The 56883-nt window shown below is 70.0% G+C and carries 52 protein-coding genes (2 of these 52 running past the window's edge); 21 read left to right on the top strand and 31 right to left on the bottom strand.

The features are described 5' to 3' along the window. Positions 1-32, bottom strand: the start of a protein-coding gene (locus NOW55_RS03075; RefSeq protein ID WP_256398593.1) for a helix-turn-helix domain-containing protein. The gene continues 610 nt to the left of window position 1, outside the view; only the first 32 of its 642 coding nucleotides appear in the window; it begins with the start codon at positions 30-32; the stop codon falls past the left edge of the window. A gap of 83 nt (positions 33-115) precedes the next feature. Between NOW55_RS03075 and hutU the strand changes: the two genes are divergently transcribed. The 3 genes from hutU to hutI are packed head-to-tail and all read left to right on the top strand — an operon-like array spanning position 116 to position 4016. Further along, positions 116-1879 carry a urocanate hydratase gene (gene hutU / locus NOW55_RS03080; RefSeq protein ID WP_256398594.1) on the top strand — a complete coding sequence of 588 codons (1764 nt, stop codon included), beginning with the start codon at positions 116-118 and terminating at the stop codon, positions 1877-1879. Next, positions 1876-2802, top strand: coding sequence for a formimidoylglutamase (gene hutG, locus NOW55_RS03085; RefSeq protein ID WP_256398595.1), 927 nt, complete (start codon positions 1876-1878; stop codon positions 2800-2802). Before hutU ends, hutG begins: the two co-directional genes overlap by 4 nt. Continuing rightward, positions 2799-4016, top strand: coding sequence for an imidazolonepropionase (gene hutI, locus NOW55_RS03090; protein WP_256398596.1), 1218 nt, complete (start codon positions 2799-2801; stop codon positions 4014-4016). The genes hutG and hutI overlap by 4 nt, the downstream gene beginning before the upstream one ends. A gap of 229 nt (positions 4017-4245) precedes the next feature. Here the strand turns inward: hutI and NOW55_RS03095 are convergent, their stop codons facing one another. Then, entirely contained in the window at positions 4246-5430 is a 1185-nt protein-coding gene (locus NOW55_RS03095) for an MFS transporter (protein WP_368407730.1), read from the bottom strand. A gap of 133 nt (positions 5431-5563) precedes the next feature. On the opposite strand from NOW55_RS03095, the gene NOW55_RS03100 reads away from it, so the two are divergent. After that, entirely contained in the window at positions 5564-5842 is a 279-nt protein-coding gene (locus NOW55_RS03100) for a DUF8152 family protein (protein WP_256398598.1), read from the top strand. A 3-nt stretch (positions 5843-5845) separates the two neighbouring features. On the opposite strand, the gene NOW55_RS03105 is transcribed toward NOW55_RS03100, so the two are convergent. Further along, positions 5846-6880, bottom strand: a complete 1035-nt coding sequence (locus tag NOW55_RS03105; RefSeq protein WP_256398599.1) for a YhjD/YihY/BrkB family envelope integrity protein — start codon at positions 6878-6880, stop codon at positions 5846-5848. Between the two features lie 117 nt (positions 6881-6997). On the opposite strand from NOW55_RS03105, the gene NOW55_RS03110 reads away from it, so the two are divergent. Next, positions 6998-7957 carry a carbohydrate kinase family protein gene (locus NOW55_RS03110; RefSeq protein ID WP_256398600.1) on the top strand — a complete coding sequence of 320 codons (960 nt, stop codon included), beginning with the start codon at positions 6998-7000 and terminating at the stop codon, positions 7955-7957. Here NOW55_RS03110 and NOW55_RS03115 read toward each other — a convergent pair. The 10 genes from NOW55_RS03115 to NOW55_RS03160 all read right to left on the bottom strand — a co-directional run bounded on the left by NOW55_RS03115 (position 7949) and on the right by NOW55_RS03160 (position 18471). Next, positions 7949-9034 carry a M24 family metallopeptidase gene (locus NOW55_RS03115; RefSeq protein ID WP_256398601.1) on the bottom strand — a complete coding sequence of 362 codons (1086 nt, stop codon included), beginning with the start codon at positions 9032-9034 and terminating at the stop codon, positions 7949-7951. The genes NOW55_RS03110 and NOW55_RS03115 overlap by 9 nt on opposite strands. Next, the gene (locus NOW55_RS03120; RefSeq protein WP_256398602.1) at positions 9034-10155 is read right to left on the bottom strand and encodes a Gfo/Idh/MocA family protein; all 1122 of its coding nucleotides are present in this window, start codon (positions 10153-10155) and stop codon (positions 9034-9036) included. The genes NOW55_RS03115 and NOW55_RS03120 overlap by 1 nt, the downstream gene beginning before the upstream one ends. Positions 10156-10157: 2 nt before the next feature. Then, on the bottom strand, positions 10158-11126 hold the full coding sequence (locus NOW55_RS03125; protein ID WP_256398603.1) for a sugar phosphate isomerase/epimerase family protein: 969 nt from the start codon (positions 11124-11126) through the stop codon (positions 10158-10160). 42 nt (positions 11127-11168) lie between these two features. Continuing rightward, positions 11169-12254, bottom strand: coding sequence for a Gfo/Idh/MocA family protein (locus tag NOW55_RS03130; protein ID WP_256398604.1), 1086 nt, complete (start codon positions 12252-12254; stop codon positions 11169-11171). A gap of 76 nt (positions 12255-12330) precedes the next feature. Next, positions 12331-12531: a DUF8005 family protein gene (locus NOW55_RS03135; protein ID WP_256398605.1), complete on the bottom strand. Its 201-nt coding sequence runs from the start codon at positions 12529-12531 to the stop codon at positions 12331-12333. Between the two features lie 2 nt (positions 12532-12533). Further along, positions 12534-13709, bottom strand: coding sequence for an ABC transporter ATP-binding protein (locus NOW55_RS03140; protein ID WP_256398606.1), 1176 nt, complete (start codon positions 13707-13709; stop codon positions 12534-12536). 2 nt (positions 13710-13711) lie between these two features. Further along, on the bottom strand, positions 13712-14659 hold the full coding sequence (locus tag NOW55_RS03145; protein ID WP_256398607.1) for a carbohydrate ABC transporter permease: 948 nt from the start codon (positions 14657-14659) through the stop codon (positions 13712-13714). After that, the gene (locus NOW55_RS03150) at positions 14656-15681 is read right to left on the bottom strand and encodes a carbohydrate ABC transporter permease (protein ID WP_256398608.1); all 1026 of its coding nucleotides are present in this window, start codon (positions 15679-15681) and stop codon (positions 14656-14658) included. The genes NOW55_RS03145 and NOW55_RS03150 overlap by 4 nt, the downstream gene beginning before the upstream one ends. Before the next feature lie 12 nt (positions 15682-15693). Beyond that, a complete protein-coding gene (locus NOW55_RS03155; RefSeq protein ID WP_256398609.1) occupies positions 15694-17211 on the bottom strand; it encodes a substrate-binding domain-containing protein in 1518 nt (505 codons plus the stop codon). A 180-nt stretch (positions 17212-17391) separates the two neighbouring features. Further along, complete coding sequence (locus NOW55_RS03160) at positions 17392-18471, bottom strand: TrmB family transcriptional regulator (RefSeq protein WP_256398610.1); 1080 nt, start codon at positions 18469-18471, stop codon at positions 17392-17394. Positions 18472-18636: 165 nt separating this feature from the next. Here NOW55_RS03160 and NOW55_RS03165 point away from each other — a divergent pair, with 165 nt between their 5' ends. Further along, complete coding sequence (locus tag NOW55_RS03165; RefSeq protein WP_256398611.1) at positions 18637-19458, top strand: DUF8054 domain-containing protein; 822 nt, start codon at positions 18637-18639, stop codon at positions 19456-19458. Positions 19459-19461: 3 nt separating this feature from the next. Here the strand turns inward: NOW55_RS03165 and NOW55_RS03170 are convergent, their stop codons facing one another. Next, positions 19462-19911: a universal stress protein gene (locus NOW55_RS03170; RefSeq protein ID WP_256398612.1), complete on the bottom strand. Its 450-nt coding sequence runs from the start codon at positions 19909-19911 to the stop codon at positions 19462-19464. 213 nt (positions 19912-20124) lie between these two features. Between NOW55_RS03170 and hutH the strand changes: the two genes are divergently transcribed. From hutH to NOW55_RS03185, 3 genes are all read left to right on the top strand, one after another. Then, a complete protein-coding gene (gene hutH / locus NOW55_RS03175; protein ID WP_368407685.1) occupies positions 20125-21693 on the top strand; it encodes a histidine ammonia-lyase in 1569 nt (522 codons plus the stop codon). A 282-nt stretch (positions 21694-21975) separates the two neighbouring features. After that, the gene (locus NOW55_RS03180) at positions 21976-24120 is read left to right on the top strand and encodes an NERD domain-containing protein (protein ID WP_256398613.1); all 2145 of its coding nucleotides are present in this window, start codon (positions 21976-21978) and stop codon (positions 24118-24120) included. 410 nt (positions 24121-24530) lie between these two features. Next, positions 24531-25307, top strand: coding sequence for an SDR family NAD(P)-dependent oxidoreductase (locus NOW55_RS03185; protein ID WP_256398614.1), 777 nt, complete (start codon positions 24531-24533; stop codon positions 25305-25307). Positions 25308-25336: 29 nt separating this feature from the next. Here the strand turns inward: NOW55_RS03185 and NOW55_RS03190 are convergent, their stop codons facing one another. Then, positions 25337-26389 (bottom strand): M48 family metalloprotease, encoded by a 1053-nt coding sequence (locus NOW55_RS03190; RefSeq protein WP_256398616.1) that lies wholly within the window; start codon positions 26387-26389, stop codon positions 25337-25339. A gap of 136 nt (positions 26390-26525) precedes the next feature. Between NOW55_RS03190 and NOW55_RS20720 the strand changes: the two genes are divergently transcribed. The 4 genes from NOW55_RS20720 to NOW55_RS03210 are packed head-to-tail and all read left to right on the top strand — an operon-like array spanning position 26526 to position 31247. After that, a complete protein-coding gene (locus tag NOW55_RS20720; RefSeq protein ID WP_256398617.1) occupies positions 26526-27650 on the top strand; it encodes a DUF4129 domain-containing protein in 1125 nt (374 codons plus the stop codon). Beyond that, complete coding sequence (locus NOW55_RS03200; protein ID WP_256398618.1) at positions 27647-28300, top strand: DUF7269 family protein; 654 nt, start codon at positions 27647-27649, stop codon at positions 28298-28300. The genes NOW55_RS20720 and NOW55_RS03200 overlap by 4 nt, the downstream gene beginning before the upstream one ends. Further along, the gene (locus NOW55_RS03205; RefSeq protein ID WP_256398619.1) at positions 28297-29643 is read left to right on the top strand and encodes a DUF58 domain-containing protein; all 1347 of its coding nucleotides are present in this window, start codon (positions 28297-28299) and stop codon (positions 29641-29643) included. Before NOW55_RS03200 ends, NOW55_RS03205 begins: the two co-directional genes overlap by 4 nt. Further along, on the top strand, positions 29640-31247 hold the full coding sequence (locus NOW55_RS03210; protein WP_256398620.1) for a DUF7519 family protein: 1608 nt from the start codon (positions 29640-29642) through the stop codon (positions 31245-31247). Before NOW55_RS03205 ends, NOW55_RS03210 begins: the two co-directional genes overlap by 4 nt. Here NOW55_RS03210 and NOW55_RS03215 read toward each other — a convergent pair whose 3' ends face one another. From NOW55_RS03215 to NOW55_RS03235, 5 genes are all read right to left on the bottom strand, one after another. After that, positions 31248-32831 carry a succinic semialdehyde dehydrogenase gene (locus tag NOW55_RS03215; RefSeq protein WP_256398621.1) on the bottom strand — a complete coding sequence of 528 codons (1584 nt, stop codon included), beginning with the start codon at positions 32829-32831 and terminating at the stop codon, positions 31248-31250. A gap of 53 nt (positions 32832-32884) precedes the next feature. Further along, positions 32885-33355 (bottom strand): pyridoxamine 5'-phosphate oxidase family protein, encoded by a 471-nt coding sequence (locus NOW55_RS03220; protein WP_256398622.1) that lies wholly within the window; start codon positions 33353-33355, stop codon positions 32885-32887. Further along, positions 33355-33789 carry a universal stress protein gene (locus NOW55_RS03225; protein WP_256398623.1) on the bottom strand — a complete coding sequence of 145 codons (435 nt, stop codon included), beginning with the start codon at positions 33787-33789 and terminating at the stop codon, positions 33355-33357. Before NOW55_RS03225 ends, NOW55_RS03220 begins: the two co-directional genes overlap by 1 nt. A gap of 67 nt (positions 33790-33856) precedes the next feature. Then, complete coding sequence (locus NOW55_RS03230) at positions 33857-34228, bottom strand: putative quinol monooxygenase (RefSeq protein ID WP_256398624.1); 372 nt, start codon at positions 34226-34228, stop codon at positions 33857-33859. Between the two features lie 9 nt (positions 34229-34237). Further along, complete coding sequence (locus tag NOW55_RS03235) at positions 34238-35089, bottom strand: MBL fold metallo-hydrolase (protein ID WP_256398625.1); 852 nt, start codon at positions 35087-35089, stop codon at positions 34238-34240. A 101-nt stretch (positions 35090-35190) separates the two neighbouring features. On the opposite strand from NOW55_RS03235, the gene NOW55_RS03240 reads away from it, so the two are divergent. Then, entirely contained in the window at positions 35191-36054 is an 864-nt protein-coding gene (locus tag NOW55_RS03240; protein ID WP_256398626.1) for a hypothetical protein, read from the top strand. An 80-nt stretch (positions 36055-36134) separates the two neighbouring features. Here the strand turns inward: NOW55_RS03240 and NOW55_RS03245 are convergent, their stop codons facing one another. The 5 genes from NOW55_RS03245 to NOW55_RS03265 all read right to left on the bottom strand — a co-directional run bounded on the left by NOW55_RS03245 (position 36135) and on the right by NOW55_RS03265 (position 39414). Then, on the bottom strand, positions 36135-36389 hold the full coding sequence (locus NOW55_RS03245; protein WP_256398629.1) for an MTH865 family protein: 255 nt from the start codon (positions 36387-36389) through the stop codon (positions 36135-36137). Positions 36390-36729: 340 nt separating this feature from the next. Beyond that, positions 36730-37050 carry a hypothetical protein gene (locus NOW55_RS03250; RefSeq protein WP_256398630.1) on the bottom strand — a complete coding sequence of 107 codons (321 nt, stop codon included), beginning with the start codon at positions 37048-37050 and terminating at the stop codon, positions 36730-36732. Between the two features lie 312 nt (positions 37051-37362). Then, positions 37363-37548: a hypothetical protein gene (locus NOW55_RS03255; protein ID WP_256398631.1), complete on the bottom strand. Its 186-nt coding sequence runs from the start codon at positions 37546-37548 to the stop codon at positions 37363-37365. A gap of 151 nt (positions 37549-37699) precedes the next feature. Continuing rightward, positions 37700-38515, bottom strand: a complete 816-nt coding sequence (locus NOW55_RS03260; RefSeq protein WP_256398632.1) for a DUF7839 domain-containing protein — start codon at positions 38513-38515, stop codon at positions 37700-37702. 65 nt (positions 38516-38580) lie between these two features. After that, positions 38581-39414 (bottom strand): alpha/beta fold hydrolase, encoded by an 834-nt coding sequence (locus tag NOW55_RS03265; protein WP_256398633.1) that lies wholly within the window; start codon positions 39412-39414, stop codon positions 38581-38583. A 93-nt stretch (positions 39415-39507) separates the two neighbouring features. On the opposite strand from NOW55_RS03265, the gene NOW55_RS03270 reads away from it, so the two are divergent. The 7 genes from NOW55_RS03270 (at position 39508) to NOW55_RS03300 (ending at position 48463) form a co-directional block, all read left to right on the top strand. Next, positions 39508-40305, top strand: coding sequence for an MOSC domain-containing protein (locus NOW55_RS03270; RefSeq protein ID WP_256398634.1), 798 nt, complete (start codon positions 39508-39510; stop codon positions 40303-40305). 8 nt (positions 40306-40313) lie between these two features. Further along, complete coding sequence (locus NOW55_RS03275) at positions 40314-40976, top strand: cob(I)yrinic acid a,c-diamide adenosyltransferase (protein ID WP_256398635.1); 663 nt, start codon at positions 40314-40316, stop codon at positions 40974-40976. Between the two features lie 93 nt (positions 40977-41069). Continuing rightward, positions 41070-42188: a hypothetical protein gene (locus NOW55_RS03280; RefSeq protein WP_256398636.1), complete on the top strand. Its 1119-nt coding sequence runs from the start codon at positions 41070-41072 to the stop codon at positions 42186-42188. A 21-nt stretch (positions 42189-42209) separates the two neighbouring features. Continuing rightward, entirely contained in the window at positions 42210-43250 is a 1041-nt protein-coding gene (locus NOW55_RS03285) for a hypothetical protein (RefSeq protein ID WP_256398637.1), read from the top strand. 11 nt (positions 43251-43261) lie between these two features. Then, the gene (locus NOW55_RS03290) at positions 43262-43933 is read left to right on the top strand and encodes a hypothetical protein (RefSeq protein ID WP_256398638.1); all 672 of its coding nucleotides are present in this window, start codon (positions 43262-43264) and stop codon (positions 43931-43933) included. Between the two features lie 82 nt (positions 43934-44015). After that, positions 44016-45602 (top strand): ATP-binding protein, encoded by a 1587-nt coding sequence (locus tag NOW55_RS03295; protein WP_256398639.1) that lies wholly within the window; start codon positions 44016-44018, stop codon positions 45600-45602. Then, positions 45599-48463: an outer membrane protein assembly factor BamB family protein gene (locus NOW55_RS03300; protein ID WP_256398640.1), complete on the top strand. Its 2865-nt coding sequence runs from the start codon at positions 45599-45601 to the stop codon at positions 48461-48463. The genes NOW55_RS03295 and NOW55_RS03300 overlap by 4 nt, the downstream gene beginning before the upstream one ends. Positions 48464-48469: 6 nt before the next feature. Here NOW55_RS03300 and NOW55_RS03305 read toward each other — a convergent pair whose 3' ends face one another. The 6 genes from NOW55_RS03305 to NOW55_RS03330 all read right to left on the bottom strand — a co-directional run. Next, positions 48470-49180, bottom strand: a complete 711-nt coding sequence (locus tag NOW55_RS03305) for a DICT sensory domain-containing protein (protein WP_256398641.1) — start codon at positions 49178-49180, stop codon at positions 48470-48472. Between the two features lie 2 nt (positions 49181-49182). After that, positions 49183-49575 carry a DUF7344 domain-containing protein gene (locus tag NOW55_RS03310; RefSeq protein WP_256398642.1) on the bottom strand — a complete coding sequence of 131 codons (393 nt, stop codon included), beginning with the start codon at positions 49573-49575 and terminating at the stop codon, positions 49183-49185. 101 nt (positions 49576-49676) lie between these two features. Further along, positions 49677-52454, bottom strand: coding sequence for a COG1361 family protein (locus NOW55_RS03315; protein WP_256398643.1), 2778 nt, complete (start codon positions 52452-52454; stop codon positions 49677-49679). Continuing rightward, positions 52447-53517: a hypothetical protein gene (locus NOW55_RS03320; protein ID WP_256398644.1), complete on the bottom strand. Its 1071-nt coding sequence runs from the start codon at positions 53515-53517 to the stop codon at positions 52447-52449. The genes NOW55_RS03315 and NOW55_RS03320 overlap by 8 nt, the downstream gene beginning before the upstream one ends. 3 nt (positions 53518-53520) lie before the next feature. Continuing rightward, positions 53521-56598 (bottom strand): carboxypeptidase-like regulatory domain-containing protein, encoded by a 3078-nt coding sequence (locus tag NOW55_RS03325; RefSeq protein WP_256398645.1) that lies wholly within the window; start codon positions 56596-56598, stop codon positions 53521-53523. Positions 56599-56600: 2 nt separating this feature from the next. Next, positions 56601-56883 carry the 3' end of an FtsZ/tubulin family protein gene (locus NOW55_RS03330; RefSeq protein ID WP_256398646.1) on the bottom strand. The gene runs 917 nt beyond the window's last position, so the window shows 283 of its 1200 coding nt (coding positions 918-1200); the start codon falls outside the window, past its right edge — the gene reads right to left on this strand; its stop codon occupies positions 56601-56603.

Raw genomic sequence — 56883 nt, forward strand, 5'->3', positions numbered from 1 at the left:
TCGTCGGCGACGCGGGCGGTGACCTCGTGCATGAGTCGATGTTCGCGGACGATATTTAAAAACACCTCCCATAGCTTGCTATTCTCCCTTCGGTCTGGGCGTCATCTAGCCAGGTATGCAACAGCACGACGACGGCGACGAGGGCGGCCACGACGTCGGCGAGCCGTCCGAGCAGTGGCGGGAGTACCAGGGCGCACCGACCGGCACCGACATTGAGTGCGAGGGGTGGCGACAGGAGGCGGCGCTGCGGATGCTGAACAATAACCTCGACCCCGAGGTCGCGGAGAAGCCCGAGGAGCTGGTCGTCTACGGCGGCACCGGCCGCGCCGCCCGGAGCTGGGACGCCTACGACGCCATCCTGGCCGAACTGCGAGAGCTTGGCGACGACGAGACGCTGCTCGTGCAGTCGGGCAAGCCGGTGGGCGTGTTCCAGACCCGCGAGGAGTCACCGCGCGTGCTCATCGCGAACTCGAACCTCGTCGGGCGGTGGGACAGCTGGGAGCACTTCCACGAGCTGGAGGCGAAGGGCCTCATCATGTACGGGCAGATGACCGCGGGCTCCTGGGCGTACATCGGCACCCAGGGCATCATCCAGGGCACCTACGAGACCCTCGCCGAGCTCGCGCGCCAGCACTACCCCGACAACGACGGCCTGCGCGGGAAGACCGTCGTCACGGCCGGCCTCGGCGGGATGGGCGGCGCACAGCCCCTCGCGGTGACGATGAACCACGGCGTCTGCATCGCCGCCGAGGTCGACGAGGAGCGCATCGACCGCCGAATCGAGACGGGCTACTGCATGGCCAAGACCGACGACCTCGACGAGGCCATCGAGCGCGCCGAGGAGGCAGCAGAAGCTGGCGAGCCGTTCTCCATCGGCGTCCACATGAACGCCGCCGACATGTTCGACGGGCTCAGGGAGCACGGCTGGGTCCCCGACGTCGTCACCGACCAGACCAGCGCCCACGACGAGCTGGAGGGCTACTACCCGTCGGGATACACCGTCGAGGAGGCCGACGAACTGCGCGAGCGCGACCCCGAGACGTACGTGGAGGAGAGCATGGACACGATGGAGCGCCACGTCGACGGCATCCTCCGGCTGCAGGACGAGGGTGCCATCGCGTTCGAGTACGGCAACAACATCCGCGGGCAGGTCGAGGATCACCGGAACCGCGAGGACGCGTTCGACTTCCCCGGCTTCGTCCCGGCGTACATCCGGCCGCTGTTCTGCCGCGGGAAGGGCCCGTTCCGGTGGGCCGCGCTCTCGGGCGACCCCGCGGACATCCACCGCACCGACGAGGCCGTCCTCGAACTGTTCCCCGAGAAGGACCACCTCCGGCGCTGGATCGAGCTCGCACGGGAGCAGGTCCACTTCCAGGGGCTCCCGAGCCGGGTCTGCTGGCTGGGCTACCAGGCCGGCGACGACCCCGATGGCCTCACCGAGCGTGCACGCTTCGCGCTCCGTATCAACGAACTCGTCGCCGACGGCGAGATACAGGCTCCGGTCGTCGTCACCCGGGACCACCTCGACGCTGGCTCCGTCGCCAGCCCGAACCGCGAGACGGAGGCGATGCGCGACGGCTCCGACGCGGTCGCCGACTGGCCAATCCTGAACGCCCTGTTGAACACGGCCGCCGGGGCGGACATCGTCTCCGTCCACGACGGCGGCGGCGTCGGCATCGGCAACTCGCTGCACACGAACAACCACGTCGTCCTCGACGGCAGCGAACAGGCCGCCGAGACCGCGAAGCGGGTGTTCACCACCGACCCCGGCATGGGCGTCGTCCGGCACGCCGACGCGGGCTACGAGGAGGCGCTGGCGGAGGCCCGGGAGTCCGACGTGCGAGTCCCGATGCGGGACCGTGGTGAGTCCAACCGATGACGGCGTTCACAGCCCCACCCGAGTGGTCCGGCACCTCGTCGGACCCGAACGACGAGCAGTTCGGCCACGTCGTCGAGCGGGCGACGCTCTCGTCCGCGAACGAGTTCGACGCGCTCCTCCTCGGTGAACCGTACGACGGTGCGGTCATCGGCCGGCAGGGGGCGGCCGACGGCCCCGACGCCATCCGCGAGTCACTGGCGGGCGTCAAGAGCCACCACTTCGACGCCGGCCCCGTCTCCGGCATCGGTGACCTCGGCGACGTGGCGCTCCCCGCAGCGGGTGGTGTCGAGGCGGTCCAGGACGCGGTCGCGGAGACCACGGCGGCGGTCCACGAGACCGACGCCCTGCCCGTCTTCCTCGGCGGCGACAACTCCCTGACCGTGGCGAACGTCCGACCGCTGCTCGACTCGGGGAGCGTCGGCGTCGTGAACTTCGACGCACACCTCGACTGCCGCGAGCTCCCCGACGACGGCCCGACGAGCGGGACGCCGTACCGCCAGCTGTTCGAGGCCGGCCTCGACGCCTATGCACCGATCGGCGTGCGTCACTTCGAAACGTCCACCGCGTACCACGACTACCTCCGCGAGCGCGGCGGCGAGGTCGTGACGGCGGAGGAGCTCGGCGAGGATGTCGTGGCCGCCGTCGACCGTGCGCTCGACGGGCTCGGCGACGTGGACCACGTCTACGTCTCGGTCGACGTCGACGTGCTCGACGCGACGGCTGCGCCGGGCGCGAGCGCGCCAACCCCCGGCGGACCGACGACCAGAGAGCTGTACCGCGCACTCCGGCTCGTCGCCAGCGACGACCGCGTGGCTGGGTTCGAGGTCGTCGAGACCGCACCGCCGCTGGACGACGACGACGGCCGGACGGTCGACGCGGCGGCCCGCGCCATCGCCCACTTCCTCGCGGGGTGGTCGGCGTGACGGACCTCGTCGTCTACGACATCGCGGAGCTGGCGGTCGGTCCCGGCACGGACGAGCCGATGGAGACCATCGGGAACGCGGCCGTCGCGGTCGATGACGGGGAGGTCGTCGCCGTCGGCGACACCGACGGCGTGACCGACGAGCACCCGCCCTCAGCGGCCGACGCGGCCTACGACGCAGCCGGGCAGGCCGTCCTCCCGGGCTTCGTCGACCCGCACACACACGCGCTGTTCGCGGGGGACCGCTCGGACGAGTTCGAGGCCAAGCTCCGGGGGAAGACCTACCAGGAGCTCCTCGCCGAGGGCGGCGGCATCCTCCGGACGGTCGAGGCGGTCCGGACGGCGGACGAGGACACCCTGCTGGCGAACCTCAGGTCCCACCTCGACGTGATGCTCGAACACGGCACGACGACGGTCGAGGTGAAGTCCGGCTACGGGCTCGACACCGAGACCGAGCTCCGGATGCTCCGGGTCATCGGCCGCGCCGACGAACAGCACCCGGTCGACGTGGTCCCGACGTTCATGGGTGCCCACGCCGTCCCGCAGGGGATGGACACCGACGACTACGTCGACGAGGTGGTCGAGGAGCAGATTCCAGCGGTCGCCGAGCAGGGCATCGCGGAGTTCTGCGACGTGTTCTGCGAGGAGGGCGTGTTCTCCGTCGAACAGTCCCGTCGCGTCCTCGACGCCGGGATGGAGCACGGCCTCACGCCGAAGGTCCACGCCGAGGAACTCGCCCACATCGGCGGGACGGAGCTCGCCGCCGAGGTCGGCGCGACCAGCGCCGACCACCTGCTGCACTCGACCGAGGAGGACGTCGACGCGCTCGTCGACGCCGGCGTCGTCCCCGTCCTGCTCCCCGGCACGGCGTTCGGGCTCGGTGCGGAGTACGCCGACGCCGACGTGCTGCTCGACGTCGGTGCGCCGGTCGCCATCGCGACGGACTTCAACCCGAACTGCCACAGCCACAGCATGGGGTTCGCGCAGTCGCTCGCCTGCGTCGGGATGCGGATGACGCCCGCCGAGGCGCTCCGGGCGAGCACCGTCAACGCGGCTGCGGCGCTGGACCTGCCAGCCCGGCACGGCACGCTCCGCGAGGGCGCACCCGCCGACCTCGTCGTCGTCGACGCGCCGTCGTTCCGACACGTGCCGTACCAGTACGGCGTGAACCTCGTCGAGACCGTCTGGAAGGACGGCGAGCGCGTTCAGGGCTAGCGAACGGGTTCTCGTTCCGTGAGCGACATTGCGGGGAGATTGGTCGGGTGATTCGACCGTGAACATCTCGAAACCCCAGAGCGTCTCGTAACGGATGCTCGGTCGCTCGCGGGCCGCGCGCCGGCGGTGGAAAGTTTACAATATAGGTAAACTACGATGGAAGCGGAGACCGCGGACCGGATCGGTCCCCACGGAGGGATTCCCCACGTCCGTTCTGACCCTCCCGAACTCACAGGCCCAGCCGCAGTGTCCGATTCACCAGCAGCGTCGCCAGCCCGACCGCCATCACGACCGCGAGCAGCGAGAACGCGGTCAGCCAGGTCGTGATGTCGGAGACGCCACCGACGACGACGCTGCCGGTCGCGCCGAGCAGCATGTAGGCGGTCCGGACGAGCCCGAAGCCAACGCCGCGCTCCTCGGTCCCGAGCAGGTCGATGAACCGGGACTGGATGGGCGCGCCCCAGGACATCGCCAGCCCGACGAGCACGGAGGCGACGGCGAACGTCGGGAGACCGGCACCGCGGCTCGCGCCGACGACGAGCAGCGAGTAGCCGACGATGCCCGAACTCATCGTCAGCATGGTCGTCGTGTCCCGCCCGAACCGGTCCGAGAGCGAGCCGGTCAGCGGCTGGGTCGCGCCGTGGACGAGGAAGTACAGCGAGAACAGCACGCTCGCCTCCGTCGTCGTCAGTCGTCCGGCCTCGTCGAGGAACGACGGGAGGAACGACGCCGTCGCCTGCCAGGTGAACGCGCCGAGGAAGGCCAGCAGCGTCGTGTACGCGATGGGTGGCCGCGAGAGCAGTTCGACCAGCGGCTCCAGGGCGAGCCGCTCGCGCATCGGCTGGTCCGGCCGGACGGGCTCGGTCGGGCGGACCTGCGTCGCGAACAGCGCGAAGACGGGGATGGCGGTGACGACCCCGAGCGCGATGGCCCAGCGCCAGCCGAACTGTGCGCCGATGAGGGCGGCCACGGGCGGGACGACCAGTCCGGCCATCGGGCCGCCGGCGACGTGGACGCCGATGGCCCGGCCCACGTCGTCGAACTGCTTCGCGAGGAACGTCGTCGCGACGGAGTAGTGCAGCCCCGCCCCCGCGCCGAGGAGCACCGCGCCGACCATGAACACGGGGACCGAGGGTGACAGCGCGAGCAGCGCGGCGGTGACGCCGGTCGAGCCGACGGCTGCGAGGATGACCCGGCGCTCGCCGTAGCGGTCGCCGAGTACGCCCGAGGGGAACTGCGTCAACGCGTACGCCGCCCACATCCCCGAGAGCGCGAGTCCGAGCACGCCGTAGCTGACGCCGAAGTCGTCGACGACGAGCGGGAGCACCGGGCTGATCGCGAGCCGGGCGACCATCGTCGCGGCGAACGCCAGCGTGCAGGCGAGGAGTGCAGTGTATGCGTACCGCCAGTTCACGGCCGACGTAACGGGCCGTCGGGAAAGCCGGTTGCGAAAGCGGTGGGGGTCGCCGGTGAGCGCGGTCCGTGTCATCGGTTTGCGTGGCGGCTGCTGCGGTGGGTTCATCCTGGAGTGGAGCCTATCCGGAGGCATGACCGGTGACGACGCACTCGCCGACCTGGCCGCGGCGCTCCGCCGGACGGAGGAGTACCCCGTCGACCGCGTCGCGAACCGCTGGCTCGGGGAGGCCGAGGCCGTCGCGGGCGACCTCGCCGACTCCGACCTGCCCGACGCGGTGGTCCACGAGCGACTGGGTCACGTCGAGCACCTGCTCTCGAACGTCGACGGGACCGGCTCGGAGGAAGCCGACGAGCTGGTCGAGCGGGCGAGATCGCTGACGGAGACGGCGCGCGAGCAGTACGCGGAGTGAGAATCAGTCGTCGGGCCACCAGCGCAGCTCCAGCCCGACGGAGCCGCCGACGCCGAACAGCCCGTCCTCCTCGTCGACGACGGCCGCCTCGGGCGCTTCCACCTCGACGGTCTCGCCGCCGACCGTCACGGAGAGCGTCGCGTTCTCGCCCTCGAGCCCGGTCGCGAGCCGCTCCAGGTCGGCCAGCAGTTCGTCGCGGCTCGCTCGGGTCACGCGGTCGGTGCGGTCCCGCTCGACGCCGCCGAACACCGGTTCGATGTCCACGTCGCGCGAGCGGTTCGAGAGCACGGCGTTGACCGCCGCGCCGACGAGGACGAGCAGGCCGACGACGTAGAGCCAGGTCAGCAGGACGAGGATGCTCGCGACGAGGTTCGCACCGGTCCCGCCCGACTTGAACGCGGTGAACAGCACCTGCGCGACGGTGATACCGACCGCCGCCAGCGCGGTGCCGGGGACGACTTCGACGACGGAGACGTCGGCGTCGGGGAAGACGTAGTACATCGGGTAGAGCACGAGGAAGAGGCCGACCGAGGTCGCCAGCGCGCGGAGGAGGGTTGCGAGCACCCCGTCGCCGCTGACCGTCAGCAGGCTGCCGACGGCGCTGGCGAGCAGGATGGCCAGGGCGACGGTGACCAGCAGGAGCAGCCCGTCGCCGAGCTGGTCGGCGAACGTGTTCTCGCGTTCGGTCTCGTAGATGTCCGAGAACGCGGTGTCGAGCCCGCGGAAGATCCGGAGCGTCCCCCAGACGAGGAAGGCGACCCCGAGGAGGGAGACGGAGGCGTCGGCGTCGGCGAGGCCCTGCTGGATGATGTCGCTCGACTGCTCGGTGAGGACGGCCTGCATCACCGACACCACGGACGCCTCCAGCGCGACGTTCTCCAGCCGCTGGACGACCGCCAGCACCAGCAACAGCAGCGGCAGGATGGAGATGAACGCGTGGTAGGCGATGGAGCCGGCCATGAACGTCAGCTTCTCGGCCCTGATCTCGTGGACCACGGCCGTACCGATCTCCCGGACCCGGCGGCGACTGACTCGCATGCGGAGACGGAGGCGTGCCTGGGAGATATAGCCCGGGGCCCGAACGACAGCCGGCGACAGAGCGCGAACGCTGCCACGAGAGCAGTGTTCATGTGCGACGCCCGAGAAGCCGGTGCCATGACCGACCATCGCGTGCTCGTCGCGGGCGAGACGCTCGTCGACTTCCTCCCCGAGCGCCCCGGCCCGCTCTCCGAGGTGGAGACGTTCGACCGCCGCCCCGGTGGCGCACCGGCGAACGTCGCGGTCGGGCTCGCCCGGCTCGGACACGTCCCCCTGTTTTGGACACGCGTCGGTGCCGACCCGTTCGGCGGCTTCCTCGCGGGGGTGCTCGCCGACGAGGGCCTCCCGGCGCGCTTCGTCGAGCGCGACCCCGAGGCGAAGACGACGCTCGCGTTCGTCACGCACGACGAGTCGGGCGACCGCGCGTTCACCTTCTACCGCGACGGGACCGCGGACACCCGGTTCGAACCCGGAACGGTGCCCGACGAGGCGCTCGAAGGAGTTGACCGCGTCGTCTGCGGCGGCGTCCCGCTCGCCACTGGTCGGTCGCGCGAGGCGACCCGTGACCTGCTCGAACGCGCGACCGACGCCGGAGCCGAGACCTGGTTCGACCCCAACTACCGCCCCGAGCTCTGGCCGGAGGGCGACTTCGCGGCCGTCGCGGGCGACGCGCTCGCCGACGTGGACGTGCTGAAGGCCACCGAGGGGGAGCTCCCGGCGCTGGGTCTCGCGGGCGACTCGCCGCGAGCACTCGCCGAGGCAGCAGTCGAACGCGGTCCCCACACGGTTCTCGTCACGCTCGGCGGCGACGGCGCGCTCGCCCACGCGACCGCCGACGCGTCGTGGGGGCCGGCGACGGTCGAGCACGCGGGGTACGACGTGGACGTGGTGGACACGACGGGTGCCGGCGACGCGTTCTTCGCCGGCGCCATCGCCCGGGTGACCGCGGGCGATGCGTCTCTCGAATCTGTTCTCTCGTACGCGAACGCGGTGGCGGCCGTGGCGACCACCGCCAGCGGGGCGATGGCCGCCCTCCCGTCACACGAAACTGTGGTGGCAGTACAGGACTCAGCGTAACGGGTCCGGCCGTGACAGACAGACCTCGTGGCCGACGGCGTCGTGGTCTCGCGTCGGCCAGTCATCGGTCCGGGTCAGCACCTCGAACCCGTCCGCGGTGACGAGAACGGTGTCCTCGCTCTTGGCACCGCGGACGGTCGGGTTCCAGGCGTACCCCTGCGGGAGGTGGACCCGGGCCTCGCTCTCGGGCGTCGCGATCCACTCCCGGCCGGCGAAGCCGGCCGCCCCGCCCTGATGGTGGTTGCGCCACTCGTCGGGGTAGCCGACGGCGTCGTACGCCGCGCGAATCTCCGCGAACACGTCGCCGGCGGTGCCGCCATCGCGCCCGACGGCCTGCGTCGCGGCCAGTGCGGTCGTCTCGACGCGTGCGGCGGCGTCGTGACGCTCGGCGAGCCAGTCCGGTTCGTCGAACGCGACGGTGCGGGTGCAACTCGCCGCGAGGCCGCCTCGGGTCGCCGTCACGGAGACGAGCGCGTAGCCGTCGAGGCTGGCGTCGGTCGGCGTGTAGTGGCGGTACGACTGCGCGCGCCGCTCGCCGCCGACGAGCACGACCGGCGAGTCGACACCGCGGGCGGCCAGTTCGCCCCGGAGCCGCCCTGCGACCGCTCGCTCGGTGTCCGACCGGCTGCAGTCGCGACAGACCGCTTCGACCGCTGCGGCGACATCGCTGCCGAGCTCTCGGTACCGTTCCACGTCTGCAGCCGTCAGCGGCTGTCGCAGGGCGCTGGCGTCGACGGCCGCGAACCCCGGCACGTCGAAGTCGGCTGCCGCGGGCGTCGCGGCGCGGTCGGCGACGGCCGCGGCGAGGTCGCCGGCGTGCCACGGGAACGACTCGACCGGCACGCCATCGAGCTCCTCGTCGGCCAGCCGGTCGGCCTCGATGTCGTTCGTGACGACACGCAGGCCGGTGCCGTCGTAGCCGACCGCCGCGACGCCGATGTCGCCGGCGCGGTCGACGACGTTGTCGCCGCCCACGAGCCAGGCGAAGCTGTTCGGGCGGGCGAACCAGACCGATTCGAGCCCGCGCTCGTCGAGGAACGCGTCCAGCCGCGCCAGCTTCGTCCCGGAGACGGGCATCAGTCGAGGCTCACCCAGCTACCGGTCTCGTCGCTCTCGACGATTGCATCGAGGACGCGCTGGACGGCCATCGCGTCCGCGAAGTCCGGTTCGTAGGGCTCGCCGGACGCCACGCTCGACAGGAACTCGTAGTTCTCGTGGACGAACGTGTGCTCCCAGCCGACGACGTGACCCGGCGGCCACCAGTGGTCGACGTAGGGGTCGTCCTCGTCCGTGACGAGCACCGTCTCGTAGCCGCGGTCGCCCTCGCGGCACACCTCCAGCTCGTTGAGGCGCTCCAGCGAGAAGCGCAGGCTGCCCTTCGAGCCGTGGACCGCGACGTGGTGGTCGTTCTTGTGCCCGGTGGCGAAGCGCGACGCCTCGAAGGTGCCCATCGCGCCGCTCGCGAACTCGGCCTGTGCGCTGTAGGCGTCGTCCACTGTGACGGGCTTGGACTCGCCCGTCTCGGGGTCTGGCCGTTCCTCGACGAACGTCCGCAGGTGGCCGCTCACGCGCTCGATGGGCCCCGTCTGCTCGCCGACGAGGAAGTTCGCGAGGTCGACCGTGTGCGCGCCGAGGTCGCCCAGCGCGCCGGAGCCGGCGAGTTCGGCGTCGTTGCGCCAGCTCCACTCGGCGTCCGGGTCGACCAGCCAGTCCTGCAGGTACTGGCCCCGGAACTGGTGTATCTCGCCGAGTTCGCCCGCCTCGACGAGCTGCTTCGCGTACTGCAGCGCCGGCACGAACCGGTAGTTGAACGCACAGCCCGCGGTGGCGCTGCTGTCCTCCGCTGCCTGCACCATCCGCTCCGCACCTTCGGTCGTCGGCGCGAGCGGTTTCTCGCAGAGGACGTGCGTGCCGGCGTCGAGCGCGGCGACGGAGGGCTCGACGTGCAGGAAGTTCGGCCCGAGGTTGTAGAACACGTCGACCTCGTCGACCACGTCGCGCCAGTCTGTCGCGGTTCTGGCGAAGCCGAGTCGCTCCCTCGCCTCGGCGAGTGCGTCCTCGTCGCGGCCGACGAGCACGTCGCGCTCGACCGCCGGCGCGTCCGGGAAGAACATCGGCAGCCGTGCCAGCGCGTTCGCGTGGGCCTTCCCCATGAACCGGTAGCCGAGGAAGCCGACGGAGAGTGGTTCGTCCGTCATGGTCACTCCGCCCAGTAGGCGTCGCCGGGTTCGGTCGCGAAGACGGCACGCGAGAGCACGTCGACGGCCTTCTCCAGACCCTCGCGCGAGCTCGTCAGCGCGTCCTCGTGCTCGATGCTGAGCGCGCCCTCGTAGCCGACCATCCGGAGCGTCGACACCACGTCCTTCCAGTGCTCCTCGCCGTGGCCGTAGCCGATGGAGCGGAACAGCCACGAGCGCTCGGCGGTGTCGGCGTAGTCCGTCGTGTCGAGGACGCCCTTCACGTCCGCGTGGTGGTCGTAGATCCGGGTGTCCTTGGCGTGGACGTGGTGGATGGCGTCGTGCTCCCCGAGGTACCGGATGGCCTCGACGACGTCGATGTCCTGCCAGTAGAGGTGCGACGGGTCGAAGTTCGCGCCGATACGCTCGCTCGTCTCATCGCGCAGTCGGACCATGCCTGTCGGCTCGTACACCAGCATGTTCGGGTGCATCTCTATCGCCACGTCGACGCCGTGTTCGTCGGCGTGCTCGGCGATGTCCGACCAGTAGTCGACCGCCAGCTCCCACTGGTAGTCCAGCGCCTCGGCGTGCTCCGGCGGCCACGGGGCCGTTATCCAGTTCGGGACCGCGCCCTCGGGGCTCCCCGAGGGGAGCCCGGAGAAGCACGTCACGGTGTCGACGCCGAGCTGGCCCGCGAGCGCGATGGCCTCGCGCAGCTCCCGGTCGTCGTGGTCGGCCCGCTCCGGGTCCGGGTGGAGCGGGTTGTTGTGGGTCGCGAGCGCGCTGACGGACAGACCGTGCTCGTCGACGGTCTCGCGGAAGGCGGCGCGCGCGTCCGCGTCGTCGAGCAGTTCGGCGCGGTCGAGGTGGTCGTCGCCGGGGTAGCCCCCGCAGCCGACCTCGACCGCGTCGACGCCGATGCCGGCGAGGTAGTCGAGCGCGTCGTCGAGCGATTCGTCACCGAGTGGAACCGTGAGTACACCGATATGCATGGGTCGTGTTTGGTGGGTGTCGGGGAGTCTCTTGGGTTCGTGTCACCGTTCGCGTAGCGAGACCGCCTCTCCGGTCCCGGCGGACTCGTAGATTGCGTCGAGCACGCGCTGGACCGTCAACGCCTGCTCGACCGTGTTGGTGCGCGGTGGTTCGCCGGCCGCGACGGCCTCGAGGAACACGCGCTGTTCGGTCCGGTGTGCGGGCTCGCGCCGCGTCGTGACGGTCGTATCCGAGAAGTGCGGCGCGCCGGCGTCGTCGACCTCGTAGATGGTCAGCGACTCTGCCTCGCGGTCGAGGTCCGCACCGGCGTCGGTGCCGCGGACGCGGTAGCTGTTCTCCGTGGGCCGGTTCGACGCCCAGGCCGTGTCGAGCACGACCGTCTCTCCGTCCGCGGTGCGTATCATCGCGTTCGCGGAGTCGTCGACCGTGAACTCGCCGTCGCCGTCCTCGCCCCACATCTCCAGGTACGTGTAGCCCTCGTCGGGGCCGAACGTCGACCGCGTGACGCCGGAGACCTCGACGATCTCCGGGAAGTCGAGGAAGTGGAGCGCGAGGTCGATGGCGTGTGCACCGATGTCCAGCAGCGCGCCGCCGCCGGCGATGGACTCGTCGGTGAACCACGACCCGCGCCCGGGGATGCCCCGCCGGCGGACGTACGTCGCGTCGACGTGGGTCACCTCGCCGAAGCGGCCGCGGTCGACGTGCTCCTTGAGGACCCGTGCCTCGGCCGCGAACCGGTTGTGGAACCCGACCATGCAGGCACCGTCGGCCGTCTCGGCCGCGGCGGCGATGCGCTCCGCGCTCGCGAGCGAGTGCGCGAGCGGCTTCTCGACGAGGACGTCGAGCCCCGCGTCGAGCGCCTCGACGACGTACTCCTCGTGGTATCGGTTCGGCGTGGTCACGATGACCGCGTCGACGCGCTCGTAGAGCGCCGTCGCGTCGTCGACCGTCTCGACGCCGTACTCGCGCTCGAAGCTGCGTCGGGCATCGGACGAGATGTCCATCCCACCGACGAGCTCGACCGCGATGTTCCCCGCACTGGCGATGGCCTCGAGGTGGTCGGCGTGGATGCCGCCGATGCCGCCGAGACCGATGATTCCGACTCGAACTGTTCCGTCCGTTTTCATCTTTTGTGGTTGATATTGCCGTGTCGCAGTTGCTGTCGCCGTACCGCCCGTGGCGCGCCCGTCGTCGGGCACGCGTTCAGTAGAGCTGTCGCTCTCGTTCTTCGCGCTGTTCTGCCTCCGCGCGCTGCTGTTTCTTCGCTCGCCGCGCCGTCAGGAGCTTCCTGAGCGCCGGGACGTACGTCCGCCGCAGGTCCCGGACGAACGACACGATGCCGTAGACCCAGAAGAAAAACAGCAGCGTCCCGCCGCCGTAGTAGACGAGTGCGACCTCGTTCATCGTCAGTCACCCCTCGCCTCCTCCGGGTCCGATGTGCTCGCAGTCGGTGCCGCCGTCAGCCCGTGGACCAGCGCCTCCTCGCTGTCGGTGTCGAAGAGGTGGACCCGCGACCGGTCGAGGACGACCGAGACGTCGGTGTCCTCGGCGACGTCCGCGTCGGGGTCGACGCTCATGAGCAGCCGGTCGTCGGCGTCCGGGTCCTCCATCGTCTCGTCGGCCTCGCCGAAACGCAGGTGGACGAATATCTCGTCGCCCATCGGCTCCAGCACGTCCGTCCGCACCGGGAAGGGGGCCGAGGCGTCCGTGATACCGGCCGTGTCGGACTGCCGGTAGATGTCCTCCGGACGGATGCCGAGCGTGACCGACTGGCCGGGGGTGAGCCCGTACGCCGACGGGTCGAAGGTGACGCCGAAGCGCGGCGACTCGAAGCCGCCGTCGGTGATCTCGCCCTCGACGAAGTTCATCGACGGCGAGCCGATGAAGCCCGCGACGAACAGGTTCGACGGCTCGTTGTAGCAGACCAGCGGTGGGTCGATCTGCTGCAGCGTCCCGTCGTTGATGACGGCGATGCGGTCCGACATCGTCATCGCCTCCGCCTGGTCGTGCGTGACGTAGATGATGGTCGTATCGAGCTGTTTGTGCAGCCGCTGGAGCTCGGTCCGCATGTGGACCCGGAGCTTCGCGTCCAGGTTCGCGAGCGGCTCGTCCATCAGGAACACGTCCGGGTTCCGGACGATGGCGCGGGCGATGGCGACGCGCTGACGCTGCCCGCCCGAGAGCTCGTCGGGCTTGCGTTCGAGCATCCCCTCCAGCTGGACGACCTCCGCGGCGTGCTCGACGCGACGGCGGATCTCGTCGTCGTCGTACTTGCGGAGCCGGAGCCCGAAGCTGATGTTCTCGTACACGTCCATGTGCGGGAACAGCGCGATGTTCTGGAACACCATCGCGATGCCCCGGTCCTTCGGTGGGAGGTTCGTCACCTCCCGGTCGCCGATGTGTATCTGGCCGCTCGTCACGCTGGTCAGCCCCGCGATGGTCTCCATCGTCGTGGACTTGCCACAGCCCGACGGGCCGACGAGCGTGACGAACTCGCCGTCCCTGATGTCGAGGTTCATGTGGTCGACCGCCGTGACGTCACTGTACTGCTTGACGACGTCGGTGAGTGTTACGCCTGCCATGGTTACTCCTTGAGTGCACCGCTCGTGAGACCGCTCACGATCTTCTCCTGTGCGACGACGACGAGGACGGTCACCGGGAGCACCGCGACGATGCTCGCGGCGGCCATCGCGTTGTACGTCGTCTGGAACTGTCCCGCCCGCTGGAACTGGAGGATGCCGCCCACGATGGGGGCCCAGTTCTGTGCGCGTCCGTCCGTCATCAGGAACGAGAAGAAGAACTCGTTGTAGACGGCGATGAACGTCAGGACGCCCGCGGTCGCCACGCCGGGTGCCGACAGCGGCACGATGACCCGGAACAGCGCGCCGAGTCTGGTCGTCCCCTCGATCCTGGCGGCGTCCTCCAGGCCGTCCGGAATCTGGGCGTAGAACGTCGTCAGGATGAAGATGGACAGCGGCATGAACAGCGCGCTGAACGGCAGCAGCATCGACCCCGGCGTGTTGTAGAGGCTGGGGCTGCTGACGCCGAAGATGCTGACGTTCCCGTTGAACAGGTCCCACAGCGGCAGGAAGAAGGCCGCCGGCGGGAAGTACGAGATGGCGAGCACGAGCAGCATCAGCGGTCGCCGGCCGGGGAACTCCAGCCGGCCGAAGACGTAGCCCGCGAGGCTCGCCAGCAGCAGCACGATGGCCGTCGTCACCAGCGCGAGGAAGATGCTGTTGAACATGTACCGGAGGAACGGCACCTGCTCGAAGATGGTGAGGAAGATCTCCGGGTTGAAGCCGGCCGGTAACAGTCCTGCCTCCGAGATACTGTCGCCCGGCGTCAGCGCCAGGACCAGCAGCCAGTAGAACGGGAACAGCGTCGTCACGACGAAGAATATCGTGACGACGTACAGCATCGCCCGGTACACCTGCTGGGGGTTCTTGATGGAGTTCTCGACCCACTGCTGGAACGGGCCGCGCTTTAACTCCTTGTCCGGTCCGTCGAACGGGTTGTCGTCGGTGCTCATATCATCTCCCTCCGTGCGTATCCGAGGATGTAGACGCTCACGCCGAGTGCGATGATGCCGGCCGTGACCACCGCCACGGCGGCCGACGTGCCGAGCAGGTTGTTGTTGAACGTCGTGACGACGAGACAGGACAGCGACGGCACCGTCGTACAGCCGGACGAGCCGATGGTCGACTCGATGACGCCGTAGACGCGCATCGACTGGATGGTCCGGAACAGCATCGCGATGAGGACGGTCGGCAGGATGAGCGGCAGCGTGATGTACCGGAAGCGCTGCCACGGCGACGCGCCGGAGACGCGTGCCACGTCGTACAGGTTACGGTCGACGCTCTGCAGGCCCGCCAGGATGAGCAGGGCCATGAACGCCGACGTCTTCCAGATGTCGGCGACGATGACGATCATCGTCGCGTCCACCGAGTTCGCCAGCGGCGTCAGCGAGAAGACGCCGATCTCCTGCAGGAACGTCGGTGCATCCTCGTCGCCGACGATGAGCCCGATGTTCGGGTTGAACAGCAGGTAGAAGATCATCCCCTGGACGACGATGGGCACCGCCCACGGGATGATGATGGCGACGCGGACCCAGCGCCGTCCCGGGAACTCCTTGTCCAGCACGAGCGCCTGCCCGAAGCCGATGACCGTCTCGAACGTCACCGAGATGACCGTAAAGAGCAGCGTCACCGTCAGCGCGCTGCCGAACAGCGAGTCCATCGACAGGTCGTCCGGCAGGAACGGCGACGGCATCAGCGCGTCCTTCTGCCCGGTGAACAGCTGGACGTAGTTCTCGATGCCGACGAACGCGCCGATGCGGGCGGCACCGAGGTTGTCCGCGTACAGCGACAGCTGCATCGTCGACAGCAACGGCCAGAACGCGATGACCCCGAGCAACAGGAACGCCGGCGTCAACAGCAGGTAGGCGAACTGCGCCTCGCTGAGGTTCTCCAGCCACGTGGTGACGGCCGAGGACCGGCTGGAGCGCGTGCTCTCCGTGCCGCCCCCGCCTCGTGTGGGTGATTCCGTTGCCATGGCTGGCTGGCGTTACACCGAGTTCTCGATCTGTTCGAGCGCGGACGCGAGGTCGGACATCGCCTGGTCCGGTGCCTTGTTCTGCTGGAGCGAGCCGTTGACCTCCGAGTAGATCTGCTGGGACTCCTGGTTCCAGACCTGCGTGACCGGCCGCGGCACCGCGTTCTCGCCGGCGATGCGGAGCTGCGTCGTGTACCGGCCGATGACGTCGAGGTCCCGTGCGGCTTCGCTGTCGATGAGCTCGGGGACGGGCGGTGCCCAGCCGCCGATCTCGAAGCGGTCGAGCTGGCTCTGCTCGTTCATGATGGCCCGGAGCACCTGCACGGCGGCCTGCTTCTTCGCGTCGGAGGCGTTCGGGTTGATGGCGAGATGCCAGCCACCGAGGGCGGCCGCGGGGCCGCCGGTGCCCTCGTACTGGGCCTCCTCGGGCGTGGTGCCGTACGGAATCGGCATGACGCCGAGGTCCTCGCCGAAGTTCTCCTCGCCGCCGTTGATGACGATGGAGTACGGCCAGTTGCGGTGCATCACCACCTCCCCGTTGGTGAACGGCTCGCGCGAGGGCTCCTCCGTGTACTGGATGACGGCCTCGGGCGAGATGTCGCCGGTGATGCCCTCCAGTGCGTGCGGGTCGCTCTCGCCGTGGACGAACGTCCGCATCAGCCGGATGGCGTCGACGACCGGCTGCTCCTCGACGGTGATGGGCCGGTCGCCGATAGGGCCGAACAGGTTCTCGTGGGCACCGAAGTACGCCCCGCCCATGCTCGTCATGAACTCGTTGAACGCACAGCACGAGAGGCCCTCGTAGGCGCTTCCCTGGAAGGTGAAGCCGTCCATTCCGTTCTGTGCCGCCACGTCGGCGGTTATCTCGGAGAAGCGCTGCCAGCTCATCGACTCCTCGGCCCAGTTCTCGCCCTCGGGGTCATAGCCGGCGTCCTCGACGAGGTCCTTCCGGTACTGCATCGTCGGGAAGTCCGCGAACAGCGGGACGGCGTACAGGTCCCCGTTGTACGTCGCCGTGGAGACGCTGGCCTGGAAGTAGTCGTTCCTGACCGTCTCCACCATCTCCGAGGGGAGCGCGTCGCTCAGGTTGAGCAGCTGTCCCCGAACCATGAACGGGATGGCCCACCCGTTGTCGACCATCAGTATCGTCGGCTCGGACTGCCCCGCGTTGAGGATGTTGTTGTACTGGTTCCGGCGGTCCCCCGTCGTGAAGGAGCCGCTGATTATCTCCAGCTGGATGTTGTCCGGCAGTCCGGCGTCTTCGAGCGACGACTGGATCTCGGACTGTGCATCGGCGAAGTTGTCGTCGGCAGCCCACTGGATGGTGATGTCCTCCTCGGGTGCCTCCGTGTTTATCTGGGTGTCAGTGCGGCCGCCACCGCCGCCGTCGTCGCCGTCGCCGCCACCACCTCCCGTGAGGCAGCCAGCGAGCGACGCGCCGACGCCGGCAGCGCCGGTCGTCTTGACGAAGACCCGCCGCGATACTCTACGTCCCGATTCCCGTGTCCCCTGCGAATCATTCACAGGCATAAGCGTAGATGCGGGGGTTTATAATTTATAATTAGCGAGTGTACAACGGCCGTTGTAGTAAGTAATATTATACTACTTCGTTGCGTAATGGAGTCCCGATGCCGGCAGACGCACCACGAATTGCGTGTTTTTACGTCAGCTGTCGAAGTAGAAGGAGCCGCGAGCGGCAGAACTCATCGGTCAGGCATCACGTTCCAGGACGGTCACACGCATCCCTTCGATGTCCTCGAGCATCGCGCCCTCGCCGCCCACAGTGAACAGGCCCTCGCCCGTATCGACCGTGATGGACGCCCGGCCGGCGAGCTGTGCGAGTGGCGTCCGGTGTCCGCCGCCCTCGGAGTTGCCCTCGTAGAACGTGTCGGCGACGACGCCCGCCACCTCGATGGGTTCGCCGTCGTCGATCGCCTTGCCCTCGACGCGCACGTGGATGGTCTCCCCAGCCATCAGCAGCGGCTCCACGTCGCGGATGAACTCGCGGATGTCGATGTACTCGATGGGCGGACTGTCGTTGCGGGCGGAGTACAGTTCGTCGCAGATCTCCCAGAGACAGCCGACGTAGTACCAGTGGAACACGTACTCGTGGAGCCGGTCGTCGACCAGGACGCCGTACTCGTTCAGCGTGTACTCGTGCGGCGCGAAACAGGCCTTCTGCCGGTCGACCAGCGCGACGAACGGCGACGGGAGCGGCCGGTGGCGGGCCTCGGTCGACGCCGCCGCCAGCCGCGTCCGGTCCGGAATCTCCTCGCCGGCGTCGACGTCGGTGTAGATGCAGAGCTGGATGTAGACCCCGCGGTCGAGCGCCTCGGAGAGCGCGGCCTCCAGCTGCTCGAACTGCTCCGGGCTGGCCGAGAGCTGGATCTGGTTCTCCGCGTCCTCGATGAACAGTCGCGCCCGGTCGACGACCGTCTGGAACCGCTTGACGATGCTCGCGGAGTGTCGGTCCAGCTCCGGCTGCTCCCACCGGTCCTCGATCTCGTCGGCGGCGGCCTCGAACCGGTCGGCCCGCGCGGTCAGGTCCTCGAGCACGTCCGCGGGACTGTGCGCCCGCACGCGGAGGTTCTCGTGCTCGTACGTCTCGACGTAGCCGCGGTCCTCCAGCGACCGGACCACGTCGTAGATTCGAGGGTCCGGCACGTCACACGCCGCCACGAGCTCCCGCGCCGAGGCGGTCCCCAGGTCCAGCAGCGCGACGTAGGCGTCGGCCTGATACGGCGACAGCTCGGCCTCCTCGAGCACGTCGCGCAGTGCGTCCGATTCCATACGGTAGGTGCGAGCAGTGCGCGTAAAGACCTTTGCGGGGTTCCGATGGCCGGTGCTGGTGCGGGTGCGCCACAGTCTCGACCCGCTGGCCCGGTCCCATCGTCGCCAGCAACTCCCTCCGCCGCCGACGACAGGTTTAGGCCCGCGCGCCCGCCAGTTTCGGGCATGACCGCACTCGACGTCATCAGGCGACCGGAGTACACGGGCGCGCGGCGGTGCTGGCCCTGCACGGTCGTCAACGTGGTGCTCGTCCTCGCCGCGTCCGTCGCCGTCTACGTCGCCGATTTCCCCATCGTGGCGGGCGTCGTCGCGGTGCTGGGCCTGCTCGGCGTCTGGGCGCGCGGCTACGTCGTGCCGTACACGCCGCGGTTCGCACCCCGGCTCGCGAACGCACTCGGTGTCGGCGGGACGTTCGGCCACGACGAGGGTCCTCCGGAGCGGGAGCTCGGTGGCTCCCTCGGCGGGGAGGCCGACCCCGACGCAGTCGTCGACACGCTGCTCCAGGCCGGCGTACTCGCAGAGGACGCCGAGGGGCTCTACATGACCGACGAGTTCCGCACGCGCTGGCGTGACGCGATGGGACCGTTACAGGAGGCGACGCTGGACGAACTCGCCGAGGCCGTCATGGGCGTCAGGATGGACGCCGACGTGCGCGCGGAACGCAACGAGCGCGGCGAGTACGTCGTGGTCGCGAGCCACGACGGCAACCGGCTCCACGACGCCTGGCTCACCCGTCCGGTCGTCATCGCGGAGGTCGCGGGCGTCAACGCGCTGGCGGGCTCCGGCCTCACCCGCGAGGCACAGCTGCTGGCCGTCGAACCGCTGCGCTCGTTCCTGGCGGAGTGCCCGGACTGTGGCGGACCCGTCGAGGAGACGACGACCGTCGACTGCTGTGGCGGGCCGCCCGGGACGGCCGCCGAGCCGGACCACGTGCTCGCCTGCACCGACTGCGACAGTCTGCTCTTCACGTTCCCGACGGAGGAGTGAGACTCAGGCGCCGCGGACGAACGTCACCGGACACGGCGCGTTCAGCATGACCGACTGCGCGGTCGAGCCGAACACCGCCTTCCCGGTCGGCGAGCGGCTCCGCCCCCCGACGACGACGAGGTCCGCGTCCTCCTCGCCGGCGATCTCGACGACGCGTTCGCCGTAGTCGCCGACGCCGCCGCGGACGACGACGTCGAGGCCGGCCGCGTCGAGCGTCGACCTGATCTCCCGCACCGTCGAGTAGCGCTCGGCCACGTTGTCGGCCGTCACCTCGGCGGCGGGGTCGATGTCGAGCTTCTCGCGGACCTCCGCGTACTCGTCCTCGCCGAAGACGTGTGCGAGGACGACCGTCGCGCCCGCCGGCCCGGCGATGTCCGCGACCGTCTCTGTCAGTGCGTCTACCCGTTCCTTGTCGCCGCGTCCGACCGCGAGCAGTACCGTTTCGAGTGCCATTTGCCCCGCATTGGACCCGGTCCGACATAAAATCGCATGCTGATTTACTCGAATTCGTATGAAGATTTGTGGAATCGTCGGTGGCGTCCAGCTACCGGACTCACGGCCGGCACACTTGAAGAACCCTCCAATAGCTGGGGTAGCTCCCTTCGGGCTGGCCCTCCTTGTAGGTGATATGAACGAGGAGACAGCGGACACGACGGGTGACTGTGCGTGACAGTCACGCTCGACGGTGAGACGCTGACGCCGGCCGACGTGGTGGCGGTGGTGCGAGAGGAGGAGCCGGTCGCGGTCGCGGACGACGCCCGCGAGCGGGTACGGACGGCCCGCGAGCGCGTCGAGGACGTGCTCGAGGCCGGCGAGGCGGTGTACGGCCTCAACACGGGCTTCGGCGAGCTCGTCAACGAGCGCATCCCGCCGGAACGGGTCGCCGACCTCCAGACGAACCTGCTCCGGAGCCACGCCGCCGGCTCCGGTCGTGAATGTACGACGGACGAGGTCCGCGCGATGCTCGTCACGCGGATCAACGCGCTTGTCAAGGGCAACTCCGGGGTCCGCGAGACGGTCGTCGACCACCTGCTGACGCTGCTCAACGAGGGCGTCCACCCGGTCGTCCGCTCGCGCGGGAGCCTCGGTGCGAGCGGCGACCTCGCCCCCCTCGCGCACATGGCAATGGTCCTGCTCGGCGAGGGCGAGGCAGACCACGACGGCGAGCGACTGTCCGGCGACGAGGCCCTCGCGGCGGTCGGCCTCGAACCACTCTCGCTGGAGGCCAAGGAGGGGCTCGCGCTCATCAACGGCACCCAGCTCACCGTCGGTAAGGCGGCGCTGGCGGTCGTCGATGCCGAGCGCGTCGTTCGTGCGGCCGACATCGCGGGCGCGCTGACGACCGAGGTGACGATGGGGACGACCGCGAGCAGCGCCCCCGTCATCCAGGAGGTCCGTCCGCACGAGGGGCAGGCCGAGAGCGCCCGGAACGTCCGCCGCTGCTGTGCGGAGTCGGAGATCGTCGAGTCACACCGGAACTGCGACCGCGTCCAGGACGCCTACAGCATCCGCTGTCTCCCGCAGGTCCACGGCGCGGTCCGCGACGCCGTGGCCCATCTCCGCGACGCCGTCGAGGTCGAACTGAACAGCGCGACCGACAACCCGCTGGTGTTCGACGCCGGGACGACCCACGCCCGCGCATCCGGCACCGAGACGGCCGCGGTGCTCTCGGGCGGGAACTTCCACGGCGCGCCGCTCGCGCACCGACTCGACTACCTGACCGCCGCCATGACCGACCTCGCGGCAATCTGCGAGCGCCGCGTCGACCGCATGGTGAACCCGAACCTCCAGGAGCCACACCTGCCACCGTTCCTCACCGCGGAGAGCGGGCTCCGCTCGGGGTACATGATCGCGCAGTACACCGCGGCGTCGCTGGTCAACGAGTGTCGGTCGCTCGGCCGGGCCGCGACGGATAACACGCCGGTCTCCGGTGGGCAGGAGGACCACGTGAGCATGTCGGCGCAGGCGGCGCACCACGCTCGCACCGCCGTCGACAACGCGACGGCCGTCGTCGGCGTCGAACTCCTCTGTGGCGCACAGGCCATGGAGTTCGTCGACGACGACCTCTCACCCGGCGCAGGGACGGCGGCAGCCTACGACGCGGTCAGGGAACTGGTCGACCCGCTCGACGCGGACCGGGAACTCGCACCGGAGATGGACCGGGTCGCGGCGCTGGTCAGTTCGGGGATGCTCGACGACGCGGTGTCCGAGTCGCTCTCGGAGCCGCTGGAGTAGAAAAGCGACTCGGCGCGCGACCCGTCGAGACACCGTGGGGGGAGTTGGGGGAGTGGCGCCTCAGACGCAGCACGCCGCGTCGCAAACGCTGCTCACCGCCTCGTCTATTTAAGAGTTTTACAACATTGTACCGCTAGAATGCCGTTTTCGACCGTCTCCTTGCGGTTCGGCGCTTCGTCGATACTCATGCGGTGTTCGTCAAAACGTCCCGGAAGAATACCCTCGGACGTGACAGTCCGCTCCCCGACACGCTTATGCCCGGGCCGGGACCAGTTCGCCGGCATGGAGTTCATCGCGTCCGGCGAGGGGGGCGACCACGCCGGCGTCGACGCGGAGCGGACGGTCTGGCGGGCTGTCACACGGGCGTTCGGCCCCGGCGACCGGGGCGTCGCGTACTGGCGGTACCCCATCGTCTCCCCCGACCGGGCGTCGTTCGACCGGGAGGCCGACTTCGTCCTGCTGCACGAGGAGTTCGGGCTGGTCGTCGTCGAGTGCAAGGGCTACCGGCTGGACCACGTCGCCGCCATCGAGGGCGACCGCTGGCGGCTTCAGGGCACCCGCCAGTCGACGGCGACGCCGTACACGCAGGCCCGTGACCACGGCTTCCGGCTGTTGAACCACCTCGACGGCGAGCCGGCCCTGAGCGACGAGCGGGGGAACCCGACGGTGCCGGCGAACTTCCTCGTCGCGCTCCCGAACGTCGAGCGCGACGCGTGGGACGAGCGCTTCGGCTCGCTCCCGTCGGCTCCGCCGGTGCTGACCGCGGACGAGCTGACGCCGGGCGGGCTACGTGACCGACTCGCGGGGACCGCCGGCGGCCCGCTCGACGCGGCGACGTACGGGGCTGCCCGGGCGGTCCTCAGCGGCGGTCAGCCCATCAGCGGCGACGCACGGCCCGAGGTCGCGGACGGCCCGTCCCCCGAGGACGCCAGCACGAAGGCCGAGCTGTACGAGCACGTCGCCGGCGGGCTGAAGCGACTCGACGCCAAGCAGGAGGCCATCGGCCTGCAGATCCCCGACGGGCCACAGCAGATCCGCGGCATCGCGGGCTCGGGCAAGTCGGTCCTGCTCGCCCAGAAGGCCGCCCAGATGCACGCGAGACACCCCGACTGGCGGGTCGTCGTGACGTTCCAGACCCGCTCGCTCTACCCGACGGTCATCGAGACCATCCGCCGGTACCACGAGCACTACACGGGCGAGGACCCCGACTGGGACCGGCTGCAGGTGCTGCACGGCTGGGGCGGGCGGACCCGGCGCGGGCTCTACTACGAGGTCGCACAGGCCACCGGCGTCGAGCCGCGAACCTACGGCGACGCCCGGTCGGCGTTCGACCGGGCGGACGGTGACCTGCTCGCGCAGTGCTGTGACGAGGTGCTCGACGCCGGTCCGGTGCCCGAACGGTACGACGCCATCCTCGTCGACGAGGCCCAGGACTTCGAGCCGCCGTTCTTCCGGCTCGCGTACGCGGCCCTCGAACCACCGAAGCGACTCGTCTGGGCGTACGACGAGGCTCAGAGCCTCCAGACGCTGTCCGCCCCGCGGCCGACGGATTTGTTCGGTACCGACCCCGACGGCACGCCCCGGGTCGACCTCCAGGGCAGCTACGAGGGCGGCGTCCAGAAGAGTCAGGTGATGCGGACGGCGTACCGCACGCCCCGGCCGGTGCTCATGCTCGCCCACGTGTTCGGGATGGGCTTGCTCCGCGACGGCGGCGCGGTCCAGGCGCTCACCACCCAGTCCGGCTGGGAGGACATCGGCTACGAGGTGGAGGGCGACTTCCGGCAGTACGGCTCGCCGGTGACGCTCCGCCGCCCCGCCGAGCACTCCCCGCACCCCCTCGCCGGGGTCGACGCCGCACGACCGTTCGTCGTCACGGAGACGTTCGCCGACCGCGGGGCTGAACTCGATGCGGTGGCCGACGCTGTCCGGCGCGACGTGACCCGCCACGGGCTCGCTCCCGAGCGGATCGCCGTCGTCGTCCTCGGCCCCGTCCACGACTCGCGGGACTGGGGGGAGTCGCTCGCCGACCGCCTCCGCCGCCGGACCGTCGAACCCAACCTCGTCTGGGATGGCGACCCCGACGTGTTCGACCGCGAGGGCGCGGTCACCATCTCCCGGGTGAACCGGGCGAAGGGGAACCAGGCGGCGCAGGTGTACATCGTCGGCCTCGACACCGTCGCCGACGGGAGCCGGTCGGCCGACCTCGTCCAGCGCCGGAACGAGGCGTTCGTCGCGCTCACCCGGACGAAGGCGTGGTGTACGCTCACCGGCGTCGACCGCGACGACGCCCCCACCGACCGACTGTTCTCGGAGTTCGACGAGGCCGTCGCCGGGACCACCGGGCGGCCGCCGGTCGTGACCTTCCCCGCGCCCGAGCCCGCGAACCTCCAGCGGACGATGGTCGATGCGACCCTCGATGCGTTCTGAGACCGGGGGGCTGGCGTCTCCCCGGTATCCAACCGAACCCCTCGCAACCGAGAGATGCGAGAGGCTGGGAGGTGTGGTCGTGGGCGGGACTGGAAGGGGCTGCTCGCTCGACGAACCCTGGCGAAGCACGGACCGTGGTTCGAGAGAGCGAAGCTCTCCCGTCACTGCTGGACCACGTCCGGCACGCAGTCAGGACGCGCCGCGTTCTGACGGCATCACGAACGAGCGCGGAGCGCTCTTTCAAAGGACAGCGAAGCGAGGACCGGTCACGAGACGCGGGAGTCGGGCGAGCAGGGGCTTTCCGGGTATCGTCGAACCGACGCGCTCCCGTCGCTCGGCGACGGTTCAGATACCGGAATAGCGAGTGACCGATGCGAACAACTAACAATCGCGGGTCCGTTTCCGCGTCCATGGACCTCGGACTCGACGACAGGACAGCACTGGTGACGGGTGGTGCGGGCCGTCTCGGCAGCGAGGACGCACGACACCTCGCCGAGGAGGGCGCGGAGGTCGTCGTGCTCGATGTGGACACCGACGGCGCGGAGCGCCTCGTGAGCGAGATCGAAGACGGGGGCGGCGACGCGATGGCCGTCACCTGCGACCTGACCGACCGGGAGGATGTCCGCGAGAGCGTCGAAGCGATCCGCGAGGCGACCGGCGGGGTGGACATCCTCGTCAACAACGCGGGGTTCGTCGACGCCGTCTCGCGTGTCGGCGACTTCGAGGACGACCTCTGGGACCGGGACGTGGAGCTGAACCTGACCGGCGCGTACAACATCACCAAGGAGGTCTTCCCGGCGATGCGAGAGCGTGGCTGGGGCCGGGTGATCACGATGGCGTCCATCGCGGGCACACACGGGAGCTTCGGGCAGCTGTCGTACTCGACGACGAAGTCCGGGCTGGTGGGCTTCGGGAAGACGCTCGCGCTGGAGGGCGCGACGGACGGGGTGACGTCGAACGTGCTCGCGCCGAGCATCGTCGTGAAGGAGCTGGCGGAGATGGACCCGGAGACGCTGGAGCAGTTCCAGCCGTCGTTCGAGCGGGTTCGGCAGGCGACGCCGATGAAGGAGCTGGGCCGGGAGGACGACGTGGCTCCGATGGTCTGCTACCTCGCCAGCGAGCAAGCCCGCTACGTGACCGGACAGGTCATCGGCATCACGGGCGGCGCGGACCTGCTGTCGACGTAGAACCGACCCCGGTGGCTCCCAGACCGTTCTCAGAACTCCTCGCGTTCGAGCTGCTGGAGGCGTGCGATGCGCTGCTCGGTCCCGGGGTGCGAGCGCGTCTCCACGGTGAACTGCCCCTCGTCCGCGGGCTCGTCGTCGGTCGAGAAGCCGTGCGGGAGGAAACAGAGGCCGGCGACGCCCGCGTACCGGCTTCGCTTGTCGGCGGTCGGGGTCTCGACCGACCGGTCGAGCGTCCGGAGCGCTGTCGCCATCGCGGCGGGCTGGCCCGCCAGCATCGCGCCGGAACGGTCGGCGACGTACTCGCGGTACGTCGAGAGGTGCTGACTCAGACCGAGGACGACGGCACCCGCGATGCCGAGGAAGATGCCGCCGAGGACGACCGTGACCAGCAGCGCGAACACGAACGAGACCGTGTAGCCGAGCGTGAACGGGGTGGCGGCGAGGAACGGGGCACAGAGGAAGTACGCGAGACCGACCAGCCCGACCCAGACCGCCGTGCTCGTCGTGCGGGAGCCGAAGGGGCTGAAGTCGTCGCTGATGAGCGCGGGGACGAACGACGCGAGCGTCAGCACGAACGCGTCGCGGTTCCGGAGATGCGTGAGTTCGTGGGCGAGCACGGCGTCGAGTTCGTCCTCGACGAGGGCGTCGAGCAGGCCGGTGCTGACCACGACCGTGTCGTCGGTGACGCCGCCGACGGCGAAGCTGTTGGGGACGTCCGTCTGCGCGACCGCGAGCGAGGGGGTCGCCATGCCCGCGCCGACGGCGAGCCGCTGGAGGCGTCCCTGCACGTCGGGGTACTCGTCGCCGGACTCCAGGGGGGCGTCGACCTCGTCGAGCAGCCCGCGCCGGCTGTAGCGGAGCTGGGCCCAGCCGAACGCGAGCGAGACGGGCAGGACGACGACGGCACCCCACACGAGTGGCGAGGTCCCCGAGAGCCCGACCGCGTCGGCGACCGCGACCCGGAGCGGCGCGAGCCACGGCGCGACCAGGTAGGCGGCGGCCGCGACGAGGACGACGTCGACGACGAGTATCGTCAGGAGGGCGAGGAGGATGCGCCACGTGAGGTCGGGGTCACGTTCCATCAGTGCCAGTTCGTCCCCGAAGAAACAAAAATATTTGTGGATTGATGTGACCGCGGCCTGGAGGGGGCTTATTTCACACGAACGGTGGACGATTGAATAGCAATATATTTAAACGCTTAGACATTTCTTCGTGCGTGTGGGATACGACCTGAGTCGCGCGGTCCTCGTCGTGGTCGCCGTCCTGACGGTCCTCCTCGCGGCCTCGCTCTTCCCCGCCTCGGGGTACGGCACGTACCCCGGCACGGTCGGGGACGGCGTCGCGGGACCGTCGGGCCCCGACGCACCGGCCGGCGTCGATGGCCCGGCCGGCACCGCCGGGGCGACGGACACCACCGCGAGGACTTCGCAGGAACCGACGGCGACCGAGACGACGGTCGGCACCGAGGGGCCCGGAGCGACGGTGGCCCCGACGACGCGGGAGCCGACCGCGACCACCGAGCAGCAGGACGACGACACCGGTGGGTCCACCGGCCCTGAGCGCGAGGACGGCTTCCCGGTCCTCGCCTTCCTCCTGCAGCTGTCCGTGCTGTTCCTCGGTGGCGTCGTGTTCGTGGCGGTTCTCGCGGTCATCGGCGACGTCGAACGCCAGCAGACGGGCGACTTCGACGGCTACGTCGTCGACCTCCCGATGCTGCCGACGTTCCGCGTGCGGGCCTCCTTCCTCGCGATTCCGCAGGGGACGATGTCCGTGCTCGTCGGCCTGACTGCCTCGGCACCACAGGTGCTCGACGGCCTCGGGCGCACGGTCGGCGGCGTCTTCGCCGGCCTGAACGAACTCGTATCCGGCGTCGGGACGGCGTTCGTCGCCATCCCGACGGCCCTCGGCAAGGGTCTCGTCGCGATTCCCCGTGGCTTCGGGAGCGGGCTCGGCTCGCTCTCGCTCGGCCTCTCCTCTCTGACCGCCGGCATCTCCGCCCGTGACTGGCTCTCGCGCGGTGGCGACAAGCCGGACGACCCTCGCGACGGTGTACGCGCTGGCGACGTCGACGCCGAGGAGGAGGTCGACCAGGGCCCGGTGAGCATCGACGAGGCCTGGGAGACGATGGTCGACTACGTGCCGCTCCGCCGTCCCGAATCGAAGACGCCTGCCGAGGTGGCCCGCGCGGCCGTCGACGGCGGCCTCCCCCGGTCGGCCGTCGAACGGCTGACGGCCGTGTTCCGCGACGTCCGCTACGGGCGGTACCCGCGGAGCGACGAACGCAAACGCACGGCACGCGAGGCGCTCGCCGAGATACGAGAGCGCCTGGAGGGTGACGGATGAGTCCCCGCATCCTGAACCGACTCGGTATCTCCGTCCGCGGACTCCTGACCGTCGTCGGGAGCGCGTCGCTCGTCGGCGCGCTGGCGCTCGCGTTCCTCCCGATGCCGCTCACCGCGCTGCGCGGTCCGGTGGTGACGTTCGCCAACGGGACCACCATCGCGCTGCTCGGCATCACCGCGGCCGTCCTCGGCGTCGTCCGCATCGTCCGGGGGCGAGATGGCTCCACGACGGAGCCCACGTCGTTCGGCGTGCTCGAGGCGGCGAACTACGACTCGGTCGGCTCGACCGGACACGACCTCGACGACACCATCGAGAGCGTCGACGGCACGCTCCGTGACCCCGGCCCATCGGCGTGGTGGGAGGCTCGCGACCGCGACCGAGTCGAGGACGAGATCCGGGCGGTCGCTATCGACGTGCTCGCCCGGCGCGAGCGCTGCAGCCACGACGAGGCCACGGCGATGGTCGAGGCGGGCACCTGGACGACCGACCCCCGCGCCAGTAGCTTCCTCGGTGGCACCGACGCACCCGAACCACCACTCAAGATGCAGTTCTACGACTGGCTGTCCGGCGAGGCGTACGACCGCCACGTCGAACACACGGTCGACGAGATCGCTGCGCGAGCCGGCCTCACGGAGGTCGAGACCGAATGACCCGACGAGACACCGGCCGCTGGAACGTCGGCTTCACCGTCGCCCTCGTCACGGGGACGCTGGGGCTGCTCGTCCAGAACACGGTCGTGTTCAGCGCGGCCGCCATCGGCCTCTGCTACGCGGTGTACGGCTACGCGAGCCGGCCGCCGACCCTCGACCTGGACGTCGAGCGCACGGTCGCCGACACGTCCCCGATGCCCGGCGACGAGGTCGAGGTGACGGTCACCGTCCGGAACGCCGCGGACGAACCGCTCGCCGACCTGCGGATACTCGACGGCGTCCCCGAGACGCTGGGCGTCGTCGAGGGCTCGCCGCGACACATGACCGGACTCCAGCCCGACGAGACCGAGACGTTCACGTACACGGTGAAGGTGCGCCGTGGCGTCCACGAGTTCGGCGACCCGACCGCCATCGCACGCAACGTCAGTGGGAGTGTCGAGGTCACGGAGACCGTCCCCCTGCAGAGCCGCCTCTCGTGTCACGCGCCGGTGGAGGACATGCACCTCGCCGACCAGACCATCCCGTACCCCGGTCGCGTCGAGACCGACTCGACGGGCTCGGGCATCGAGTTCCACTCCATCCGCCAGTACCACCACTCGGACCCGATGAACCGCATCGACTGGCGCGAGTTCGCCCGCAGCGGCGAGCTCCGAACCGTCGAGTTCCGCACCGACCAGGCGGCGACCATCGTCGTCGTGGTCGACACGCGCCGCGAGGCACGGGTCTCCCGCCGGCCCGAGGAGCCCGACGGCGTCGAGCTCGGCACGTACGCGGCCGGACGCATCGCCGGGCACCTGCTCGACGCCGGCAACCGCGTCGGCCTCGCACAGTACGGCAGTTCGCTCGGCTACCTGCGCCCCGGTACCGGCGAGGCGCAGGCGGCGCGCATCCGGACCAATCTCGACATCCAGTCGGTGACGTCTATCCCCGTCCGCGGGACCGGAAGCGCGACGGACCCCGGTTCGGACGACTCCGACGACGGCGACTCCGCGCCGTCTCCGGGTGAGACGGACATCGGTGGGCGGGCCGCCACCGACGGCGGCTGGCGCGTCGACTGGCTCCGCCGTCGCGTCCCGAACGGCGCACAGGTCGTGTTCGTCTCGCCGCTGCTCGACGATGCACCGCTCGACCTGCTGAAGCGACTCCGGGCGTCGGGCCACGCCCTCCGGGTCGTCTCGCCGGACGTGACCTCGACGGAGACGCCGGGGAGCGTCGTCGAGTCCATCAAGCGCCAGCAGCGTCTCTCCGCGCTCCGCAACCGGACGACCGACGTCATCGAGTGGTCGCCGGACGAGCCGCTGTACGCGGCCATCGAGCGGGCCACCCGGAGGTGGCAGCGATGACGCCGTACGAGTTCGACGACGACCCGGCGCTGTTCAGCAGCCGGCTCGCGCTCGCCGTCGCCGTCGTGGCCGCGCTCCTGCTCGGACTGGGCACCGGTCCGGGCCTGCTCGGGCAGGGCCCCGAGTTGCTGCTCGGGCTCGTCGGTGCCGGGGCGCTGGTGCACGGCGCACGCCACGTCACCGAGGACGAGAGCCGCCAGCGTGCGGTCGGGAGCATCTGGTTCGTCTTCGGCATCTTCGGCGTCGTGGCTGCCATCGGTGCCTACAAGCCGTCGCTCGCGGCGGCCGCCGTCACGACGTTCGGAACGCTCTCCGTGCTGCTGTTCGGCCTCTCGGCCACCGTCGGCATCGACGAGGGGCTGGTCCGGTCGCTCGGCGGCGCGCTCTCGCGGTCGCTCGTGGTCGTCGTGGCCGGCGTGGTCGTGCTGGCCGCGGTGCACGCCACGCTGTTCCGGTCGGTTGCGGTCCTGACGGTCACGGGCTACGGGGTCCTCGTCGGTGTCACTCCACTGGTCAGCTTCCTCATGCTCCAGATCGAGGTGCTCGTCCTCGCCGTCCTCGTCGAGCGCGCGCTGGCGGTCGTCGACGGCTGGCTCCCACGCCGTCGGTTCGACCGCCGCGAGACCGCCCTCCGTCAGCTCGGGGTGCGCGTCGGCGACGTGCCGAAGGGCGTGTACGTCCTGCTCGGACTCCAGTTCGTGCTGGCGTTCACCGGTGCGGGCCGGTCCCTGTTCGCTCGACTGCTGGTCCAGACCGGTCCCTTCGGGACGGTCGTGGGCCGGTTCCTGCAGTCGTGGGTGCCACACGCGCTGCTCGGTGCCGGCATCCTGTTGTTCGGCAGCGTCCTCGTCGCCCGGCTCTGCCAGCGGGTGGTCGTCCGCTGGATCGGCCGGGAGCCACCGAAGACGCTGGGGTACGCCGCTGGTGGTGCCGCGGTGTCCGTGCTCGTCGCCGTCCTGACGGCACTCCCGCCGGTCCGCTGGCTGGTGGACTGGGCCGTCACGGACGGCTCGGCGCTCGACCTCTCTTTCGGCACCTACGGCATGGGGACGACGTTCCTCGGCCTCGTCGTCGTCGCCCTGTGTGCCGTCCTCGTCTCGCTTCCGGTGTTCATGTTCCTGGTGTGGGACGAGACGACCTCGGCGTCCGACGACGGCTCGACGGCGGGGGCGGGGCTGTTGCTGCTCGCCAGCATCGCCGCCGGCTTCGGGGACGCCCCGGCCCCCGTCGTGTTCATCGGCGTGGCGGCCGCGCTGGCGACGTGGGACCTCTCGGTGAACGCGTCGCTGGTCGGCGAGGAGGTCGGCCGCGCCGCCGAGTCCCGCCGCGGCGAGGTCATCCACGCGGCCGGCGTGCTTGCCGTCGGAGCGGTCGCCGTCCTCGTGACGCTTCTGGGCGTCGAGTTCATCGGGGCCGCCGCACTCGTCGTCGACGTCCCCCGCTGGCGAGCGGTCGGCGCGCTGGCGCTGCTGCTGCTCGCGCTCGTCTGCTTCGCCGCGCTCGCGTCGGGCGACGGCGAGCTCGGGGACGACGATAACGACAGCGGCGGGGACGACGAGTACCAGGGCAGCGGCCCGTGGTACACCCAGTTCGACGACCTCTGACTACCGCAGGAACGGCACCTTTCGCCAGAGCCGAAGCGAGGCCGTCAGCGCCCGCGCGTACCACTCCGACTGGACGCCGATGGGCGGCGTGACCGGGTAGTTCCTCGCTGCGATGGTCTGTGACTCCGTGTAGCGCATGAGCCCCTCCTTGCCGTGGCGACGGCCGAGTCCGGAGTCCTTGCGCCCGCCCATGGGCGCGTCGATGGCGGCCCAGGTCTCCAGGTAGCCGCCGTTGATGGTGACCGTGCCGCAGTCGATCTCGCGAGCGACGGCCCGTCCACGGTCGCGGTTCGTCGTCCAGACGCTCGCGTTCAGGCCGTAGTCGGTGTCGTTCGTCCGCTCGATGGCCTCGCGCTCGCCGGCGACGGGTGCGACGCTCACGACCGGCCCGAACGTCTCCTCGCAGGCGGCCCGGGCGTCGTCCGGGAGGCCCGTCACCACGGTCGGCTCGAAGAAGTACGGGCCGAGGTCGCGACGGTGGTCGCCGCCGACGTGGACCGTCGCGCCCCGCTCGCGGGCGTCGGCGACGTGTTCCTCGACGGTCTCGAGCTGGTCGCCCGATGCGAGCGAGCCGACATCGACGCCGTACTCGTAGCCGGGGCCGAGCGAGAGGTCGGAGACGGCGGCGACGAACCGCGAGAGGAACTCGTCGTACAGCGACTCGTCGACGAAGATGCGCTCGGTGCCGATACAGAGCTGTCCGGCGTTCGTGAAGCACGCGCCGACGGCCCCCTCGACGGCGTCGTCGAGGTCGGCGTCGTCGAGCACCACGACCGAGTTCTTCCCGCCGAGTTCGAGCGAGCAGTCCACGAGGTTGCGGCCGGCGGCGGCGGCGACCTCCCGGCCGGTCGCGGTCGAGCCGGTGAAGCTGATGTAGTCCACCGAATCGACGAGCGCAGGCCCGAGTTCCCCGCCGTCGCCGGTGACGACCTGCACGAGGTCGTGGGGGATGCCCGCCTCGCGCAGGAGTTCGACGAGCGCGAGCGCGGTGTACGGCGTCGTCTCCGCGGGCTTCAGCACGACGGCGTTGCCCGCCAGCAGCGCGGGGAGCGCGTCGGAGATGGCGAGCGTGATGGGGTAGTTCCACGGGGCGATGACGCCGACGACGCCGACCGGGTGGTGGACCACCTCGGCCTTCGAGGAGAGGACCGGAACCGCGGCGTCCCGGCGCTCCGTCGCGAGCATGTCCGGGGCGCGGTAGCCGTAGTAGCGACTCGTCAGCGCCACGTCGAGCACCTCCTCGAAGGCGTGGGCGCGTGACTTCCCGCTCTCGAGCTGGGCGAGGTCGAGCAGCTCGTCCTGTCGGTCGAGCACGATGTCGTGCAGGCGCTTCACGACGGCCGTCCGCTCATCGATGGATCGCTCGGCCCAGCGTTCCTGGGCCGCCGCGGCACGCTCGACGGCGTACTCGACGTCCGCGGGCTCGCACTCGGTCACGGTCGCCGCGGTCTCCCCGGTGAACACCTCGGTGACCGCGCGACGCGTCCGGTCGTCCACGGCCGTCGTGACGAGGCCGTCGAGCCGGTCGAATCGAGCGCGCGTCAGCGTCGACGGGAGGGCGTCGTCGGCCAGCAGGTCGGTCATGGCCGATGCTACGGGGCGGGGGTGTAAAACCGTGTCCGAGGCCCCACCCGACGTCACTCCTGCTCGTCGGGTGCGTCGCTCGGCATCCGGTCGGAGAAGTCCCACGTGTACGCCTTCGTCACGTCGACCTCGATGCGGACCTCCTCTCGGGCGGGGTCGAGCAGCGACCGCGCGAGGCCGGAGTCGGTGCCGCCGAGGTAGCGGTCGAGCAGCCGCCGCAGCAGCGTCTTCCCCTCGTCCGGTTCGATGGTCGCGATGCCCTGCCCGCGGACCCCGCGGTACGGCGGGCGGTTCGTCGAGATTTCGAAGGCGACGGTGTCGTCCTCGCGGAGGTACCGCACCACGTCGGCCGAGGCGGCCGTGGCGCAGGCAAGCTGGCCCGCATCCGGGTCGTACTCGAACCAGAGCGAGAGCATCCAGAGGCCACCCTTCGGGGTGCGACACGCGAGCCTGACCGGTATCCGGGCGTCGTCGAGGAACGCCGCCACGTCCTCGTGGTCCCACGCCCCACGGAGCGGGAACATCAGCGGACGACCGTCACCGGGCAGTGTGCGCGGCGCACGACCGCCTCGGCGACGCTGCCGAGGAGGATGCGGCTGACGCCGGTGCGCCCGTGGCTCCCGATGAGTATCTGGTCGATGTCGTTCTCGTCGGCGTACTCGTTGATGGAACGCGACGGCCGGCCGACGACGACCTCGGTCTCCAGCTCGACGCCGTACTCGTCGGCGAGCTCCTGGGCCTGCGCGAGCAGGTCCTCGGCTGCCTGCTCCTCCTGCTCGTACCACTCCTCCCAGTAGCCGGGGAGGCCGCCGTCGAACGGGGCGCTGTAGCCCGCCTCCATCAGGTCGATGACGTTCAGGACGACGACCTCCGCGTCGGGATGGGTCGTCAGCGCGTGCTCCAGCGCCGTCCGTGCCTGTTCTGACTCGTCGAAGGGGACCAGGATTCTGTCGACCATACCTGAACGGACACCCGTCAGCCGCTTAAAACGTTGCACGACTCTCCCGCGATGGGAACGACGCGCGTCAGTCGAGGCTCTCGACCCCGAACGTGTGGGTGTGGACATCGCCGCCGACCTGGAACTGGGTCGTCTCCATCTCGCCGTCGACGAACTCGGGCAGCCTGTCGGTGAACCGCTCGTAGTGCTCGGTCTCGATGTGGGCCTCGGCCGCCTCGACGTCCTCGTACCGCTCGACGAACCGGACGACGTTCGGGTCGGAGAGATCGGCCGTGGCGTGGTACGCGAGGGTGCCCGGCTCGGCACGGGACTGCTCGGCCAGTTCGTCCATCAGTTCGAGGGCCTCGGTGCGACGCTCCGGGTCGACTGGGACGCTGGTCAGGACGACGTACATCGGCTGGACCGACGGACGGGGGCCTAAAGTCGGTTCGGCTGCCATGGGTCGCCCTCACAGGGTCTGCAGCACGCCGACCACGTCGCGCTCGATGGTCGGCGAGGGCCACTCGTTCGAGAGGGTGGCGACGATGGCGTCGCGGTCCTCGTGCGTCGCCGCCGCATCCTCGACCGCGGCGACCCACTCCGGAAGCAGGTCGGTGTAGGTGGCGAGCGCGTCGTCCGGGTCGTCCCGCGCGCCGAAGTGGCCGTAGCAGAGCGTCTCGGCGTCCAGTTCGCGGAGGCGTGCGACCGTCTCCAGGCTCAGTTCGAGGTCGAAATCGGGCGCGGGCGTCGTCGGCAGGAGCTCGCCGAACAGGTTCATGCCGGCCGCGTCGCCGGCGAACAGCGTGCCGGTCCGGTCGTCGAGGGCGGCGACCTGATGTGGCGCGTGACCCGGCGCGTGGACGAGTTCGAGCGACCGGTCGCCACAGTCGATCGATTCACCGCCGGAGACGACGCGGCAGCGGTCGCAGTCGACGAGTTCCGGCCGGCCGTAGCCCGTCGCCACCTCGTCGCCCACGGCGGCGCGGGCGCTCTCGTACAGCCGGTCGCGCTTCGCGGCGTCGGTGAGGTAGTCGACGCCGCGCTCGTGGACGACGACCGTGGCGTTCGGGCAGTGTTCGGCGAGCGCGCCCGTCGCGCCCGCGTGGTCGAGATGGACGTGCGTCGGCAGCAGGTAGGCGACATCGTCGGGGTCGATGCCGACCTCCTCGATCCCGTCGACGACATATTCGATTCCGGCGGCGGGGCCGGGGTCGACGACGACCGGCTCGGCGGCCTCGACGACGTACGGCGACATCGCGCCCGGAATCCCCATCATCCGGGCGTCGAGGGCGTGGGTGTCTTCGGCGACCTGCGTGACCATACGCCCCGTTCGAACGGCGGTGGGAAAAGTCGGTCGTCACCACGTTGGCCCGGCTCTCGCGACAGAAGACATTTGCCGGAGAGCACGAGATGCGTCCTCGTATGCGACGCAGAGCCCTCCTCACCACGACCGGCGCGACGCTCGCCGGACTCGCCGGCTGTCTGTCGGAGTCCTCCGGCGGGCCGGCGGACGGCACCGACACGACGAACGGCACCGACACCCCGACTGACGCGACGGCCACGACCGAGCCCCCCGAATCGTCGGTCGAGGTGTCCATGGAGACGTACCAGCCCGCCGTCGTCCAGCTTGCCACGGACTCCATCCACGTCGCAGACGATGCCGGTGCGTACCTGTTCCTCTCCGTCGACGCGAGCGCCGCGGCCGAGCCGCCCGCCCGCGAGGAGTTTTCGTTCGAGCTCGGTGACGGGAGCCACTCACCCGTCGACCCCGGGGAGCGACGACTCTGGCGACAGTACCACGAGGACGAGAGCTACGGGGACTCGAACGCGGTCGGCTGGCTGCTGTTCGAGCTGCCCGAGGCTGCGGCCGCCGAGGACGCCGCGCTCACCTGGCCCGGCGGCGAGTGGCGGCCGGGCGAGTCGCTGCGGACCAGACTCGCCGCCGAGTACCCCTCGATGTCGATGGAGTTCTCGGTCCCGGAGACGGTCCCCGAGGGCGAACACCCGACGGTCACGGTCAGGGTCCAGAACGAGGGCGACGTGGACGCGCGCTTCGTCGCGGGCCTGAACCGGGTCGGCCCGCGCGTGGCCTACACGCCCGTCACCAGCCCGTCGTTCGTCGTCCCCGCTGGTAGCTCGGAGACGTGGGAGCACACCGGCGACTACGATACGACTCGGCTGCGAGACGACGAGCTGGGCGACGGCCAGCACGACGTCACGTACCACCTCGACGCCGTGCTCGGCCGGGAGAGCCGACAGGTCAGCTACGTCGCCGCAGACGCCTGACCCGGGCGGTCCCGTTCTTCAGAGCGACAGAGCCGCGGCTGTCGAAGTCGCGACGCCGAAAGAAGTGAGTCGCGAGCGGCTCAGTCGAGGTGGCCGGCGTCCTTGAGGTTCTCCATGATGTCGTCGACGAACGACTCCACGTCGTCGTACGGGAAGTCGCCGCCGGGCAGTTTGGTCTGGAGCTCCATAGCGGTCATCGAGAAGTCGCCGGACTCGAAGCGCGTTCCCGGACCGTTCGGGAGCGCCGGAACGAGGTCCATCGGGCTGGAGATGGGGTAGTCAGCGCCACCGAAGGCGTCGATCATCTGCTCGCGAAGGTCTTCTTCATCTGCCATAGCCAGTCCTTCGAACGGATAAATAATAAATCATGGGGTAGTTGGTTCCGGGTCGCCGCCAGTTCCGTCCTACCTCGTCCTCACGTGGGGCGGACTTGACACTACCGGTGAGAGGGAACGGGGGCGGTGAGACCGCCCGGAGAAGGCTCCCGACGGCGGGATGACCGGCACGGCCACAGCGGCGTGGCCGCGCGAACCGTCGAGGCGTGTCGTGGGGAGGGCCGTCGTCAGCGGGGACGGCGTCTGCAGTCACGGGAGCAACCGCCCGATGCGGTCGCGGACCGGGACTTGTGGTGACCGCTGGCAGGCGGTCGGAGGTGAGGGGGACCGGTCGGCGGCGTTACGCCGTGGCCGCGGTCCTGTTCGCGAGCGCGACCTCGTGGACGGCTTCGATGCCGATGCCGTCCTCCAGGTCGGCCCGAACGGTGCTGTCGTCGGGGGCCGCGGAGCGAAGCGTGACGGTCGCACGGACGTCGACGACGATGGCGTTGAGGTTGGGCGTGATGCCCGTGATCTCCTCGACGTCGACGTCGTCGAGCGCGTCGATGCGTGCGACGACGGTCGCCGCACCGGCGAGCAGGTCGCCGGGTGCGCCGTCGGGGACGCGGACGCGCAGGTGGACTGTCGCTTCGGTCTCGCGACCGAGACTGGCCTGTGCCATACTCCCCCGCCGCGATTCGAACGCGGTGGCCGACGCGAGGTCGGTGGTCGCCGTCCGCGAGGGTGGGGCCCGTGCCGCGTGTCGCACGGGCGGTCGTGTGCAGCGGTAGCGTCGGTCACACCGTGGGTGCGAGCAGACGCTACAGTCGGTGCTCGGGTCGTGTGGCGGCGCTGCGGTCGAGGTGGAGCGGCGACCCCGCCGGTCAGTCAGGATGGAACCAGTTCGGTTCGGAGAACCCGACTGCCGGTGCGTGCGGCGGTGCCTGGGAGCCGTAGGAATCGGCAGAAACACCGCCGGGCCGCGTCAACACCGTCACGCGGCGCCGGCAGAGACGAACCGAACGGCGGGATACCCCTTCGGATTCCCGTTCCCGCTCGGTTCACCATCCCCAGCGCCGCGCTGGCAGCCGGCAGCGGAGGAACCCTCCACGCCGACGGTGGCGGCCTCGCCAGTGACCGCGGTGGCGAACGCCGTGATGGTGAGCATCGAGCGGGTCATCGTCTGTGGGTACCCCGTTCCCGGTCGAGAGTCGGGATTGAGGTGTCAAATCGTAGAATGGACCCTCACTTAAAGCCACCGGTATTATTATCGGTGTGACAGGCGGGGCTGTCAGATTCGTTGCGGTAATGAACCCGGCCGCTCGTCGCCCTCAGAGGTCGGCCGCGTCGACGACCTCGTAGCCGATGTTGCCGTCGCGGAGCCTGTCGGTGTGGCGTGAGAGCTCGTCCGTGACGACGACCAGCAGTACCGTCAGTCCCTTGGTTGCCGCCTCGCTGACGGCCTCCGCCGTTCCGAAGCGGATGTCCGGCTCGAGGTCGGCTTCGGCGCAGGCCACCAGCGACTCCGTGCCCGAGACGGCGAGCAGATCGTGGGTGCCGGCGTGGTCCGCGAGTGCGTCAGGGTCCACCGTCGACGACCCGTTCTTGGCGACCCGTGGGACCGAGACGACGGTGACGGTCCCGAGCTCGTAGTCGAGCACGCCCTCGAAGTCGGTCACACCGACGTCCCGTCCGGGCTCGGCACTCGTGACCGCGACGGCCGTCGCGCTACCGTCGCTCTCGGTCGACGCTCGCATGACGCCGTCGCGCATCGACATCGTCACCGTCTGCCCCTCCTCGATGCGGTCGTCGGCGATGGCTGTCTCGGCGTCGACCTGCCCGATGACCTCCTCGGAGACGTGGGTGACGTACTCGCGGAGGTCCTCGGTGCGAGAGATGAGCCAGTCAACGCCCTCCTTGGTCACCTCGTAGCGGCCGCGCCCGAGCTTGCGGACGTAGTCACGCTCGACGAGGTCCTGGAGGTAGTCGCTCACCGCCTGTGCCGTGACACCGATCTCGTCCGCGATCTCCTGCTGGCTGACCGCGGGCTGGCGCTCTGCGATCTCCGAGAGTATCTGATAGCGCGTCGCGTTGCGCTTGCTCTGGAGGACGCTCTGTTCCTCCTCGGGGTCGGCATCAGGGGCCATTATCGGAGCTTTGGCTGTCGATGACAAGTAGCTTTGCACTAACGGCCACCTGGGTTGGGTTGCTGTCAGGTCGAGCCGCAGAAGTCGGTCAGCAGTTCGACCATCCGCCCGGGGTCCTCTCGCGGCGGCCAGTGGGCGCAGTCCTCCAGCACCGTCAGTTCGGCGTTCGGTGCCCGTGCCGCCGCCTGTTCGGCCAGTTCCACGGGCACCACCTCGTCGTGGCGGCCGTGCACGAACAGCGTCGGCACGTCCAGGTCGTCGAGCCGCGGCGTGTAGTTCGTCACGTAGCCCTGCCGGGTCATCTCGTGCTTCCGGAAGTTCCGGAACGCCACGCAGGCGTTCGGCTTCCGGGCGTACTTCCACACCGCATCCACGCACTCCTCCGACAGCGTGTCTGTGTCGTGGACGATACCGGCCAGACTCGCCTTCGTGAACCCGCGGCTCCGCCGGAACAGCGCCACCGCGATGCGGTTGAGCACCGGGAGCCGCGAGAGCACGTACGAGAGCGTCCCGCGCGGCAGCTCAGTCCCGAGCCCGAAGCAACTCGTCGGCACGAGCCGGTGGGCGTCGACGTCCGTGTCGAGCGCGAGGCCGAGCGCCACCGCACCACCGAGCGAGAGCCCGCACACCGACGGCTCCTCGATGTCGAGTTCGCGGCAGAAGCCGGCCATCGTCCGCACGTGCCGGTCGATGGTGTAGTCCACGTCCGGCAGGTCGCTGTCGCCGTAGCCCAGCATGTCCGGTGCGTAGACGGTGAACGTCTCCGAGAGCGGTTCGATCACCTCGCCCCAGGAGACCGGCCCGGCGTCGATGATGCCGCCGTGCAGGAGGAGGAGCGGTGGTCCCTCCCCTGCCTCGACGTACCTGATGTCGTGTCCGTCGACTGCGACCGTGGCCATGCCCCGGCCTTCGCCCAGCGGCGAGTTAAATCGGGAGGGTGGCCAGGACCCGGAACCGCAACCGTTGACGCCCCCCGCTCCCAAACCACCGGCATGCCCACCGTCGCCAGCCTCCGCGTCTACCCCGTCAAGTCGCTCGACCCGCTGGAACTCGACACCGTCGAGGTCAACAACGGCGCGCTTCGACACGACCGCGAGTACGCCATCGTCGACGGCGACCGCGAGTTCGTCAACGGGAAGCGCGAGCCCGCGCTCCACCGCATCCGGTCGCGCTACGACCCCGACCGCCGGGCGCTCTCGCTGCGCGAGCATGGAGACGACGACTGGACCACCTTCAGCATGGACGCCGAGCGCGGCGAGCTGAACGCCTGGCTGAGCGAGTTCCTGGACTACCCGGTCAGCGTGGTCCGCGACGCCTCGGGCGGAATGCCCGACGACACCGAGGCCGACGGCCCGACGGTCATCGCCCGCGAGACCGCCGCGGCGATCGCCTCCTGGTACGACGACGTCGACACCGGGGGGATGCTCCGCCGGTTGCGCCCGAACGTCGTCGTGGAGGCCGGCGAGCCGTTCTGGGAGGACCGGCTGTACGCCGACCGCGGTTCTGTCCGGCAGTTCACCATCGGTGACGTGGAGTTCGAGGGCGTCCAGCCCTGTCAGCGCTGCGTCGTCCCGACGCGGGACCCCGACACCGGTGCCGAGACGGCGGACTTTCGGGAGACGTTCGTCGAGCGGCGGGAGGCGACGCTGCCCGCGTGGGCGAACCGCGACCGGTTCGACCACTTCTTCCGGGTGATGGTGAACACGAGGATTCCGGAGGGGTCGTGGGGGAAGTCGGTGCGAGTCGGGGACGGCGTCGAACTGGGTGATTCAAGTCCGACTGCGCCGTAGTCGACCCGATGACCGACAGCGAGAAGTCAGGCGGTTCGCGCCCCGGATCGAGACCCATCGAGCCGTCGGCACCCGAGGAGTTCGGCCTCGTGCAGGCGTTCTGGGGCGACGGGAAGGGGAAGACGACCGCGGCGCTCGGGATGGCGTTCCGGGCCGCGGGCCACGGCTACCGCGTCCACGTGCTGCAGTTCATGAAAGGCGGGGCGAACAGCGTCGAGGACGTCCGCGGCGAGTACAACGCCATCGACGCGATGCCGGGGCTCTCCTACGAGAACACGGGGCACTACGGCTGGCACGGCTTCATGGACGGCTCGGACGACGACGAGCACGCGGCCCAGGCGGCCGGAGGGCTGGCCCGGACCCGGGAGATACTGGCCGGCTGCGAGGCGGCCGACCTGACCGCCCCGCTCGACCTCGACGGCGACCCGACCGACGGCGTCCACATGCTCGTGCTCGATGAGGTGTGCTACGCGGCGAACCGGGGGCTGCTCGACGTCGAAGAGGTGGTCGCGTTCATCGAGGACAGGCCCGAGAACCTCGAGCTCGTGCTGACCGGCGGGCACGAACGGCCGGACTGGCTGGACGACGTGGCCGACCTCGTCACGAACGTCCGAAAGGAGCGCCACCCGCTCGAGGCCGGCCAGCGGGCGCGGAAGGGCACGGAGTTCTGAGCGCGAGCACCGCGGTCAGGACGCAGGTGGCGGCCCCGCGTGCGGGAGCGCACGGCCCGAAGTATTTTGTCTCAGATAGGTAAAGACGTGTGTATGTCACTGCTGCCGGTCGACACCGACGCCCTCGAAGATATCTGTCGGTCAGTCGCGATGGCGAACTACGGGTTTCTGTACGTGACGGACAAGCGGGGGGAGATCCAGAACCGATACGAGAGCGCAGACACCGGCACGCTCAACGCACGCAACCTGTCCACGTCGGACCTCAAGAAGGCACTCCGTGACCTGACGGAGGACGAGTTCTCCGACCTGGAGCAGATTCGCGACGGCGTCTACTACGTCGACACGTTCAGCGTGGGGAGCTCGGACGCGGTCACCAACGAGCTGACGAGCGTGTTCAGCCAGCGAATCGTCATCACGTCGGAGACGCTCCGATCGCGGTTCGACCTGGCTATCGACGACGTCGACTACTTCGCCAGCGAGCTGGAGTCCCGCGACCTCGTGGCCCGCATCACGGCGGGCGAGCGCGACTACTACACCATCGGGCCGCGGCTCAAAGAGCACGCGGGCAACGTCGGTCTGGACTCCCAGCTCGAGCGCAAGGCCGCACGGGGCAAGATCAGCCACAGCGACCTGGAGAAGGTCGTCGACGTGGCGGCGACGACCGACGTCATCCGCTACCTCGAACAGGAGGGGTTCATCGTCGACCTCGACGGCGAGTACCTCGTCAAGAGCGCGCTCGACGAGTTCGCACGCTACGTCGCCGGCGAGACGGAGGGCGAGGTCGAGGCCCAGTTCGAAGCCTCGCAGTATCTCGTCCCGACGGCGGAGTTCCCTGGCGTCGTCCGCTCGGAGATCGAGGCCCGATTCGACGTGCTCTCGCAGGCGCACGGTATGCAGGACGAGATCGTCGAGGCGACACAGGACGCGCTCGCCGACCGGCTGGACCTCGAAGTCGGGCGCGAGATGGTGGTGATGCGGGACGCCTTCGATTCCTACGTCGACGGGGAGGCGCGGCGGGTGCTGACCGACGTGAAGTCCGAACGGGACGTGCTGCCGGCGTCACCGACGGAGTTCGAGGAGGCGGCGACCGAACACGTCGAGGAGATGCAGGTGAGCAACGACCCGGCGGTCAACCGGTACGTCCGCGAGGCCGTCGAGGAGCGGTACGCCGAGGTCGTCTCGGAGCAGGAGTTCGGGGGCGTCGACGCGTAACCAGCAGACACGAGCCACACAATGCCACGAAAATACACGTTCGAGACCACGACCGTCGATGGCATCGACTACGTCATCGCGAACCCGGTGAACGAGACCGACGAGATGGTCCGCCTCGAGGCGGACTGGACGAACGGCGACGACGTCGAGGGGGAGTGGGAGCGCGCGGTGCGGGCCATCATCAAGGGCGACCTCCTCGGGGAGATGAACCTGGAGGAGGGCAACGGGCGAATCGACCGCCTGACCGCCATCGAGACGCTCGCGGCGGCGGAGGACGAGCAGGGCAAGGTCGTCTCAAGCGAGCGCCAGGCCGACGCCCTGCTGGAGTACTTCGAGGACCAGGACATCCTCCGGTTCGACGGCAACGACGTCGTGCTCCTCCAGGACCCGCGCGACGACGAGCTCTCGGGGCGGGCCGCGCTGAACTGGGCGGCCGGTATCGAGGCCTGCGTCGACAAGATCGACGAGACGATGGACCGCGTGGAGCGGGCGAAGGACAAGCTCGAGGACAAGATGGACGAGATCGACACCGGGTCGAACCGCATCGGCGAGCGCATCCAGGAGACCGCCCAGGAGCTGAAGGCGCTCGGCGACGGCCCGGGCGTGCCGGACGACCCGTCGCAGCTGGACGAAAGCGAGCGCAACCGCTACAACCAGCTCAAGCGCCAGTTCATCTACCACAAGCAGATGAAGGAGGTCGACCAGGAGAACCTGCTGGAGACCGTCGAGGCGGGCACCTCCGAGCTGGCCCACCAGATCTCCATGCTGAACTCCGCGAAGGAGGCGCTGGTGACGAAAGAGCAGGAGATCCGGGTCGTCGCCGTCCAGAAGCGGGAGTTCCCGAACGACGCGACGAACATCGTCGAGAACATGGGGACGCTGGCGACGAAGCTCGGGGGCGTCGGCGACATCGACGAGAAGATCGACCAGACCTCGGCGACGGACCTGGCGTCGATGGTCGAGGACACCGTCGGCGACGTACAGGACGTGGCCGAGACCGCGGAACAGACCGCCGACGAGGAGGTCGAGACGGACGCGGACGCAGTCGACTTCGAGGTGTAGGGGGTCGACTCGTGTCGGCCACATCGACCGTGTTCAGGGTGGAATCGTTCTTCGGTGCGCTCAGACGCGTCGACGAGCGCGTCGAGACACTGCTCGGGGTGCCGACCTACGACGACGCGGCGGTGTACCGGACCGCCGACGAGGCGACGAGCGCGCTGGCCGAGCTCGGGGACGCGTTCGTCGCGGCCGCACCGTTCCCCTCGCAGGTGGGTCGCGCGGACGACGGCCTCGGGGAGGCGCTGACGGACCTGCTGGAGGCGCAGTACGCGGCCCCGGCTGCGTGGGCCGACGGCGAGACGGGCGGTCCGGCCACCGTAACCGTGGACGCGCTCGTCGATGCCGGCCGACTGGAGCGCCGTGCCGGCGAGCTGGTCGTCCCGCTGCCCCGGGCCGGCGCGGCGGCACGGAACTGGGGGCCCGCGCTCGCGGTGATGCGGGCGGTGACCGCGGACCTGCTCGACCGGGCGGAGACGCTGGCGCGACGGAGCCGGGCGGTGGACGCCCCCGACGCCCGGGCCGCCTGCGAGAGCCTCTACCGGATGCTCGCGTCGCTGCGGGACGTGCTCGTCCGGGCGAGCTCTGGCGTGGCGTTCGTCGGGCGGCGGACCGACCGACGGAGCGACCGGCCACTCTCCTTCGCGGAGTGGGCGGGTGGCCGACTGAACGGAGGAGACAATGCTTAATCTGACGCCGATACTGCGACAGGACCAGCCGACCTCACACGTAAAGATAGGCGAATCGAAGCTCGGGAACTCGAGCGACGTGGTGGAGATACGCCACAAGAACCGGTCCGCCCACTTCCTCGTGAAGCCGGTCGAAGACGGGCCGCTCGCGGGCGAGACCATCGGGAACAAGGTGCGAATGCACCGGAACGTCGCCGAGCTCTTCGGCGGCATCGACTCCTCGCGGGACTTCCGGGTGGACCCGAACGCCTCGGTACACGACGTGGTCGAGTGCGACGCCGTGAAGATCCACGCCGGCGGCAACGACCCGGAGAAGCTGGAGTCGTTCCTGCGCTCGACGAACTACCTCCTGCATCCCTTCGAGGAGGTCGTCAAGCAGGGCGACGGGCTCGCGACGTTCACCGCGGCGAAGGTCGAGCCGAGCGGCTACACGACGGTTCGCGTGACCGACGACACCGACATCGAGTTCATCGGAGCGGGCGAGCTCCGTGAGCTGAAGGCGACGGAGTCGAGTCGGTCCCGGGGTGGCGGGTCGACCCACGGCGGCGGTCCAGGCGGCGGCCAGCAGGTCGCCGACGACGAGGCCGTCGAGGTGAACCTCGAACCGAAGAAGCCGACCGTCTCCTTCGAGGCGGACGTTGCCGGGCTGCCCGAGGTCAAGCAGACGGCGCGAATGTTACTCGCGCTGTTCGACGCCGACACCAGGAACGAGGTCGAGCGACGCTACGGGCAGGCCTTCGCCTCCCGGGGCAGTTCGATGATGCTGTACGGCCCGCCGGGCTGTGGGAAGACGCTCGTCTCGGAGGCCATCGCGCACGAGGCGATGTACAACACGAGCATCGAGGACAACTACGGCGAGGTGAAGTTCCTCGAGGTCCGGGGCTCGGACATCCTCTCGAAGTACTCGGGCGAGTCCGAAAAGCGCGTCTCGGCGGTGTTCGAGAAGGCCCACGGCATCGCACAGGAGGGCTTCTGCGTCCTGTTCTTCGACGAGGTGGAGACGCTGATTCCGGACCGCGGGGACGACTCGCTCCAGCGGCACGAGCGCTCGTTGACCAACGCGTTCCTGCAGGAGATGAACGACGTCGAGGACAACCTGCTCGTCATCGGCGCGACGAACATGCCCTTCACCATCGACCCGGCAGCCACCCGCCGGTTCCCCATCCAGCAGTTCATCCCGCAGCCCGACGAGACGGTGATGGCGGAGGTGTGGCGCAAGCAGCTCGACTCCCTCTCCACGGCGGACGAGATCGACTACGAGCGCCTCGGCGAGGCGTCGGTCGGCTACACGCCCGCCGAGGTCGCGGACCGTATCCTCGGCAGCGAGTTCCAGCGCGAGCTTGTCGAGAGCGTCATCGAGGGCGACCCCATCGTCCCGGACACCGACTACCTGCTGGCGAAGCTGGAGGCGTCGGAGCCGAAGACGGTCCGGCAGTACGTCGCGAGCGTCCGCGAGAAGACCGACGAACTGGAGGGCTACCCCGAGATGCAGCGCTACGTCGAGGCCCAGGCCGAGCGGCTGGGGATGCGTCTCGGGGGACAGCCGAGCGCGCTCGAATCCCTGCTCGGCGCGGGCGGTGGCGGTGCGGGCGGTGGCGGCGCTGGCGGTGGTGCCGGAACCCCCGACGACGGCGCTGCGGGCGACGACGCGGGAGGCGATGCCGTGTGAGCGGCTACGCCGAGGTCGCGGCGTTCGAGCTGCCGGCGGTCGCGGCCAGCGACGGCGGTGTCGACGACGTGGCGCTCGTCGCCGACGGCGACGTGACCTACGTCCGGGGTGCCGAGCGGTCGACGCTCAGGGTCGACGACGAGCCGGTCGACGTCGCGCTGGGTGACCTCGTCTACGTGCTGACCGCCGACGCGCTGCTCGCACTCGACCCCGAGAACGGCGGCTCGCGCGTCTGGTCGCTCGGCCTCGCCGACGAGGGCGTCGAGGGGGTCGCCGCGCTGCCGGCGGCCGACGTGGTCTGTGTACTCACCGAGCGACACCTCGTCGGTGTGGACGGTGAGCGCGGCTCGCGGCGCTGGACGGTCGACCGGCCCTACGCGGACGTGGGCGGTGACGTGTCGTTCGTCGCTGCCGACGGGCGGTTCCTGCTCGGGGCGTGGTCGTTCGTCACCGGCGTCGATGCCGACGGCGAGCAGGTGTTCGATGCGGACGTCGGCAGCGCGCTAACCGGCGTCGGCGGCGCTGGCGGCACCGTCGTCGTGGCGCTGAAGTCCGACCAACTCGTCGGCGTCGACCCCGAGTCGGGCGACGTGGAGTGGCGCACCGAGATACGGCCCACGCAGGTCACGCCACGGGGCGACGACACCCTGCTCGTGCGGACCGCGGACGGCCTGCTCTCGGTGCGACCGGATGGGACCTACGAACCGGTCGACGGCCTGCCGGCGGGGTCGGTCTACCCGGCCCGTAGCGGCGACCCCGTCTGCGTCTATCGCGAGGACACGCTCTCGGTCCACCGCCGGAGCGTCGACGTCGAGAAGGTGACGGCCGCCGTCACGGTCGACGCCATCGGGCCGGGAGAGCCGCTCGTCGTCGAGCTGACGAACGGGGCCACGACGGCGGGGAGCGCGACGGTGACCATCGCGGTCGACGGCGCGACGACGGCCCGCCGGAGCACGACGGTCGACCTGCCGGCGGGCGGCAGCACGACGGCCGCGTTCGAGGTGACGGCCGTCGACGACGTCGACGCGGCGGACGTCCGGGTCTCTGTCGACGGCGTGGAGCTGGCCACCGGGTCGGTCGCCATCGAGCGACCGGCCCCCCCTGCGGAGTCGGTCGACGCCGAGCTGACGGTCGACCGGGTGGAGGGTGCGACGGTCCACGCGACCCTGTTCGTCCACAACGAGGGCGAGGTGCTCCAGGAGCTCCGGGTCCGCGAGGACGACCTCCACGTCGGCGCGGTCGCGCCGGGGGAGACCAGTCGCGTCGAGGTGACCGAGCGGTACACCCCCGGTGAGCCGGTCGAGCGGACGGTCGTCGACGACACGGGGACGACGGTCGCGACGGCGACGACCACGGCGACCGATGGCGCGGTCACGGTCTCGGTCGACCCGACGGTCGGCGAGTCGTTCCTGTTCGTCGACGTGACGGTCGAGAACCCGACCGAGACGGCGGTCGCGGACACGCTCGTCCTCGTGGGCGTCGGGGAGGCTGGCCCGGTCGAACGCACCGTCGACGCCGCACCCGGCGGGACGTGGACGCTCTCGGTCGCGCTCCCGGGGTACGTCGCCGGCCCGCTCGATGGGAACGTGCTCCGCGCACGGCTCGACGGTGCGGGCATCGAGGACACGCACGAGCTCTCGCTCGGGGACCGCTTCGCGGGCAGGGCCGGCGCACCCCCGTCCGGTGGCCGGGGACAGTCCACGGGGCCGGGTGGCGGTGGGCAGCGTGGTGGGTCCGACCGACAGCACCCCGGCGGCGCACGAAGCGGTGGCGGACAGCCGGGGGCTGGGCGGCCGGCCGGCGGACGGGACGACGCCGCCGGAGACTCGGCGTCGGTGTCGCTCCGGCGTGCCGTCGCGGACGACGAGCCCGCGGCGACGGAGGCGTTCCTGGAGTACCTCGCCGTCGACACGGAGGGACCCGTCGACGACCTCACCCTCGCGGTCGATGGCGAGCAGTTCTCGCTCGGCTCGTTCGACCGGGGCGAGGAGCGTCGGTACCAGCGGGCACACGCATTCGCCCGCCGTGGCCACACCCAGCTCTCGCCCGTCGCCGCGACGGCGGGCGGTCGGCCCCTCGCCGAGACCGGCGCGATGGAGGTCGACGTGCGCGATGGTCCGCTCGTGGTTCGTGCGAGCGTCGACGCAAGCGGCCGGACGGTCCGCGTCCGCGGCACCGTCGAGAACCGGACCGACGAGTTCCACTCGGTCGAGGGTGTCGACGTCACCTGGGTCGGTGGCTGGGACATCGACCCACGCGGGGATGGACTCGCGCCCGGTGAGACGGTCCGCTGGTCGGGCAGCATCCCGCGGGAGGAGACGGACCTGACGGACGGCGACGAGGTGGTTCCCATCACCGTCGAGTACGACGGTGGCGGGCGGTTCCAGTCGCTCGCGCCGGTCGAACGGGACGCCGGGACCGGCGCGTCCGTCGCGAACCGGATCGACCCCGGTATCGGCCGCGAGACCCACGTCGCAGACACGTACAGCAAGGTCGTCTGCAACCTGCGGAACGTCTCCGAGGAGCCCATCCACGAGCTCGAGCTCGCCGCGACCGGCGACCGGCTGAACGACATGATCTACGTCGAGGAGACCGTCCAGACGCTCCAGCCCGGCGAGACGGTCGAGCACTTCGTCGACGTGAAACCGTCCGAGGGCGACCGCGAACTGGCCGTCGACGTGGTGGTCACCTGCGACGGTGAGACGGACCGCCTCGCACTCGACGGGCCGGTCGCCGCCACCCCCGAGGAGTGGGCGCGGTCGCACCTCGAGGAGTGGACGGCGACCTGGGACGGTGACGAGCCAGAGGCGGCGCTGTCGGTTCCCGCGCACCTGTCGACAGCGTTCGAACAGACCGACTGAGTGAGATCAGTCGACGCCGGCTTCCGCCACGAGTTCGCCCTCTATCTGCGTGACGAGGGTTGGGTCGTCGGTCCAGAAACCGTCGAAGGTGCCGTCGTACTCCCGCCCGACGAGCCCACACGCCTGCGTCTCCTCCGTCCCACCGTCGAACGTGACGACCCAGTACCGTTCGAGCATCTCGTCGCCGTAGCCGTGGAAGGTCACTCCGGGTATCTCGGGTGGTTCCCAGTCCGGCGCGCCGTAGACGTGGATGTCGAGGCCGGCCTCGCCGAGCGTCCAGTACCACTCGACCTGCTCGGCGAACGCCGAGAGGTGCTGGAAGCTGGCGTGGAGTTGGCCGTTCCCGACGCGGCGAGCCCGGTCCTCGATCTCCCTGCTGACCGCGAGGAGCTGCCGGCGGTTCATCGCGGTGAACACCGTCTCGTCGAGCACTTCGAACAGCACCCGGTAGCCGGGGGCGACCTGGCTGGGGTCGGCCGGCCGGACGACCGGCGGGGTCAGCAGCCACTCCAGTTCGTCGAGCGGGATGGCACCGACGAACTCGCCACCTTCCTCGACGACCACGAACGGTTCCGGGGCGTCGGGAGGGAGCTGCTGCCAGTCGACCGTCACCGAGTGCGCCTCGAACTGCCGTTCGATGTCCGCCTCGTCCCCACGGCCGTACACCGTGAACAGTTTATCGCTCCGCTTGACGCGCTCGAGAAGCGAGTCCAGCATCGTCACCCTCGCGGCGTGGGCTCTGCGGCGATGCTCTCGCGGACGAGTTTTCTGACCGTCGGGTCGAGCGTCCCGAGCTCGACGCTTTCAGTGTCGTCGTTGCGGACGACCAGCCCCGCGTCCTCGAGCAGCGGCAGGTGGATGTGCACGAGCTCGGTCAGCAGCCGGTCGCGGTCGTCCGGTGTCATCATCCTGCCGATGTCGGTGGCGCGCCAGCCAGTGAGAAGTGTCGCCAGCTCGTCGACAGTCGCCGGCCCTTCCGTCAGAAGCGAGTAGAGTACCCGCCGTCGTTCGGCCGCCGCGAGCCCCCGATAGAGCTGGTCGTCGGCGAGGCCGGCGGCCTTGGTCTCACCTCGTGCGTCGCTTTCTGTGGAGTCCGAGTGGTTCCGGGGCATCGTACGTAGAAGTCCATCACGATTAAAGATAAGCGTTTTCTCCGTCGACACCCCTCGACCGGGGGTACGGGGGTGCCGAGCTGTGGCTGGGGCAGCCGGGGTTACACCAGGAACTCGCCGTTGACGGCCTCGTTGGCGTCCGAGACGTACGCCAGCGTCCCCCGTGCCAGGTGGACCAGCAGCGCGACGAACGCGAACACGTAGCCGCCGGTGACGGCGAACATCGCGGTCCGGGCGGTCGAGAGCGCCGAGAGCTGCCGGTTCCGCTCCTCGCGGATGGAGTCGGCGGTCTCCTGCTCGCCGGCCGCCTCGAAGTGGGAGATGGACTCGTCGTACCGTTCGGCGATGTGGGCCCGTTGCGCGTCGAACGGGCCGAGGTTCGCCGGGTTCAGCAGCAGTGGCGTGCCCCCGACGGAGGTGAGCATCGACCCGCTGAGGTTCTCGCGAGCCGAACGCGCCGCCTGCAGGTTCGACTGTCCCTGGCTCACGTTCGTCGAGTACGCCTCGAACGCGGCGTCAGCGTCGGCCTGCAGCTGGCTCGCCCGCTCGTCCTCCCCCTCGAGGACGGCGATGCGCGCGAGACTGCGCTGTATCATCGCCTCCTCCAGCAGGGCGGTCTCCTCGCTCGCGAGCCGGTCCTCGTAGTACGTCCGCTGGGTCTCGATCTCGTCGTTCAACACCGTGTTGCCCTCCTCCAGCGCCCGCTGGCCCAGCTCCCGCAGCTCGGGGTCCTCCAGCTCGGAGACGTACAGCGCGACGGTGTTGTAGGTCGACGCCGCCCGGACGAGCTCCTCCTGGGCAGCCTCGTTGCCCTCCGACTCGCGGACCGCCTGCACGCGGTCGGTGGCGTTGAGGAACTCCACGAACGTCTGCGCAGCGGTGAACCCGCGCGAGATGTCCTGCCCGGAGTCGAGGTCACCGTCCTCGATCTTCTCCTCCAGCCGGGTCAGCAGCTCGTCCATCGACCCCGCCGATGCGCCGAGTTCGGGGTCGTCCTCGTACGCCTGGAGCCGGTCGTGGGTCGCTTCGCCCTCGATGATGCCGGGCTCGGCGGTCACGGTGATCGTCCGGGGCTCGACGTCGTCGCCGTTCACCCGATAGGTCCACTCGTAGGGGGTCAGCACCTCCGCGTCGGTGTCGAACTGGAGGCTGAAGACGGTCTGGCTCTCCGAGCCCGCGGCGAGCTGTTCGGGAACGTCGCGCTGGACCGTGAGCCAGCCCTCGTCCGGCCCGTCGAGGCGCTCCAGCTGGAGGTCCTCGATAGCGTTGTAGCCGAGCGCCTCGGAGACCGTGACGGTACGGGTGTCGGTCCGGGTGATCTCCAGCTGCCCGAACTCGACGTTCTCGGTGTCCACGCCGAGCTCGGTCTCGTGCTCGACGGTCAGTGGCACCTCGACCGTCTGGGTGCCGGCGGAGGCGTTACCGGACGTGAACCGGACGTTCAGCGTGTGTTCACCCGCCGGCACCTCGCTGTCGAGGGTCACGTCGAGGACGTACTCCCGGCTGTCCTGTCCGGGGACGGTGTCCGATGCGCGCGTCAGCTCGGCGCTGACGTACTGGTCGTCGAAGCTGGGCGAGTCGACGCTGACGTCCTCGATGGCGAGCGGGAGGTCCCCCGTGTTCTGGATGGTCGTCGTGACCTCACGCGTGAACTCCGACTCGCCGCGCGGTTCGTCGAACGTGTAGGACGCGCCGGAGCCGGTCGGTTCGCCGAACCTCGCGGGGTAGATGACCCGCGCGTCGAGACGGAACGACTCCGGCTCGGCGTCGGGGTCGTCCGTGCTGAGCCGCACCGTCCACGACTTCTCCGCGTGCTGGACCGCGTCGGCATCGATGGAGACAGTCGCCGAGCCGGTTCGGCTGTCGCCCGCACCGAGGCTCCCGGCCAGCCCGGAGACCGACGCGGAGGCGTTGCGGTTGACGCCGCTCGGGTCGCTGACCGACACGTCGACCGCGGCGTAGCCGGTCTGCTCGGCGATGGTCACGGGGACGGTTTCGCTGGTCCCCACGAGCACGTTACCCACGTCGACCACGGGCTCGACGGACTCGACCGAGGTCGCCTTCACGACCTCGATGTCGAACCTGACGGTGTCGACGTTGCCGAGGCTGTCCTCGAGGGTCAGCTCCACCGAGTGGGTCCCCTCGCGGACCGCCTCGTCGACGGTGACATCGACGGTGACGGTCTCCGTCTCACCGGCGTCGACGCGGTTCGGTGCGCTGGACGCCGATGCCGTGATGTCCGCCCCGGCGGACGCCGACGCCGACTGGAGGTCCATGTCACCCGAACCGATGTTCTCGAACTCGACGACGACGCTCGTCGTCTGCTCGTCCGTGCCCTCGAACCGGACCTCGGGCGTCGACTGCGCGGCGGCACCCCCGAACTCGGGTTCGACGTACCGGACGTCGGCTTCGAGGGTCCCGGTCATCCCGGCGCCACGCGAGATGTAGATGGAGCGCGTTCCGTCGAACCCGGAATCGCCCTGGGACGTGCCGGTCGCCTCGTACTCGACTTCGTAGGTCTCCCCCTGGGTCACGTCGAACTCGTTGTTCGTTCCGGCGTCGCCGCCACCGGACCAGCGGTCGAAGGTGAACGTCACCTCACCATCGGTCTGTTCCTGCGGTGCAGTTACGGTGTCGTTGGTGCTCGCAGTGAACTCGATGGAGGCGATGTCGGTGTCTGTCTCGCCCGGGAACGCTTGCTGCAGTTCGAGGTCGGCGGTCTGTGCCGCCGTCGTCGTCGCGCTCGTGGACTTCACATCCCGGGCAGCGTCGCCGTTGGTCGCCGGGGCGACGTGTCCAGCAGTCGCCGGCACCGCCACCGCCGCCCCGGCGAGCAGGAGGACGACCAGCCCGACCGCGAGTCCGGTAGTCCTACGCATCCTGACCACCCTGGAGGACCACGATCTCACCGACGTTCGCCGCGTCGACGGTCCGCCGCCAGACGACGAGCCGGTGGGTCACCAGCATCGCGACCAGGGCGACGACGACGCCGTAGCCGACCAGCAACACCATGCTGGCGAGCGCGAGCGTCGTCCGCGCCGACGAGATGTCGGTCCGGAGGCCCGCGAGCCGGCTCTCCCGGTCGGAGAGGGCGTTCTCGCCCGCCCGCCGTTCGGCGTCGCGGACGTCCGCCAGCGTGCCGCCGGACTCCAGATACAGCGAGAACGTCCCGAACAGCTCGCCGCTCGCGACCGCACTCACGCCGTCGCAGGACGAACAGCTGCCGAGGAAGCCGTCCGCGCGCTCCTCGGCGGCGTTCATCGCCGTCAGGTCGCGCTCGTACCCGCTGCGCAGCTCCTCGACGCGCAGGTTCACCTGCGAGAACTTCTGGGTCGCCCCCGCCTGGCGGAACGCGGTCGCGGCCTGCCCGAGCAGATGGATCTTCTCGGGGGTGCGCGTCACGTCGGAGGCTGACTGCAGCAGGGCGTCGCCCTGGTTCTCGTAGAACCGGCTGAGCGCGAGGTCCGCCAGCGGTGCGTAGGTGAGCCCCTGCTCCTCGAGCGCGCGGACGTGGCCGCCGGTCCGGTTCGCGGCCGCGAGGCTCTCCGCGACCGAGCCGTTCTGGGCCGCGGTGTAGCTCTCGTTGAACGACCGGAGCAGGGCCAGCACGGCCCCCATCTCTCGTTCGGTCGTGTCGTCGAACTCGACGACCTGGAGCTTCGAGACCGCGAGCGACCGGATGGTCTCGAACTCCGTGTACTGCTCGAACGCCGGCGTCCCCGACAGCTGGTTGAACGCCGCGAGGTACTCGTCTGCCGTCTCCGGCGGTACGTCGTTCCGTGCCTGTCCGACCGTCGTGTCGGGCTGTGTGTGCGTCGCGTCGACCGTGTCACCGGTCGTCGCCGGCGCGGCGGGCGTTCCACCTGCGCCCACGGCGACGGCCGGCGTCGCGGTCACGGACGCCAGTACCACCAGCCCGACGAGGAGTTTCAGTCCATCCATCTCTCAGAACACCGTCCGCTTCATGCGTTCCCTGAGCTCACGGCGGTCGAAGCCGTGTTCGACCGCATCGAGAAGCCCGGCGACGAGGAGTGCCCGGGCGGCCTTCGCGAGCGGCTCGCGCTCCCGCCTCGTCTCCTGGAACAGCTCCCTGGCGTGTTCCCACATCTCCGTCGCCGGCTCCACCTCGGTCAGGTCGCCCCGTTCGTCGTCGATCCGCGACCGGGTCCGCTCGATGCGGCCGGTCAGGTCGCTGTCCACGTCGGCGTCGACGTAGTCGAAGTACGCCTCGTGGGTGAGCACGTCACCGTCCCACCGGGGGTCGACGCTCGCCATGTCCGAACACGCGGCGAACATGTCGACGTTGCGCTTGGTCGTCATCGCCGTGTTCACCCGCGAGATACCGTCCTCGGCGGCGTCGAGCAGCGCCTCGGCCACGTCGTCAGGCCGGTGCTCGCCGGTCGCGAACAGGTGGCCGTACTGCGGGAGCGCCTCGACCAGGTCGAGCAGGCGGGAGACGACGCTGCCGTAGTAGCCCGGGAACGCGGTGTCGCGCCCCGACTGCTCGGAGAGACCGTCGACCTCGCGCCGGAGCCGTCGGACGCGGTCCCGCGTCGCCTGTGGGACCGTCCACTCGAACGACGCCTCGACGGTCACGTTCGTCGGCTCGTCCTCGTGGATGGCCACCTCCGTCGTCCGGGTCCGGAACAGGTCCGACTGCGAGCCGGCAACGTCCAGCCCGACGACGTAGTCACCCACGAACACCTCGGAGGCCCGCACCCGACCGCGCCCGTCCGTCCGGCGCGACCCCTGCCGTTCGTCGACACGGTAGCGGTCGTCGCCGGCGGGCGCGATGGACACCGGCAGCCCCTCGGTTGCGACGCCGTCGACCTCCGCAGTCACCGACAGACGGCCGGTCTTCCGGCCCAGCGCGACGTTCAGCTCGAGTGGACCGTCGTCGGCCAGCGAGCAGTCGTTGCTCGCGGTGTGGTACTTCGGATGCTCGACGCGGACCGTCGCAGTCGACGCCGCGTACGGGAGCGTCACGCTGGCGCGGCCGTTCCGCCCGGTCCTGGCGGTCGCATCGTCGCCCTCGTCCGGTTCGACCGCGACGCGTGCACCGGGAATCGGCTCCCCGTCCTGCTTGTCGGTGATGGTCACACGCACGCCCGGTCGGGGGAACGCGAGCTGGGCCTGCTCCCCGGTGAGCCTGCCGTCCTCGACGTCGAGCTGGTCGGTCCGCTGCTGGGTGCCGACCGCCGCGGTCAGCTGCCAGCCACCCGGCAACAGCGACATGCTGACGACGCCGGAGTCCGTCGACCGCGTGGTCTTCGAGCCCGCGCCCCGCGTCGGTTTGGCGACCACGTCCGCGTCCTCGCGGATCCGGTGCCCGTTCCCGTCGACCAGCGTCACCTTCACGTCGACCGGGTCGGGCGTGGTCGTCCCGGCGCCCTCGCCGAAGCGCCAGAAGTCGAGCCACGACAGGAGCGCCGCGAACGCGAGCGCGGCGAGGCCGCCGACGGCCACGCCGATGAGGAGGGGGAAGGCAAGGTCGATGGCTTCGCCGAAACCGAGAAGGAGCACCGCGGTTCCGGCGCAGCCGATGAGCCCGATCAGGCCACCGAACCCCAGCACGACGGCGGCACCCCGGGGGTTGGTCGGGTCACCGTTCGGTCCGGCAGCGCCGGCAAAGAACCGAACGACGGCGAGGATGACCGTCCCGAAGATACCGCACAGGAGCGCGACGGCCACGAGGAGTAGCCAGTCCCCGAGTCGGTAGCTCGCGGGGAGGAACCCACCGCCGACACTCGCGTTGGTCGCGGTCCCGGTCGTCGTGGTCGTCGCGGCACCGTCGCCACCGTTCCCGTCCGACTGGTTCGCCGTCGACGTGTTCGGTGCTCCGGGAACGGTCCCACCGACCGTCTGTGCGGACACGACCGTCCGCTCGCCGTCGGCCTCGACGACGAGGAGCACCCCCTGGTCGGCCGGGAGTGCCGTGCCGTTCTCGACGGCGTAGTGGCCGTCCTGCCAGCTGACGCCGTACCGCGCCACGCCGCCGTCGCGCTGGACCAGCACGGACGACACGCCGTCCCGCTCGGCCGCGAAGTAGCTCCGGTCAACCGTCACGTCGACCGGTTCGCTCGCGTACTGACTCTCCCAGCCGTCGAGGAGCCGTGGCCCGTCGGCGTCACCGACCGAGAGCGTCGCGTTGACGCTCGCCGCGAGCGCGCTCCGGGGCAGTTCGACGCCGGCGTCGGTCGCCTCGACCGGCCCGACGAACTGTCCGTCCGGCGACTCCGTGGTCAGGTCGAGGTGGTACGTCTCCACGTCGAGCACGGAGAGGAGGGGGTTCGCGATGGCGACGGTGTCCCCGCTCGTGACGAGCACGCTCGCGCTCTCGGCGGCGTCCGCGACCGTCACCGACTCGGTGCTCGCGGTCACGTTGTCCGTGCCGTTCGGGACGACCCGGACCTGCCGGTCCGCGAACAGCGACTCGCGGTCGAGCGCCGAGAGGTCGGCGGTCGGAACGGTCAGCGCATCGCCCTCGGCGTCGTAGGTCGCGGTGAGCGCGGTGTTGCCGATGGTCGCCCGCACCGACGCACCGGGCGCGAACCCGCGGAGGTCGACCCGCTCGAGCCGGAGCGCCCCGTCCCCGAAGGTCGCGCTGGCACCGTCCAGCGCGGCGTAGCGCAGGTCGACGGAGTCCTCGCCGATGGTCGTGCCGTCGTTCGTGACTGTCACGGTGGCAGCGGAGAGGTCGGTGTCCGTCGAGTCGTTCGTGAGCGCTGTGACCGAGGTGGTCGCCTCGTAGTCGGTGAGCCCCCCGTCCTCGAGTTCGACGCGCGTCGACGCGCCCGTCTCGGCGACGGTAAGGGTCACGTTCGAGAGGTCCGCTGACCCGTTCTCGATATCGATGGTCACGTCGACCGAGTCCGCCCCCGTCCGTTCGAGGGCGACCGACGCTTCCCCGGTGGTCTCCGCCTCGGTGGCCGTCGCTGCCGTCGTCGCCGCCCCGACGCCGGCCACCGTGGCGACGAGGACCGCGAGTGCGAGCAGCGCCGTCGCGCGAGTTCCCCACGACATGGCTATCCCTCGTTCTGGTCGCGGTAGTCGGCGAGGTTGTCCAGCACCGTCTGCACCTCGCGTTCTGTCAGTCCCTCCGCCCCCGCGGTGTTCCCGCGTGCGAGGTTGTCCCTGACCTGTTCGTACTGGTCCATCGAGTGGTTCAACAGCGGGCTCAGGTCGAAGCCGCCGAGCAACAGCAGCACGTCGACGTCCGAACCGCGACCGCGCTTGGGCGTCAGGCTGGCCTGTCCCGCGACGCTCAGGTCGTGCTTGTTCTGCCACTGGTTGAACGCCTGGTACACC

The sequence above is a fragment of the Haloarchaeobius litoreus genome, from assembly GCF_024495425.1.
GTDB classification, from domain to species: domain Archaea; phylum Halobacteriota; class Halobacteria; order Halobacteriales; family Natrialbaceae; genus Haloarchaeobius; species Haloarchaeobius litoreus.

Bases quoted from the DNA above. Each gene is read 5' to 3' on its own strand.
- hutU (WP_256398594.1), top strand. From the start codon at position 116: ATGCAACAGCACGACGACGGCGACGAGGGCGGCCACGACGTCGGCGAG.
- hutG (WP_256398595.1), top strand. From the start codon at position 1,876: ATGACGGCGTTCACAGCCCCACCCGAGTGGTCCGGCACCTCGTCGGAC.
- NOW55_RS03100 (WP_256398598.1), top strand. From the start codon at position 5,564: ATGACCGGTGACGACGCACTCGCCGACCTGGCCGCGGCGCTCCGCCGG.
- NOW55_RS03105 (WP_256398599.1), bottom strand. From the start codon at position 6,880: ATGCGAGTCAGTCGCCGCCGGGTCCGGGAGATCGGTACGGCCGTGGTC.
- NOW55_RS03110 (WP_256398600.1), top strand. From the start codon at position 6,998: ATGACCGACCATCGCGTGCTCGTCGCGGGCGAGACGCTCGTCGACTTC.
- NOW55_RS03115 (WP_256398601.1), bottom strand. From the start codon at position 9,034: ATGCCCGTCTCCGGGACGAAGCTGGCGCGGCTGGACGCGTTCCTCGAC.
- NOW55_RS03120 (WP_256398602.1), bottom strand. From the start codon at position 10,155: ATGACGGACGAACCACTCTCCGTCGGCTTCCTCGGCTACCGGTTCATG.
- NOW55_RS03125 (WP_256398603.1), bottom strand. From the start codon at position 11,126: ATGCATATCGGTGTACTCACGGTTCCACTCGGTGACGAATCGCTCGAC.
- NOW55_RS03130 (WP_256398604.1), bottom strand. From the start codon at position 12,254: ATGAAAACGGACGGAACAGTTCGAGTCGGAATCATCGGTCTCGGCGGC.
- NOW55_RS03135 (WP_256398605.1), bottom strand. From the start codon at position 12,531: ATGAACGAGGTCGCACTCGTCTACTACGGCGGCGGGACGCTGCTGTTT.
- NOW55_RS03140 (WP_256398606.1), bottom strand. From the start codon at position 13,709: ATGGCAGGCGTAACACTCACCGACGTCGTCAAGCAGTACAGTGACGTC.
- NOW55_RS03145 (WP_256398607.1), bottom strand. From the start codon at position 14,659: ATGAGCACCGACGACAACCCGTTCGACGGACCGGACAAGGAGTTAAAG.
- NOW55_RS03150 (WP_256398608.1), bottom strand. From the start codon at position 15,681: ATGGCAACGGAATCACCCACACGAGGCGGGGGCGGCACGGAGAGCACG.
- NOW55_RS03155 (WP_256398609.1), bottom strand. From the start codon at position 17,211: ATGCCTGTGAATGATTCGCAGGGGACACGGGAATCGGGACGTAGAGTA.
- NOW55_RS03160 (WP_256398610.1), bottom strand. From the start codon at position 18,471: ATGGAATCGGACGCACTGCGCGACGTGCTCGAGGAGGCCGAGCTGTCG.
- NOW55_RS03165 (WP_256398611.1), top strand. From the start codon at position 18,637: ATGACCGCACTCGACGTCATCAGGCGACCGGAGTACACGGGCGCGCGG.
- NOW55_RS03170 (WP_256398612.1), bottom strand. From the start codon at position 19,911: ATGGCACTCGAAACGGTACTGCTCGCGGTCGGACGCGGCGACAAGGAA.
- NOW55_RS03180 (WP_256398613.1), top strand. From the start codon at position 21,976: ATGGAGTTCATCGCGTCCGGCGAGGGGGGCGACCACGCCGGCGTCGAC.
- NOW55_RS03185 (WP_256398614.1), top strand. From the start codon at position 24,531: ATGGACCTCGGACTCGACGACAGGACAGCACTGGTGACGGGTGGTGCG.
- NOW55_RS03190 (WP_256398616.1), bottom strand. From the start codon at position 26,389: ATGGAACGTGACCCCGACCTCACGTGGCGCATCCTCCTCGCCCTCCTG.
- NOW55_RS03200 (WP_256398618.1), top strand. From the start codon at position 27,647: ATGAGTCCCCGCATCCTGAACCGACTCGGTATCTCCGTCCGCGGACTC.
- NOW55_RS03205 (WP_256398619.1), top strand. From the start codon at position 28,297: ATGACCCGACGAGACACCGGCCGCTGGAACGTCGGCTTCACCGTCGCC.
- NOW55_RS03210 (WP_256398620.1), top strand. From the start codon at position 29,640: ATGACGCCGTACGAGTTCGACGACGACCCGGCGCTGTTCAGCAGCCGG.
- NOW55_RS03215 (WP_256398621.1), bottom strand. From the start codon at position 32,831: ATGACCGACCTGCTGGCCGACGACGCCCTCCCGTCGACGCTGACGCGC.
- NOW55_RS03220 (WP_256398622.1), bottom strand. From the start codon at position 33,355: ATGTTCCCGCTCCGTGGGGCGTGGGACCACGAGGACGTGGCGGCGTTC.
- NOW55_RS03225 (WP_256398623.1), bottom strand. From the start codon at position 33,789: ATGGTCGACAGAATCCTGGTCCCCTTCGACGAGTCAGAACAGGCACGG.
- NOW55_RS03230 (WP_256398624.1), bottom strand. From the start codon at position 34,228: ATGGCAGCCGAACCGACTTTAGGCCCCCGTCCGTCGGTCCAGCCGATG.
- NOW55_RS03235 (WP_256398625.1), bottom strand. From the start codon at position 35,089: ATGGTCACGCAGGTCGCCGAAGACACCCACGCCCTCGACGCCCGGATG.
- NOW55_RS03240 (WP_256398626.1), top strand. From the start codon at position 35,191: ATGCGACGCAGAGCCCTCCTCACCACGACCGGCGCGACGCTCGCCGGA.
- NOW55_RS03245 (WP_256398629.1), bottom strand. From the start codon at position 36,389: ATGGCAGATGAAGAAGACCTTCGCGAGCAGATGATCGACGCCTTCGGT.
- NOW55_RS03250 (WP_256398630.1), bottom strand. From the start codon at position 37,050: ATGGCACAGGCCAGTCTCGGTCGCGAGACCGAAGCGACAGTCCACCTG.
- NOW55_RS03255 (WP_256398631.1), bottom strand. From the start codon at position 37,548: ATGACCCGCTCGATGCTCACCATCACGGCGTTCGCCACCGCGGTCACT.
- NOW55_RS03260 (WP_256398632.1), bottom strand. From the start codon at position 38,515: ATGGCCCCTGATGCCGACCCCGAGGAGGAACAGAGCGTCCTCCAGAGC.
- NOW55_RS03265 (WP_256398633.1), bottom strand. From the start codon at position 39,414: ATGGCCACGGTCGCAGTCGACGGACACGACATCAGGTACGTCGAGGCA.
- NOW55_RS03270 (WP_256398634.1), top strand. From the start codon at position 39,508: ATGCCCACCGTCGCCAGCCTCCGCGTCTACCCCGTCAAGTCGCTCGAC.
- NOW55_RS03275 (WP_256398635.1), top strand. From the start codon at position 40,314: ATGACCGACAGCGAGAAGTCAGGCGGTTCGCGCCCCGGATCGAGACCC.
- NOW55_RS03280 (WP_256398636.1), top strand. From the start codon at position 41,070: ATGTCACTGCTGCCGGTCGACACCGACGCCCTCGAAGATATCTGTCGG.
- NOW55_RS03285 (WP_256398637.1), top strand. From the start codon at position 42,210: ATGCCACGAAAATACACGTTCGAGACCACGACCGTCGATGGCATCGAC.
- NOW55_RS03305 (WP_256398641.1), bottom strand. From the start codon at position 49,180: ATGCTGGACTCGCTTCTCGAGCGCGTCAAGCGGAGCGATAAACTGTTC.
- NOW55_RS03310 (WP_256398642.1), bottom strand. From the start codon at position 49,575: ATGCCCCGGAACCACTCGGACTCCACAGAAAGCGACGCACGAGGTGAG.
- NOW55_RS03315 (WP_256398643.1), bottom strand. From the start codon at position 52,454: ATGCGTAGGACTACCGGACTCGCGGTCGGGCTGGTCGTCCTCCTGCTC.
- NOW55_RS03320 (WP_256398644.1), bottom strand. From the start codon at position 53,517: ATGGATGGACTGAAACTCCTCGTCGGGCTGGTGGTACTGGCGTCCGTG.
- NOW55_RS03325 (WP_256398645.1), bottom strand. From the start codon at position 56,598: ATGTCGTGGGGAACTCGCGCGACGGCGCTGCTCGCACTCGCGGTCCTC.